49 protein-coding genes and 1 riboswitch (2 of these 50 cut by a window edge) are annotated in these 57671 nt (G+C 70.0%); of the genes, 27 read left to right on the top strand and 22 right to left on the bottom strand.

Annotated elements, in window-relative coordinates; genetic code table 11:
• A protein-coding gene (locus BMZ18_RS02945) for an MFS transporter (protein WP_082895058.1) crosses the window boundary here: on the bottom strand, nt 1–585 show its 5' end (the start). The gene continues 597 nt to the left of window position 1, outside the view; 585 of the gene's 1182 nt are visible here — the first part of the coding sequence; its start codon is at nt 583–585; its stop codon lies beyond the left edge, outside the window.
• A gap of 307 nt (nt 586–892) precedes the next feature.
• A riboswitch (SAM riboswitch) is annotated at nt 893–1024 on the top strand.
• Between the two features lie 240 nt (nt 1025–1264).
• Here BMZ18_RS02945 and BMZ18_RS02940 point away from each other — a divergent pair.
• From BMZ18_RS02940 to BMZ18_RS02920, 5 genes are all read left to right on the top strand, one after another.
• On the top strand, nt 1265–2614 hold the full coding sequence (locus tag BMZ18_RS02940; protein ID WP_074921760.1) for a bifunctional o-acetylhomoserine/o-acetylserine sulfhydrylase: 1350 nt from the start codon (nt 1265–1267) through the stop codon (nt 2612–2614).
• On the top strand, nt 2611–3771 hold the full coding sequence (gene metX, locus BMZ18_RS02935; RefSeq protein ID WP_082895055.1) for a homoserine O-acetyltransferase MetX: 1161 nt from the start codon (nt 2611–2613) through the stop codon (nt 3769–3771). Before BMZ18_RS02940 ends, metX begins: the two co-directional genes overlap by 4 nt.
• 158 nt (nt 3772–3929) lie before the next feature.
• Entirely contained in the window at nt 3930–14492 is a 10563-nt protein-coding gene (locus BMZ18_RS02930) for a non-ribosomal peptide synthetase (RefSeq protein WP_074921759.1), read from the top strand.
• Nucleotides 14489–15511, top strand: coding sequence for an ATP-binding cassette domain-containing protein (locus BMZ18_RS02925; protein ID WP_068102096.1), 1023 nt, complete (start codon nt 14489–14491; stop codon nt 15509–15511). The genes BMZ18_RS02930 and BMZ18_RS02925 overlap by 4 nt, the downstream gene beginning before the upstream one ends.
• Nucleotides 15508–16413, top strand: a complete 906-nt coding sequence (locus BMZ18_RS02920) for an ABC transporter permease (protein WP_244516394.1) — start codon at nt 15508–15510, stop codon at nt 16411–16413. Before BMZ18_RS02925 ends, BMZ18_RS02920 begins: the two co-directional genes overlap by 4 nt.
• Nucleotides 16414–16435: 22 nt before the next feature.
• Here BMZ18_RS02920 and BMZ18_RS02915 read toward each other — a convergent pair whose 3' ends face one another.
• Nucleotides 16436–16708: a DUF3017 domain-containing protein gene (locus BMZ18_RS02915; RefSeq protein ID WP_068102098.1), complete on the bottom strand. Its 273-nt coding sequence runs from the start codon at nt 16706–16708 to the stop codon at nt 16436–16438.
• Nucleotides 16705–17574 (bottom strand): bifunctional methylenetetrahydrofolate dehydrogenase/methenyltetrahydrofolate cyclohydrolase, encoded by an 870-nt coding sequence (locus BMZ18_RS02910; protein WP_211267488.1) that lies wholly within the window; start codon nt 17572–17574, stop codon nt 16705–16707. The genes BMZ18_RS02915 and BMZ18_RS02910 overlap by 4 nt, the downstream gene beginning before the upstream one ends.
• Before the next feature lie 54 nt (nt 17575–17628).
• Between BMZ18_RS02910 and BMZ18_RS02905 the strand changes: the two genes are divergently transcribed.
• A complete protein-coding gene (locus BMZ18_RS02905; protein ID WP_068363721.1) occupies nt 17629–18093 on the top strand; it encodes a tRNA (cytidine(34)-2'-O)-methyltransferase in 465 nt (154 codons plus the stop codon).
• A 10-nt stretch (nt 18094–18103) separates the two neighbouring features.
• Here the strand turns inward: BMZ18_RS02905 and BMZ18_RS02900 are convergent, their stop codons facing one another.
• Nucleotides 18104–18982 (bottom strand): DUF4349 domain-containing protein, encoded by an 879-nt coding sequence (locus tag BMZ18_RS02900; protein ID WP_082895054.1) that lies wholly within the window; start codon nt 18980–18982, stop codon nt 18104–18106.
• 51 nt (nt 18983–19033) lie between these two features.
• Nucleotides 19034–22384, bottom strand: a complete 3351-nt coding sequence (locus BMZ18_RS02895; protein WP_068363718.1) for an error-prone DNA polymerase — start codon at nt 22382–22384, stop codon at nt 19034–19036.
• 140 nt (nt 22385–22524) lie between these two features.
• On the opposite strand from BMZ18_RS02895, the gene BMZ18_RS02890 reads away from it, so the two are divergent.
• From BMZ18_RS02890 to sigJ, 5 genes are all read left to right on the top strand, one after another.
• Entirely contained in the window at nt 22525–23466 is a 942-nt protein-coding gene (locus BMZ18_RS02890; protein WP_068363715.1) for a 1-phosphofructokinase family hexose kinase, read from the top strand.
• Between the two features lie 31 nt (nt 23467–23497).
• Nucleotides 23498–24307, top strand: coding sequence for a 5'/3'-nucleotidase SurE (gene surE, locus BMZ18_RS02885; protein ID WP_068363749.1), 810 nt, complete (start codon nt 23498–23500; stop codon nt 24305–24307).
• A gap of 97 nt (nt 24308–24404) precedes the next feature.
• Nucleotides 24405–26519, top strand: coding sequence for an MMPL family transporter (locus BMZ18_RS02880; RefSeq protein WP_068363712.1), 2115 nt, complete (start codon nt 24405–24407; stop codon nt 26517–26519).
• A gap of 75 nt (nt 26520–26594) precedes the next feature.
• Nucleotides 26595–27338, top strand: a complete 744-nt coding sequence (locus BMZ18_RS02875) for an SDR family oxidoreductase (protein ID WP_068363709.1) — start codon at nt 26595–26597, stop codon at nt 27336–27338.
• Entirely contained in the window at nt 27335–28249 is a 915-nt protein-coding gene (gene sigJ, locus BMZ18_RS02870; RefSeq protein ID WP_068363707.1) for an RNA polymerase sigma factor SigJ, read from the top strand. The genes BMZ18_RS02875 and sigJ overlap by 4 nt, the downstream gene beginning before the upstream one ends.
• Here the strand turns inward: sigJ and BMZ18_RS02865 are convergent, their stop codons facing one another.
• The 6 genes from BMZ18_RS02865 to imuA' form a co-directional block, all read right to left on the bottom strand.
• Complete coding sequence (locus BMZ18_RS02865; RefSeq protein WP_068363704.1) at nt 28250–28543, bottom strand: putative quinol monooxygenase; 294 nt, start codon at nt 28541–28543, stop codon at nt 28250–28252. It abuts the gene before it with no gap.
• A gap of 28 nt (nt 28544–28571) precedes the next feature.
• Nucleotides 28572–29138, bottom strand: coding sequence for a hypothetical protein (locus BMZ18_RS02860; protein WP_068363701.1), 567 nt, complete (start codon nt 29136–29138; stop codon nt 28572–28574).
• A 61-nt stretch (nt 29139–29199) separates the two neighbouring features.
• Nucleotides 29200–29976 carry an alpha/beta fold hydrolase gene (locus tag BMZ18_RS02855; protein WP_068363698.1) on the bottom strand — a complete coding sequence of 259 codons (777 nt, stop codon included), beginning with the start codon at nt 29974–29976 and terminating at the stop codon, nt 29200–29202.
• A 33-nt stretch (nt 29977–30009) separates the two neighbouring features.
• Entirely contained in the window at nt 30010–31290 is a 1281-nt protein-coding gene (gene dinB / locus BMZ18_RS02850) for a DNA polymerase IV (RefSeq protein ID WP_082895052.1), read from the bottom strand.
• Nucleotides 31287–32870, bottom strand: coding sequence for a DNA polymerase Y family protein (locus BMZ18_RS02845; protein WP_068105937.1), 1584 nt, complete (start codon nt 32868–32870; stop codon nt 31287–31289). Before BMZ18_RS02845 ends, dinB begins: the two co-directional genes overlap by 4 nt.
• Nucleotides 32867–33703, bottom strand: a complete 837-nt coding sequence (gene imuA', locus BMZ18_RS02840) for a DnaE2-dependent mutagenesis accessory factor ImuA' (RefSeq protein WP_139203803.1) — start codon at nt 33701–33703, stop codon at nt 32867–32869. The genes BMZ18_RS02845 and imuA' overlap by 4 nt, the downstream gene beginning before the upstream one ends.
• Before the next feature lie 296 nt (nt 33704–33999).
• On the opposite strand from imuA', the gene BMZ18_RS20145 reads away from it, so the two are divergent.
• Together BMZ18_RS20145 and BMZ18_RS02835 are read left to right on the top strand one after the other, a co-directional pair.
• Nucleotides 34000–34134 carry a hypothetical protein gene (locus tag BMZ18_RS20145; RefSeq protein ID WP_280141906.1) on the top strand — a complete coding sequence of 45 codons (135 nt, stop codon included), beginning with the start codon at nt 34000–34002 and terminating at the stop codon, nt 34132–34134.
• 73 nt (nt 34135–34207) lie between these two features.
• Nucleotides 34208–34795: a hypothetical protein gene (locus BMZ18_RS02835; protein WP_068363696.1), complete on the top strand. Its 588-nt coding sequence runs from the start codon at nt 34208–34210 to the stop codon at nt 34793–34795.
• 194 nt (nt 34796–34989) lie between these two features.
• Here the strand turns inward: BMZ18_RS02835 and BMZ18_RS02830 are convergent, their stop codons facing one another.
• Complete coding sequence (locus BMZ18_RS02830; protein ID WP_068363693.1) at nt 34990–35334, bottom strand: hypothetical protein; 345 nt, start codon at nt 35332–35334, stop codon at nt 34990–34992.
• Between the two features lie 389 nt (nt 35335–35723).
• On the opposite strand from BMZ18_RS02830, the gene BMZ18_RS02825 reads away from it, so the two are divergent.
• Complete coding sequence (locus BMZ18_RS02825; RefSeq protein ID WP_068363690.1) at nt 35724–35948, top strand: hypothetical protein; 225 nt, start codon at nt 35724–35726, stop codon at nt 35946–35948.
• A gap of 495 nt (nt 35949–36443) precedes the next feature.
• Here BMZ18_RS02825 and BMZ18_RS20000 read toward each other — a convergent pair whose 3' ends face one another.
• Nucleotides 36444–36872, bottom strand: a complete 429-nt coding sequence (locus tag BMZ18_RS20000) for a hypothetical protein (protein ID WP_244516393.1) — start codon at nt 36870–36872, stop codon at nt 36444–36446.
• Between BMZ18_RS20000 and BMZ18_RS20285 the strand changes: the two genes are divergently transcribed.
• Nucleotides 36853–37092 carry a DUF732 domain-containing protein gene (locus BMZ18_RS20285; RefSeq protein ID WP_371828479.1) on the top strand — a complete coding sequence of 80 codons (240 nt, stop codon included), beginning with the start codon at nt 36853–36855 and terminating at the stop codon, nt 37090–37092. The two genes, BMZ18_RS20000 and BMZ18_RS20285, sit on opposite strands and share 20 nt — an antisense overlap.
• A gap of 98 nt (nt 37093–37190) precedes the next feature.
• Here BMZ18_RS20285 and BMZ18_RS02815 read toward each other — a convergent pair whose 3' ends face one another.
• The 3 genes from BMZ18_RS02815 to BMZ18_RS19290 all read right to left on the bottom strand — a co-directional run bounded on the left by BMZ18_RS02815 (nt 37191) and on the right by BMZ18_RS19290 (nt 40988).
• Nucleotides 37191–37535 (bottom strand): hypothetical protein, encoded by a 345-nt coding sequence (locus tag BMZ18_RS02815; protein ID WP_068363684.1) that lies wholly within the window; start codon nt 37533–37535, stop codon nt 37191–37193.
• Between the two features lie 134 nt (nt 37536–37669).
• Entirely contained in the window at nt 37670–39562 is a 1893-nt protein-coding gene (locus tag BMZ18_RS02810; protein ID WP_068363681.1) for a type IV secretory system conjugative DNA transfer family protein, read from the bottom strand.
• Between the two features lie 658 nt (nt 39563–40220).
• Complete coding sequence (locus BMZ18_RS19290) at nt 40221–40988, bottom strand: hypothetical protein (protein WP_139203799.1); 768 nt, start codon at nt 40986–40988, stop codon at nt 40221–40223.
• Nucleotides 40989–41545: 557 nt separating this feature from the next.
• Between BMZ18_RS19290 and BMZ18_RS02800 the strand changes: the two genes are divergently transcribed.
• The 5 genes from BMZ18_RS02800 to BMZ18_RS19280 all read left to right on the top strand — a co-directional run bounded on the left by BMZ18_RS02800 (nt 41546) and on the right by BMZ18_RS19280 (nt 46165).
• A complete protein-coding gene (locus BMZ18_RS02800; protein ID WP_068363675.1) occupies nt 41546–42034 on the top strand; it encodes a hypothetical protein in 489 nt (162 codons plus the stop codon).
• A 64-nt stretch (nt 42035–42098) separates the two neighbouring features.
• Entirely contained in the window at nt 42099–42554 is a 456-nt protein-coding gene (locus tag BMZ18_RS19285) for a hypothetical protein (RefSeq protein WP_068363672.1), read from the top strand.
• An 889-nt stretch (nt 42555–43443) separates the two neighbouring features.
• Nucleotides 43444–44493, top strand: a complete 1050-nt coding sequence (locus BMZ18_RS02795; RefSeq protein ID WP_074921756.1) for a DUF4062 domain-containing protein — start codon at nt 43444–43446, stop codon at nt 44491–44493.
• Nucleotides 44494–44786: 293 nt separating this feature from the next.
• Nucleotides 44787–45794 carry a hypothetical protein gene (locus tag BMZ18_RS02790; RefSeq protein WP_139203797.1) on the top strand — a complete coding sequence of 336 codons (1008 nt, stop codon included), beginning with the start codon at nt 44787–44789 and terminating at the stop codon, nt 45792–45794.
• Nucleotides 45795–45922: 128 nt separating this feature from the next.
• Nucleotides 45923–46165: a hypothetical protein gene (locus tag BMZ18_RS19280; RefSeq protein ID WP_139203795.1), complete on the top strand. Its 243-nt coding sequence runs from the start codon at nt 45923–45925 to the stop codon at nt 46163–46165.
• Between the two features lie 383 nt (nt 46166–46548).
• Here the strand turns inward: BMZ18_RS19280 and BMZ18_RS02785 are convergent, their stop codons facing one another.
• Nucleotides 46549–46812, bottom strand: coding sequence for a helix-turn-helix transcriptional regulator (locus tag BMZ18_RS02785; RefSeq protein WP_068363665.1), 264 nt, complete (start codon nt 46810–46812; stop codon nt 46549–46551).
• A gap of 40 nt (nt 46813–46852) precedes the next feature.
• Nucleotides 46853–48046, bottom strand: a complete 1194-nt coding sequence (locus tag BMZ18_RS02780) for an alpha/beta hydrolase family protein (protein ID WP_068363661.1) — start codon at nt 48044–48046, stop codon at nt 46853–46855.
• 136 nt (nt 48047–48182) lie between these two features.
• Here BMZ18_RS02780 and BMZ18_RS02775 point away from each other — a divergent pair, with 136 nt between their 5' ends.
• Nucleotides 48183–48812 carry a TetR/AcrR family transcriptional regulator gene (locus BMZ18_RS02775; protein WP_169817727.1) on the top strand — a complete coding sequence of 210 codons (630 nt, stop codon included), beginning with the start codon at nt 48183–48185 and terminating at the stop codon, nt 48810–48812.
• Between the two features lie 123 nt (nt 48813–48935).
• Here the strand turns inward: BMZ18_RS02775 and BMZ18_RS02770 are convergent, their stop codons facing one another.
• On the bottom strand, nt 48936–49487 hold the full coding sequence (locus BMZ18_RS02770; protein ID WP_068363657.1) for a CGNR zinc finger domain-containing protein: 552 nt from the start codon (nt 49485–49487) through the stop codon (nt 48936–48938).
• 164 nt (nt 49488–49651) lie between these two features.
• Here BMZ18_RS02770 and BMZ18_RS02765 point away from each other — a divergent pair, with 164 nt between their 5' ends.
• Together BMZ18_RS02765 and BMZ18_RS02760 are read left to right on the top strand one after the other, a co-directional pair.
• Nucleotides 49652–50572: an AEC family transporter gene (locus BMZ18_RS02765; RefSeq protein WP_068363654.1), complete on the top strand. Its 921-nt coding sequence runs from the start codon at nt 49652–49654 to the stop codon at nt 50570–50572.
• Nucleotides 50573–50624: 52 nt separating this feature from the next.
• Nucleotides 50625–51482: an SDR family oxidoreductase gene (locus tag BMZ18_RS02760; protein WP_068363740.1), complete on the top strand. Its 858-nt coding sequence runs from the start codon at nt 50625–50627 to the stop codon at nt 51480–51482.
• A gap of 26 nt (nt 51483–51508) precedes the next feature.
• Here BMZ18_RS02760 and BMZ18_RS02755 read toward each other — a convergent pair whose 3' ends face one another.
• The 3 genes from BMZ18_RS02755 to acnA all read right to left on the bottom strand — a co-directional run bounded on the left by BMZ18_RS02755 (nt 51509) and on the right by acnA (nt 55223).
• A complete protein-coding gene (locus BMZ18_RS02755; protein ID WP_082895048.1) occupies nt 51509–52081 on the bottom strand; it encodes a class I SAM-dependent methyltransferase in 573 nt (190 codons plus the stop codon).
• 64 nt (nt 52082–52145) lie between these two features.
• Complete coding sequence (locus tag BMZ18_RS02750) at nt 52146–52448, bottom strand: winged helix-turn-helix transcriptional regulator (RefSeq protein WP_068363649.1); 303 nt, start codon at nt 52446–52448, stop codon at nt 52146–52148.
• A 189-nt stretch (nt 52449–52637) separates the two neighbouring features.
• Nucleotides 52638–55223: an aconitate hydratase AcnA gene (gene acnA, locus BMZ18_RS02745; RefSeq protein ID WP_068363647.1), complete on the bottom strand. Its 2586-nt coding sequence runs from the start codon at nt 55221–55223 to the stop codon at nt 52638–52640.
• 98 nt (nt 55224–55321) lie between these two features.
• On the opposite strand from acnA, the gene BMZ18_RS02740 reads away from it, so the two are divergent.
• The 4 genes from BMZ18_RS02740 to BMZ18_RS02725 form a co-directional block, all read left to right on the top strand.
• Nucleotides 55322–56008 (top strand): GntR family transcriptional regulator, encoded by a 687-nt coding sequence (locus BMZ18_RS02740; RefSeq protein WP_068363645.1) that lies wholly within the window; start codon nt 55322–55324, stop codon nt 56006–56008.
• A 135-nt stretch (nt 56009–56143) separates the two neighbouring features.
• Complete coding sequence (locus BMZ18_RS02735) at nt 56144–57169, top strand: tripartite tricarboxylate transporter substrate binding protein (protein WP_068363643.1); 1026 nt, start codon at nt 56144–56146, stop codon at nt 57167–57169.
• A gap of 36 nt (nt 57170–57205) precedes the next feature.
• Nucleotides 57206–57592, top strand: a complete 387-nt coding sequence (locus BMZ18_RS02730; RefSeq protein ID WP_068363640.1) for a universal stress protein — start codon at nt 57206–57208, stop codon at nt 57590–57592.
• Nucleotides 57582–57671: the beginning of a tripartite tricarboxylate transporter TctB family protein gene (locus tag BMZ18_RS02725; RefSeq protein WP_068363637.1), read on the top strand. It continues 465 nt past the right edge of the window; only the first 90 of its 555 coding nucleotides appear in the window; it begins with the start codon at nt 57582–57584; the stop codon falls past the right edge of the window. The genes BMZ18_RS02730 and BMZ18_RS02725 overlap by 11 nt, the downstream gene beginning before the upstream one ends.

Below are 57671 nucleotides of genomic sequence, written 5' to 3'. Positions count from 1 at the left end.
CGGGCGGCGAAACGCGCCGAGTTCGGTGCGGGTGTCGGTGGTCGGGAGCGCGTCGAGCCGCGGCAGCCACACGGCGAGCGCGGCCACGGTGAGCGCGCCGATGACGGCGACGACGGCGAACGCACTGCGCCACCCGACGGCCTGGCCCATCCACGTCGCCGCGGGCACTCCCACGACGTTGGCCACCGACAGCCCCATCATCACCAGAGCGACGGACCGCGCGCGCTTGCCCGGCTCCGCCAGGTGCGCGGCCACCAGGGCGGCCACACCGAAATAGGCGCCGTGGGGCAGTCCCGCGACGAACCGGGACGCCATCAGTTCGTGGAAGCTCGGCGCGAACACCGTGCCCAGATTGCCCGCGGTGAAGCCCACCATCAGCGCGAGCAGCAGCAGCCGGCGCGGCACCCGCGCGGCCAGCGCGGCGATGACCGGCGCTCCGACGACCACGCCGAGCGCGTAGGCGGAGATCACGTGGCCCGCCGTCGGTTCCGACACCGCCATGCTTCCGGCCATCTCGGGAAGCAGGCCCATCGACACGAACTCCGTCGTCCCGATGCCGAACCCGCCGAGCGCCAACGCCAGCATCGCACCGGTGCGTCGACGCCGCCGGGAGCGCGCGACCTCCACGTCGGTGACCGGGAGCGCGTCGGCCGCCAGCACGGCGACGGAGGGGGGTGTCATGGCAGCGGTCCTTCGCGACGGAGGTGGTGGTGAGTGATCATCGGTACTGGATCGATTCAGAGCGTCCTGACGCAACGGGCGACGCCCGAAGGGATCAGTCTGCTCGCCGGCGCCGGTCGTTCGCCAGTCGAAAGACCGTGAGATGGCACACCCGGCGGACCCGGGGTGCGTGCGTCCACAGCGCAGGCGTACACGCTAGGATTTCCGGCAAGGTCATGAGCGCCAGCTGTCAGCCCCGGCTAGCTGGCCGGCAACCCTCCAACCGCGGTGGGGTGCCCCGGGTGATGACCGGGTTACTCGACTCCGCGCACCACGCGCGGGACGTCGATGGCAAGCGCGGGTCCGTGTTCTCGGGCCCACCGACAAGGGCCGGCACCGCCGGTCCGCGACCGGCCACCGAACACGGTGGCCTCTCGGAGGTACTCCCATGTGTCGTAGCCCGCGATAGGCCCCGACCCTTCGTTCCCACGAATTCGGTTCGCCTCCGCGGTCTGCTCACGGGTGCCCGATTCGCCCCGCGGCCGCGGTGTCCGCCGAGGCGAGTCGCCACCCCGTACGTCCTTCACGAGGAGCACGAGAACACATGACCGACCAGACTCCCGATGCCACCGGTTCCGACGTCGTCGACGCCACCGGCGCCCCCGTCGAGGATCCGGCGCTGAACTGGAGCTTCGAGACCAAGCAGGTCCACGTCGGCCAGGTCCCCGACGTCACCACTCACGCCCGGGCCCTGCCGATCTACCAGACCACGTCGTACACCTTCGACAGCACCGACCACGCCGCGTCGCTGTTCGGACTGGCCGAGCCCGGCAACATCTACACCCGCATCATGAACCCGACGCAGGACGTCGTCGAACAGCGCATCGCGTCCCTCGAGGGCGGTGTCGCGGCGCTGCTCGTGTCCTCGGGTCAGGCCGCGGAATCCCTCGCGATCCTCAACATCGCCGAGTCCGGTGACCACGTGGTGTCGAGCCCCCGCCTCTACGGCGGCACCTACAACCTCTTCCACTACACCCTGCCGAAGCTGGGCATCACCGTCTCCTTCGTCGAGGATCCGGACGATCCCGCCTCGTGGGAACGCGAGGTCCGCCCGGAGACCAAGGCGTTCTACGGGGAGACCATCTCGAACCCGAAGAACGACATCTTCGACATCCCCGGCGTCTCCGAGGTCGCGCACCGGCACGGCATTCCGCTGATCGTCGACAACACCGTCGCGACCCCGTACCTCATCCAGCCGCTGAAGCACGGCGCGGACATCGTCGTCCATTCGGCGACGAAGTACCTCGGCGGTCACGGGACCGCCATCGCCGGCGTGATCGTAGACGGCGGCACCTTCGACTGGACGCAGGGCCGGTTCGCGAACTTCACGACGCCGGACCCCAGCTACCACGGGGTGGTCTTCGCCGACCTGGGCGCACCGGCGTACGCCCTCAAGGCGCGCGTGCAGTTGCTCCGCGACCTCGGTGCGGCCGTCTCGCCCTTCAACGCCTTCCTCATCGGACAGGGCATCGAGACGCTGAGCCTCCGGCTGGAACGGCACGTGCAGAACGCGACCGCCGTCGCGACGTTCCTGGAGGGCCGCTCGGAGGTGACGTCCGTCGCCTACGCCGGCCTGGAGTCGTCCCCCTGGTACCAGCGGGGTCGCGAACTGGCCCCGCGCGGCGCCGGCGCCATCGTGGCGTTCGAACTGGCCGGCGGGATCGACGCGGGCAAGCGCTTCGTCGACGCGCTGGAACTGCACAGTCATGTCGCTAACATCGGTGACGTGCGTTCCCTCGTGATCCATCCGGCGTCGACGACGCACTCGCAGCTGACTCCGGAGGAGCAGCTGGCGTCCGGCGTCACGCCCGGCCTGGTTCGCCTGGCCGTGGGCATCGAGGGACTGGACGACATCCTCGCCGATCTGGAGAAGGGTTTCCGGGCCGCCTCTTGACACTCGATGTTCGATCACCCGCTCGTCCGGCGGCGACCCTGCCGCCGCCGGACGGGCAGGTGGGTCTCGTGCCCGTCGGCGACGTCGTCCTCGAAAGCGGGGCCGTGATCCCCGATGTCGTTCTCGCCGTCCAGCGTTGGGGCGAGACGAACGCCGACCGGTCCAACGTCGTCCTGGTCGAGCACGCACTGACCGGCGACTCCCACGTCACCGGGCCGGCCGGAGACGGCCACCTGTCCCCCGGCTGGTGGACCGGAATGGTCGGTCCGGGCGCGCCGTTGGACACCGACCGGTGGTGCGTCGTCGCCACCAACGTTCTGGGCGGGTGCTCGGGCAGTACCGGTCCGTCGTCCCCCCATCCCGACGGCGGGTTCTGGGGTTCCCGCTTCCCTGCGATCTCCATCCGCGACCAGGTCGAGGCGGAGAGGCTCTTCGCGGACGCCGTCGGCGTCGACCGTTTCGCCGCCGTGGTCGGCGGCTCGATGGGCGGAATGCGGACGCTCGAATGGGTGGTGGGGCACCCGGACCGTGTCGCCTCCGCACTCGTGCTCGCCGTCGGCGCCCGCGCCTCGGCGGACCAGATCGGCACCCAGACCACCCAGATCGCCGCGATCACCGGAGACCGCGACTGGCACGGTGGCGACTACCTCGCCGCGGGTACCGCGCCCGAGCACGGGCTCGCGATCGCGCGGCGCATCGCCCACCTGACCTACCGGACGGAACACGAACTCGACACGCGGTTCGGCAACGCCTCCCAGAGCAACGAGGACGCGTACGACGGGGGCCGCTACGCGGTGCAGAGCTACCTCGAGCATCAGGCCGCCAAGCTGGTTCGCCGATTCGACGCCGGCAGCTACACGGTGCTGAGCGAGGCCATGAACCGTCACGACGTCGGCCGCGGGCGCGGCGGAGTGGAGGCCGCGCTGCGGTCCGTGCGCCTTCCGGTCGTGGTGGCCGGCGTCGACTCCGACCGGCTCTACCCGCTCCGTCAGCAGCAGGAGATCGCCGACCTGATTCCGTCCTGTGACGGGCTGCGCATCATCGAGTCGCGCGACGGCCACGACGGGTTCCTCACCGAGCCGGACGCCGTCTCCGCATTGTTGATCGCCACGATGACCCTGGCGGACGAGGCCCTGTCCGCACCGTCGCCCTCCTGAACATACGAGTCTCGTTCCGGGCCATTCGTTCTGGGATACCTCACAGACCGAACTCCGGGACGGTCTCATAGCCCTCGAAGCAGTCTTCCGGTTTGTTAGCGTGAGGTTCGCAGCGCGCCCGCCGCGCTGTGTCGATCGCGAGTGCCGGGGGGAAGTCGATGACGGAGGGTGGGCCGGGAGTCGACCGCGCGCCGAGCGAGTGGCCCGACGAGCCCGGTGCGGAGTTCGAGGAGACCTTCGACCTCACGACGGCCCAGCGCGACATGTGGTTGCTGCAGGAACTCAACCCCGACGTCACTTTCGCCGTCGCGCACTACATGGAGATCCGCGGCGCCGTCGACATCGAACTGCTCGAGCGGGCCATGCGCATCGCCACCGTCGACACGGGGTCGATGCTCACCACACTCGTCACCGACGACGACGCACCCGGCGACGACGGCACGAGTCCGTCCGCGCCCACGGTGCGTCAGCGCCTCGATCGCGCGGTTATGGACATGGACCTCGACCACATCGACGTCCGCGACGAGCCCGACCCCGCCGAGGCGGCGGCGGACCTGATGACCGAGTTCACCCGGCCCGTGGACATGTACACCGAATCGCTGGGCTACACGGCGATCATCACTCTCGGCCCGGACCATCACTACTGGTACGCCCGTGGTCATCACGTCGCCATCGACGGGTACGGCGCCACCGTGGCCGCCGCGCGCACGGCCGAGGTCTACAACGCCCTGCTCGAGGGCCGCACTCCGCCGCCGTCCCGCGCCCGCCATCCCCGCGCGTTCGTCGAGGCCGAGCGGGCCTACCGGTCCTCGCCGCGGTACACCAAGGACCGGGCGTACTGGGCCGGTGTCGGACCCACCCTGGGCGACCCGGTGTCCCTCGCGGGGCGCACCGCGCCGCCGTCGGCGTACAACCACCGGTGCGACACACTTCTGGGCACGGCGGCCGATCGCGCGGTCCGCGACGCCGTGGGTCGTTTCTCCACCACGCTCGGCGTGGTCGTGACGGCGGCGTTCGCCGCGTTCCTGTCGCGCGCGACGGACTCCGCGGACGTCGTGGTCACCCTGCCGATGGCGGCGCGGGTGACGTCGTGGATGCGCGAGTCGGCATGCATGACCGCCAACGCGGTGCCCGTCGGGGTGACGTGCGGCGGCGGTCGCACCGTGGGCGAGGTGATCACCGAGACGGGACACCGGGTCAGCGGCGCCCTGCGACACCAGTTGCTCCCCGCCTCGGAGATCGCCGAACTGCTCGGCCTCACCGGAGTGACTCTCGGACCCACCATCAACCTCATGCTGTTCGGCGAGCGCATCGTCCTCGGGGACGTGCCGGCCGATCTCGATCTGCTCACGTCCGGGCCGACGGCCGACATCGCGGTCACCGTCCACGAGAACCGCGCCACCGGACGGCTCCGCGTCGACCTCGAGGCGAACCCGGCGCTGTACACGGCGGACGACCTGGTGCTGCACAGCGAGCGGTTCGCGCGATTCCTGGTGGACTTCTGCACGAGCGACGCCGGGACCGAGGTGCGCTCCCTGCCCATGCTCGGCGACGGAGAGCCCGTCGCCCTCGCGTGGACGGCGCCGCGGGCGGTACCGCCCGCGTTCGCCACGTTCGCCGATCTGCTCTCCCGCGCCGACACGGTGGACGCGCGTGGTCTCGCCATCGTCGACGGCCGGGTCTCGCTGACCCGCCACGAGCTGCGCCGACGATCGGATGCGCTGGCCCGCACACTGCTCGATCTGGGCGTCGGTCCCGACGTCCCGGTGGTGTCGGTCCTGCCGCGGTCGCACCTGTCCGTGACCGCGGTGCACGCCGTCGCCCGGTCCGGCGGGGTCCACGTTCCGGTCGATCCCGCGCTGCCCGCCGAGCGCATCGCCACCATCGTCGCCGACTGCGGCGCCGCGGTGGGCATCACCTCGCCCGACCTCGTGGACGAGCTGCCTTCCGGAGTGCAATGGGTGACCGTTCCCGCGGGCCCGACCCCGGCCGGGCCCGCACCGGACCTGTCGGACGCCACGCGGCCGGGCCCGGACCATCTGGCCTACGTCGTCTACACCTCCGGAAGTACCGGCACCCCCAAGGGTGTCGGCGTGACGCATCGCGGGCTCGCCGCCATGGCGACCGCGGCGATCGCCGCGCACGGTCTGCGACCCGGTCGACGGGTCATGCACTTCGTCTCCCCCGGCTTCGACGCGTCCGTGCTCGAGCTGGTCCTCGCCTTCGGCTCCGGCGGCACCCTCGTGGTGGTGCCCCCGGGTGTCCACGGCGGCACGGAACTGGCCGACGTCCTGCGGTCCGGCCACGTCGACGCCGGTTTCGTCACGCCGTCGGCCCTGGCCACCGTGCCGATGACCGATCAGCGAGTGCTGACGGCCGTCGGGGTCGGCGGCGACGCCGTACCGGGCAGCCTGGTGGACGAGTGGAGTCCCGGTCGCCGCATGGTCAACGTCTACGGGCCGACGGAGACCACGGTCGCCGTCACGTTCGGTGAGTTGCAGGCCGGCCGGGAGGTCGAGCTGGGCGCGCCGTTCCCCGGAGTCCGGGCGGTGGTCCTCGACGCCGCGCTCCGTCCCGTCGCGCCCGGATGCGTGGGCGAGCTCTACATCGGCGGCGGCGGGGTGGCCCGCGGCTACCTGGGGCGGTCGGCGCTGACGTCCGAGCGGTTCGTGGCCGACCCGTATCTGCCCGGTGCCCGTCTCTACCGCACCGGTGATCTGGTGCGGCGCACCGCACGCGACACCCTGGTCCACCTCGGCCGTCGGGACCACCAGGTCAAGGTGCGCGGTTTCCGCATCGAACTCGGTGAGATCGAAGAGGCGCTGCGCACCGCGCCGCACGTCGGGGATTCCGCGGCGATCGTTCACGGCGTCGGAACGCGCCGCACGCTCGAGGCCTACGTCAGCCCGGCGGGTGACGAGCGCCCCGATCCCGACGACGTCCTCGACGCCGTGGCCCGGATCCTGCCGCCCTACATGCTGCCCAACCGGGTGACGGTGCTGGACCACATGCCGCTGGGCGTGAACGGCAAGATCGACCGCAAGCGACTTCCGGCGCCCCGCGCCCGCGACACGGCGGCGACGAGGCCGCCCGAGACGGAGCGGGAGATCCTGGTCGCGGAGGTCGTGGGCGAGATCCTGGACCTCGACGACGTGGCCGCCACCGACCACTTCTTCGAACTGGGCGGGAACTCGCTGCTGGCGACGCGGCTCGCGGCGCAACTGACGGAGCGGGCCGGCCGCACCGTCGGCGTCCGCGACGTCTTCACCCTCGCCACGGTCGAACGCCTCGCGCGTCGGCTCGACGACGAGCCCGTCGCGGACGACCGGCGACCGGGCCCGCGCCGCGGCGACCGGGAGGACCCGACACCGGCGTCGGCCGCGCAGCGTGGTCTGTGGTGGATCGAGCAGTTCCACCCGTCGTCGACGTACCACGTTCCGCTGGCCCTGCAGATCACCGGACCGTTCGATGCCGACGCGGCGCGGGCGGCGCTGCGGGACGTGGTGTCGCGGCACGAATCGCTGCGCACCGTGTTCCGCGCTCCCGCCGACGGCGAGACCGGGCCGATGCAGGTCGTGCGAGACGCCGCCGAGGTCACCGACCTGCTCGACGTCGACGGTGTCGAGGTCGAGCGCGCCGCGGACGTGACCGCGGCCCTGGGTCCCGCCACGGCCACGCCCTTCGACCTCGCGACGGACCTGCCGTTGCGCGCACGGATCGTGCGCGTCCGGTCGGAGCCCGACCGACACGTCCTCGCCGTGGTGCTACACCACATCTGCGTCGACGGATGGTCGCTCGGCGTGCTCGCCGCCGACCTGGCGACGGCGTACCTCGCGCGCGTCGTGGGCACCGCTCCCGCGTGGCCGGCCCCGGCCGTGCAGTACGCCGACGCCTCGGCGTGGCAGCGACGGGAACTCGGGTCGATCGACGATCCCACCTCCCGCATCTCGATGCTGCTCACGTGGTGGACCCGCACGGTGGCCGATCTGCCGACGCCGTCCGGGCTCGGCGCCGACCGGCCCCGTCCCCTCGTGCCGACCGGCCGCGGCAGCGTGGTGACGGCCCCGATCGGGGACCGGCGTCTCGCGGCCCTCGACGCCCTCACCTCCCGCACCGGCACCTCGCGATTCATGGTCGTGCACGCCGCGCTGGTTCTCGTTCTGCGCGGGCTCGGCGCCGGAGACGACGTCGCCGTGGGCACCGCCGTGGCCGGACGCGGACACGCGGATCTCGACGGCGTCCTGGGCATGTTCGTCAACTCGGTGGTGCTGCGCACCGCCACCTCCGGCGACCGCACCCTGGGTGAGCATCTCGCCGCCGTTCGCGCCACCGACCTCGACGCTCTCACCCGAGCGGACCTGCCGTTCGAGACGCTCGTCGACGCCGTCGACCCCCCGCGGTCGGCGGGCCGACACCCGCTCTTCGACGTCATGATCACCACGCGCACCACCCCCGACCTGCGCACGGCCGTCGGCGACGTCGTTCTCGAGCCGTTTCCTCTGGACGCCGGCCGCGCCAAGTACGACCTCGAGCTGGTGATCGACGAGTCCCCCGGCGCGCCCCTGCGTCTGGACCTCACCTACGCCGTCGACCTCTACGACCGCGGCACGGCGACAGCGCTGCTCGAGCGGGTCGTCGCCGTCGTCGACGCGATGGCCGCCGACCTGACGGTTCCGGTCGGCCGCGTGCCGCTCCTGCTGCCGCACGAGATCGCGGCGACGGTGCCGATGCGGTCCCCGGAGCGCGAACCACGACCCGTCGGGGTCGAGTGGACGCTGGATGCGCTGGTACGTCGGCACGCGGCGCTGACCCCGGACGCGATCGCCGTGATCGACGGTGCGCGCCGCACCACCTACGCCGAACTGGACGCGATGGTGCAGCGCGGCGCGGCTCGTCTGCTGGACAACGGTGTCTCCGCGGACAGCCGGGTCATCGGCCTGGTCCGGCGATCCACCGAGTCGGTCGCCGCCGTGCTCGCGGTCGCCCGCGCCGGCGGCGGCATCGTCCCCGTCGACCCCGACTACCCCGCGGACCGCCGAGCCTTCATGGTGCGCGACAGCAAGACTCTGCACGCGGTCTGCTCGGATCCGGCCGACGTTCCGAGCGACGGGTTCCTCTGGACCACCACCGAGGGGCTCTTGTCCGCCGAGGCCGTCCCGGCCGCGCGGGGTGCCGTGTCGGTGCCCCTGGACTGCACTGCCTACGTCACCTACACCTCCGGCACCACCGGCCGGCCCAAGGGCGTCCAGGTCACCCGACGCGCCTTCGCCAACATCACGCGGGAACTGGTGCGCGCCTACCGAGCCGACGCCACCGCCCGCGTCCTCGCGTTCGCCTCCCCCAGCTTCGACGCGTCGATGCTGGAACTGGGCCTCGCCTTCGGGGCCGGCGCCGCCCTGGTGATCGTCCCCGCCGGGGTCGTCGGCGGCGACGAGTTGACCTCGATCCTCGACGAGCACGCCGTCACGCACGCCTTCCTCACCCCGTCCGTGCTGTCGACGCTGTCCGCCGGCGACGGTCCGGTGCGCCGGCCCACCGTGCTGGGCATCGGCGGCGAGGGCTTCGGTGCCGACCTGCTCGCGGAGTGGGGACCCGGACGCCGGATCGTCGACATCTACGGCCCCACCGAGAGCACCATCTGCTCGCACGCGCCGCATCTCGCGGGCACGGAGGTCTCCATCGGCCTGCCCGTCTCCGGCGTGCGAGCGACCGTGCTGGGGCGCGACCTTGCACCCGTGCCGCCGGGAACCGAGGGCGAGCTGCACCTGTCCGGGGTGCAATTGGCCCGCGGCTACCTCGACCGTCCCGCTCTCACCGCCGCGCGGTTCGTCGCCGACCCCTACGGCCCGCCCGGCTCGCGGATGTACCGCACCGGCGACCTCGCCGTGTGGCGACCGACCCGGGACGGCCGACCCGACGTCCGCATCACCGGTCGCAGCGACTTCCAGGTCAAGATCCGCGGCCAGCGCATCGAACCGGGTGAGATCGACGCCGTCCTCACCGACGCGCCCGGCGTGGCCGGTGCCGTCACCGTCACCGCGCCGGGACCCGCCGGCGAGACCGTGCTCGTGTCCTTCGTCCACCCGGCGCCCGGTGGATCCGCCGCCGACATCGACGTCGCGCAGGTGATCGCCGTCGCCCGTCGCGGCCTGCCGCGACACATGGTGCCCACCGCGGTGGTTCCCGTGGATGCGCTGCCGCTGACTCCCGTGGGCAAGGTGGATCGGGCCGCCCTCCCGATGCCGGAGACCCTCGACACGCCCGCCCCCCACCGCGCACCCGGGACCGCGGACGAGAAGGTCGTCGCCGAGGTGCTCGCCACCGTGCTCGGCCGAGACCGGATCGGGGTGGACGACGACTTCTTCGCCCTCGGCGGGACGTCGCTCTCCGCGACCGTGTTCACCGCCGCACTCACCGAACGCACGGGTGTCCGGGTTCCGGTGCGCGCCGTGTTCGAGCACCCCACCGTGGCGAGTCTCGCCGCGCGGGGCGACCTCGTCGGGATCGGCAGCGCGATCGCGCCCCGACCGGTGCTGGATCCGCCCGACCGACCGGCGTCGGTGCCGCTGTCGTCGTCGCAGCTGGCGATGTGGTTCGCGAACCGCACCCCGGCCGCGTCCGCCTACGTGATCGTCTCCGGGTTGGCCGTGACCGGTCCGCTCGACGACCGCGCCGTCATCGCGTCGCTGAACGACGTCGTCGCCCGTCACGAGTCGCTGCGCACGGTCTACCCCACGGTGAACGGTGTACCGACCCACCGGGTGCTGGGGTCGGTCGAGGTCCCCGTCCGGGTGATCGACGCGTCCGACGTGGAGGTCGGGTCCGGTCCGCCCACCGACCGTCCCGAGGTGCATTCCGCGCTCACCGACCTCGGCGAGCGTCCCCTCGATCTCGCGGAGGGCCCCGTCGTCCGCGCGTGCATCGTCCACCTGGCGGCCGACCGTCACGTGGTGGGCGTCGCGGTGCACCACATCGCCGCGGACGGCGAATCGGTCGCGCCCCTCACGGGCGATCTGATGCAGGCCTACGCGGCCGGCATGTCCGGCGCTGCGCCGCAGTGGTCGCGGCCCCCCGTCCAGTACATCGACCACCTCCTCGCCCGACGCGCCGCCCTCGACCCCACTCGAGCCGCCGCCTCGCTCGACTGGTGGCGGACGCGCCTGGCGGGCATCGCCCCGGAGCACCCGGTCCGGCCGGACCTCCCCCGACCCGACCGGACGTCGGGGCGCGCGGAGTCGGTGAGCGTCGAGGTGTCGGCGTCGACCCGTCGTGCGGTACAGGCGCTCGCCGCGCAGCACCGCGCCACGGAGTTCATGATGATCCACGCCGCGCTCGCCGCGGTCGTCGCGGCGGAGAGCCGCGCCGGCACCGACACCGACACCGTCGACGTGGTGATCGGCACCCCGCACGCCGGTCGGCACGCCGCCGGTCTGGAGACGATGGTCGGCATGGCCGTCGAGACGGTCGTCCTGCGCACCGACGTCGACCGGACGTCGTCGTTCGCCGAGACGGTGGACGCAGTCCGCGACGCCGACCTCGGCGCGCTCGATCACGCCGAGACGTCGTTCGACGACGTGGTCGCCGCGCTCGATCCCCCACGTCATCCCGCGCGTCACCCCGTCGTGCAGATCATGCTGTCGGTACGGCCCGAGCCTCCCGTTCACGTCGAACTCGGGGAGCAGACCGTCGCGGCCCTCCCGATCGCGCCACGATTCTCCGCCTTCGACCTGGTCGTCACGGTGACCGCACGCCGCGACGGCGGCGCCGACATCGAGGTGACGTTCTCGCGCGAGCTCTTCCTGCCGGCCACGGCGGGTCGCCTGGCCGCCGCGGTGCGCGACGTCCTGGCCCGGGGCACGACCGCACCGGAGACCGCGGTGGGCGAGCTCGCGGCCGCGCCCGTCGAGCGCGGCTCCACCCTGGCGGATCTCCTGGTCGCCGCCGCCTCGGACCGGCCGCACCGGCCGGCGGTCTCCGCGTCGGACGGCCGCCGGACCTACGCCGAGCTGCTCGCGTCCGCCGATGCGCTCGCGGCCCGATTGCGGGCGGCCGGCGCCGGCCCCGGCGAGGTGGTGGCCGTCGCGATGGGCCGGTCCGCCGCGTCCGTCACCGCGTTCTGGGGTGTGGCGCTCTCCGGCGCAGCCGTGCTCCCCGTCGACCCCACCTACCCGCGCGAGCGCCTGCAGTACGTCCTCGGCGACGCCTCGCCCGTCCTCGGTCTGACCCGAGCGGTCGACGCGGTGTCGTTGCCCGACTCCGTGACGTGGTGGTCGCTGGACTCCGCCGGCGTACCCGTGGAGGAAGACGGGTCGGTCGCCGATACGGTGCCGGCACGGCCCGCTCGCGCGGACGACGTCGCGTACCTGATCTACACGTCGGGCACCACCGGTCGCCCCAAGCCGGTCGCGGTGCCGCATCGAGGCCTGGATCGCTTCGCGGCCACCCTTCGGTCCACGTTCGACACCGACCACCGCTCCCGCGTTCTGCACGTCGCGTCCCCCGGCTTCGACGCCGCGGTGCTCGAACTGCTGCTCGCGGTGGGCAGCGGCGCCGCGACGGTGGTCGCTCCGCCCTACGCGTTCGCCGGGTCGGCGCTGGCCGCCGTGATCGAGCGGGAACGGGTGGACACGGTCTTCCTGACGCCCGCCGCCCTGTCCCTGCTCGAGCCCGCCTCGGTGCCCACCGTGCGCACCGTGGGCACCGGCGGCGAGGCCCTGCCCGCCGCCGTGGCCGAGACGTGGGCCGTGAGGCACCGCCTGGTGAACGCCTACGGACCGAGCGAGACCACGGTCGCCGCGACGATGGGTGTCCAGCAGGCCGGTACCGCCCCGCACATCGGAACACCGGTGGCGGGCACGCGGACTCGGGTTCTCGGGCCCACCCTGGCCGAGGTGACGGACGGGGAGACCGGTGAGCTGTACGTGGCGGGCGCCGGCCTCGCCCGCGGCTACCCCGGTCGCCCGGCCGCCACCGCCGCGCGGTTCGTCGCCGACCCGGCGGGGCCGCCCGGCAGCCGGATGTACCGCACCGGTGATCTGGTGCGGACCCGGCTCGCCACCGGCCGCGCGCCGCGCGTTCTCGAGATCCTGGGCCGCTCGGACGCCCAGACCAAGATTCGCGGCGTGCGCATCGAACCCGCGGAGGTCGAGGCCGTGCTCACCGGCCATCCCGCCGTCCTCGGTGCCGCGGTGCTGGTGGAGGCCGGTGCCGACGGGTCGCTCCTCGTCGCCCACGTCTGCGCCCCCGGGGCCGACGAGTCTGCGATCCGGGACCACGCGGCCGCCGCGCTGCCCCGCACGCACCTGCCCGGCCGCATCGTCCTGCACGACCGGTTGCCGCTGACCACCCACGGCAAGGTCGACCGCGCCGCCCTGCGCGCGGTGGGTGCGGCGGTGCCGGAGACGTCGGTATCGGACGAGGTCCCGGTGGCCGTCCCCGCGCCGACGCCTGCGCCGGTGTCGGCGCCGGTGTCGGTGTCCGACGACGACGGGCTTGCACTGGAATCGATGCTCCGGGCCGCGTTCGCGGAGGTGCTCGGGGTGGACGACGTCCCCGCGGACGCCGACTTCTTCGCGCTGGGCGGCAATTCGTTGGCCGCGGTCCGGGTGCTCGACCTGGTGCGCGACCGGATCGGCGACCGGGTGAACCCCGAGGCCGTGGACGTCACATGGTTCTTCGATGCCGCGACACCGGCATCGCTGTCCGCTCGACTACAGGAGGCGATCGTGCTCGACGACGGAATCGACACCCGGGAGCGGGAGGCCGTCGCACCGCCGCCGGCTTCGGCGGCCGTCCAGCCGCCGTCGGCACCCGCGGCCGTCCAGCCGCCGTCGGCACCCGCGGCCGTCCAGCCGCCGACGGTGCCGGGTGCCGCCGCCGGTTCCCACCACCGTGCTCCGCGGCGTGCCTCGCGCTCCGCGCCGGCGGGCGCGTCGTGGGACGTGGTGCTGCCCTTGCGGTCCGGGGCCGACGACGTGGCACCGCTCGTCTGCGTGCATCCCGCGGTGGGCCTGTCCTGGAGCTACGCGGGGCTGCTGCCGCATCTCGATCCCTCGGTGCCGGTCATGGGACTGCAGGCGCGCGGCATCGCCACGCCCGCACCGGAACCCGCCTCGCTCGGTGAAATGGCCCGCGACTACGTCAACGTCGTGCGCAGTGAGTTCCCCTCGGGGCCCTATCGATTGCTGGGATGGTCCCTCGGTGGACTCCTCGCTCACGCGATGGCCGTGGAGTTCGAGAAGCTGGACGAGGACGTCGACCTGATCGTGCTCGATGCCTATCCGATCCCGGCCGACATGCCGCGTACCGAGATGACCGTCGCCGCGCTGGTCCGCGACTTCGTGCCGCTCGACGCGGAGGTACCGGACGACCTCGACGTCGAGGGCGCGATCGCGTTGATCCGCGGCGTGGGCGGCCCCACCGCGCACCTGGACGCCGATCGGATGCGTCGTCTGCACGCCCGGTACCGGCTGTTCGTCGACCTCGGACACGCGCACACCCCGGGACGATTCGGCGGTGACCTGCAGGTGTTCTCGGCGGCCGTCTCGTCCTCGGGGGCCGACACCGGGCTCGGTCCGTGGGCGTGGCGCCCGCACGTCGCGGGCTCCATCACCGACACCCCCGTCGACGCGGCCCACAACGCGATGGGATCGGCCGAGGCGTTGGCCGTGGTCGCGCGTCGGCTCGGCGGGTTCCGATCCGCCACCGTCGGCACTCGATGACGGCCGTCGAATCGCGCTGGTCCTCCGACGCGGCGGTCGAGGTGAGGGGTCTGGTCAAGGACTACACCTCGCGGCGCGGCTCCCACCGTGCGCTCGACGGGATCGACCTCACCGCCGCCGCCGGGGAGGTCACCGCGGTGCTCGGTCCCAACGGTGCCGGGAAGACCACCACCGTCCGTATCGTCGGCACGCTGTCCCGGCCCACCGCGGGCACCGTCACCGTCGCGGGAGTGGACGCCGTCCGCGATCCCCGTCGGGTGCGAGGACTGATCGGGCTCTCCGGCCAGTACGCCGCGGTGGACAACAAGCTCACCGGGTACGAGAACCTCCGCATGCTCGCCCGCCTCTACGGGGCGAGCGCTCGCGACGCTCGCGCCCGCGCCCGCCAGCTCCTCGAGAGGTTCCGCCTGGACGACGTCGGGGCACGGCCGGTGTCCACCTATTCGGGCGGCATGCGACGCCGCCTCGACCTCGCCGGAGCCGTGGTCGCGCGCCCGCCGCTGATCATCCTCGACGAGCCGACCACCGGGCTCGATCCGCGGAGCCGTAACGACATGTGGGACATCGTCGCCGAACTGAAGGCCGAGGGCACCGCCATCCTGCTCACCACGCAGTACCTCGAGGAGGCGGACCGGTTGGCGGACGCGATCGTCGTCGTCGATCGCGGCGTCGTCGTCGCCCGCGGCACCCCGACCGAACTGAAGGAGCGGGTACGCCCGCCGACCGTCGACGTCCGCCTGAGCCGGCCGGAGGATCTCCGATTGGCCGCGGACCTGCTGCCCAACATGAATTTCCGCGTCCATCGCAGCACGGTCACGGACGGGTGGTTCACGGTGGACGGTCGGCACGGCAGCGCGGCGCTGGTCGAGGTGCTCGCCCGCCTGCACCGCACCGGAGTGGACGTGCGCGACGCGCGGATGAACGTCCCGGACCTCGACGACGTGTTCTTCGAGTCCACCGGCCGGGCCGCCGAACCGATCGGCGCCGTCGAGGCGGTCGGGTCCGGGAGGCCGACGTGACCGTTCACCGAGCCGAGCCCCGCACACCCGTCCCCACCGGCGCCGAACCCCGGCATGCCCGCCGGGCGGCGTCGGAACCCACCATTCCCTCGATGCGTCCGCAGAACGTCCGCAGTTTTCTCGTGGACTGCCTGACCATGACCCAGCGGAACCTGCTCACCATCCTGCGGGTGCCGCAGTTGCTGCTCGGGGCGACGGTGCAACCGCTGATGTTCGTGCTGTTGTTCTCCTACGTCTTCGGCGGCGCCCTCGGCGGACCGACCTATCGCGAGTTCCTCATGGGCGGCATCTTCACCCAGACGGTGGTGTTCAGCGCAGCCTTCACCGCGATCGGCCTCGCGACGGACAGCAAGGAGGGCATCGTCGACCGCTTCCACTCGCTGCCGATGTCGCGCGTGTCGATCGTGTTGGGTCGCACGCTGTCCGACACGCTCGTCTCGGTGGTCTCGATCGCCGTCATGATCTCGGCCGGATACGCCGTCGGCTGGCGGATACGGTCCTCGGTGGTCGACGCCCTCGGCGCGGTCCTGCTCCTCATGTTCTTCGGCTTCGCGATGTCGTGGCTGGGCGCGGTGGTGGGTCTGGTGGCCGGGACGGCCGAGAGCGCCCAGAGTGCGCTGATGATCGTGCTGTTCCCCATCACGTTCATCTCGTCGGCGTTCATTCCGTCGTCCACGCTGCCGGGACCGCTGCGGGTGTTCGCGCAGTGGAATCCGATCACCTCGGTGGCCAGATCGACGCGAGAGGCCTTCGGGAACCCGGTGTCTCCCTCGCCGGCGGTGCGCGAGCCGATCAACTGGGCGTCGACGCACCCCACGATCTACTCGATCCTGGTGTCGGTGCTGGTGCTGGTGGTTCTCGTGCCGGTGGCGCTGCGGGTGTCGCGATCCTCCGACGGGTGAGCGCCGCCTGACGAGAACGCGCTCAGTCGGTCCCGAGCGGGTCGATGGAGACGGCCAGCCACACCACCGCGCCGCCGACCAGGGCCAGCGAGAAGGTGTCGAACGCGCGCGACCGCACCGCGAGGATGCCCACCCGGTCCTCGGTGAGGAGAAGCCGCAGGCCCGCCGCGACCAGCACGGCGATGCCGAAGACGAAGGCGCCGCGACGCCAGCGGTCCGCGAGCACCAGCACCACCGCCGCGACGATGACGCCGACCACCACGAGGACGGGGATCTGGCGGCGCAACGCGGTCATGATCCGTCGGCGCCCGTACCGGCGGTGCGCTCGGCGCGTTCGACGACGTTGGACAGCAGGAACGCCCGCGTGAGGGGGCCGACCCCGCCGGGGTTGGGCGAAAGGAACCCGGCGACGTCCTCCACGCCCGCGGCGACGTCGCCGCGCAGGCCGTCCTCCGTGCGGGAGACGCCGACGTCGACGACAGCCGCACCTGGCTTGACCATGTCCGGCGTGACGAGCCCGACCACGCCGGCGCCGGCGACGACGATGTCGGCGCGGCGCACCTCGGCAGCCAGGTCGCGAGTTCCGGTGTGGCAGAGCGTCACGGTGGCGTTCTCGGATCGACGCGTGAGGATGAGCCCCAGCGGTCGGCCGACGGTGACGCCGCGGCCCACCACCACCACGTGGGCGCCGGCGAGCGGCACGTCGTAGCGACGAAGCAGGTGCACGATGCCGCGCGGGGTGCAGGGCAGCGTCGACTCCTCGCCGAGCACGAGGCGACCGAGGTTGACCGGGTGCAGTCCGTCGGCGTCCTTGTCGGGATCGACCCGCTCGAGCGCGCGGTTCTCGTCGAGGTGCTTCGGCAGCGGCAGCTGCACGATGTAGCCGGTGCAGGCGGGGTCCGCGTTGAGGTCGTCGATGACGGCGTCCAGCTCGTCCTGCGTGATGTCCGCGGGCAGGTCCCGGCGGATCGACGCGATGCCGACCTTGGCGCAGTCGTTGTGCTTGCCGCGGACGTACGCGGCCGATCCGGGATCGTCGCCCACCAGAACGGTGCCGAGTCCCGGGACGATGCCGCGGTCGCGCAGAGCCGACACGCGGGCGGTGAGGTCGACGAAGATCTCGTCGCGGGTGAGTTTGCCGTCCAGTCGCGTCGCGGTCACGGCGTTCAGTTTCCCACGCGTCGTCGGGCGGACGCGACGTGGCAGGCTGATCCGGTGTTTCGTCTGATGTTCCACGAGCCCCGCATCCCGCAGAACACCGGCAACGCCATCCGCCTGGTGGCCGGCACGGGATGCGAGCTGCATCTGGTCGAACCCCTCGGCTTCGACCTGTCCGAACCGAAGCTCAGGCGTGCGGGGTTGGACTACCACGATCTCGCGTCGGTCACGGTGCATCCCGACCTGGCGTCCGCGTGGGAGTCGTTGGCGCCGGACCGCGTCTTCGCGCTCACGGCGCACGCGACGACGTCCTACGCATCGGTCCAGTACCGGGCGGGCGACGTCTTCCTGCTGGGCCCCGAACCCACGGGGCTCGCCCCCGAGGTGCTCGCCGATCCGCACGTGACGGACCGGCTCCGCATCCCCATGCTGGCGGGACGCCGATCGATGAACATCACCAATGCCGCGTCGGTGGTGGTCTACGAGGCGTGGCGCCAGCTCGGGTTCGAGGGCAGCGTCTGAGCGAGCCGGCTCAGGAGCGGCGGGCGCGGCGGCGGCGACGCAGCCGGAGCACTCCGATCACGAGCCCGACGACTACCGCGACGAGCACCACCCACGGCACCGCGGCGACGAGGAACAACCCCACCGCGGTGAGAGACCGTAGAAGAGCGTCCCAGCCGTCGGCGAAGGCGCCGCCGATGCCACCGCGGCTCGCGGTGTCGGTCTCGGTGATCTGCACCGACACGGCGGCGAGGTCGATCCGCTCCCGCAGGGACTGCTGCTGACCGCGCAGACTGTCCAACTCGCCCTGTCGGTCCGCGAGGGCCGTCTCGGCGGCGAGCAGGTCGGCGGTCGACGACGCGGTCGCGAGGAGGTCGCGCAGTCGGGTCACGGTGGCGTCGAGAGCGGCGATGCGGGCGTCGACGTCGATCACCTGGTCGGTGACGTCCGTCCGGTCCACGCCGACGGCGGTGACGCGGCCGATCGTGCCGAACTCGTCGAGAGCGGCGTCCACCTCGGCGGCCGGGACTCGGAGCGTCAGGGATGCGGAGGCGGGTCCGTCGTCCACCGACGGCGAGTCGGTGCGTGAGTCGACCCGGCCGCCGCGCTGCTCGGCGAGGTCCTGTGCGCGGTCCGCCGCGGCGATCGGATCGTCGGCGACGAGGGAGACGGTGGCGTTCACGACGTCCTCGCGGGTCGAGGGGACCTGCGAGCGCGCGGGGGCGGCCTCCGACAACGCGATGCCGGAGTCGGCGCCCGGGGCGGTGACGGCACTCGCGTCGCGCGATTCTCCGCCCGGCCCGAGTTCCGCGGCCCGCGTGGCACATCCGGCCGCCGTCAGCACACCCGCGATGCACAGGACGGCCAGGAAACTGCGCAGGGTCGCCGGTCTCGGGAGCGCGGTTCTCATGGGCGCATCGTAGGCACGAGATCGGGCTCCGGGGACGGTCCGCGCCCCGGCTCAGCGGAAGTCACGACTGCGCAGCAACACCCGGAGGTCGAGGGGCTCGAGCTTGTCCGCCACCAGGGTGACCACACCCTCGGCGTTCTGCACGATGCCGCGGACGTAGAGCGCCTGCGAGAGCTGCGCGGCCTGTTTGTACTTGTGCCACACCCCCACCGAGCAGACCACGTTGATCATGCCGGTCTCGTCCTCGAGGTTGACGAACGTGACTCCGGCGGCCGTCGCCGGACGTTGCCGGTGCGTGACGGCTCCGGCCACCAGGACCCGGTCCCCGTCCGTCACCGACAGGAGGCGGTTCGCCGGGACCACCTGCAGCTCGTCCAGCCGCTCCCGGAGGAACTGCGTGGGGTAGCTGTCCGGGGAGACGCCGGTGGCCCAGATGTCGGCAGCGGCGAGTTCCCAGGCGCTCATGCCGGGCAGCGACGGCGCTCGGATCGACGCCCCCACGGCGGGCAGGCGATCGGGACGCTCCGCGGCGGCGGCACCCGCGGCCCACAGCGCCTCCCGGCGGGCGATGCCGAAACACGCCAACGCCCCGGCCGTGGCGAGCGATTCCGCCTGGGCCACTGTCAGTTCCACCCGGCCGGTGAGGTCGAGCAGCGTGCGGAACTGCCCCTCGGCCCGAGCCGCGACGATCTTCTCGGCCAGGTCGGTGCCGATGCCTCGCACCTCGGCCAGACCGAGCCGGACGTCGAGGCCCGCGTTCTCGACGGTGGCGTGCGCGAGCGAGGCTCGCACGTCCGGGCCGTGCACCACCACACCGTGCCGGCGTGCGTCGGCCACCAGGGACTGCGGTGAGTAGAAGCCCATCGGCTGCGCCCGCAGCAGTCCCGCGCAGAACGCCGCCGGGTGATGGAGCTTGAACCACGACGAATAGAACACCAGCGACGCGAAGCTCTGCGAATGACTCTCGGGGAACCCGAAGTTGGCGAAGGCGTAGAGCTTGTCGAAGATGCGGTCCGCCTTGGGTCCGGTGATGCCGTGCAGGTCGCGCATGCCGGTGTAGAACCGCTCCCGCATCCGGTCCATCTTCTCCGGGCTGCGCTTGGACCCCATGGCGCGGCGCAGCTGATCGGCCTCGGTGGCGGAGAACCCCGCCACGTCGACGGCCATCTGCATCAACTGTTCCTGGAACAGCGGAACCCCGAGCGTGCGTTCGAGGGCGCGTTCGAGCGACGGGTGGTCGAACGTCACGGGCTCGAGCCCGTTCCGGCGCCGGACGTACGGGTGCACCGAGTGGCCCTGGATGGGACCGGGACGGATCAGCGCGACCTCCACCACCAGGTCGTAGAACTCCCGCGGCTTCAGCCGGGGCAGGGTGGCCATCTGCGCCCGCGATTCCACCTGGAACACCCCCACCGAGTCCGCCCGCTGGAGCATCTCGTACACCGCCGCCTCACCGAGGTCGAGCTCGGCGAGGTCCACGTGAATCCCCTTGTGCTCCTTCACCAGGTCGATCATGTAGTGCAGCGCGGAGAGCATGCCGAGACCGAGCATGTCGAACTTCACCAGGCCGACGGCGGCGCAGTCGTCCTTGTCCCACTGCAGGACCGTCCGACCCGCCATGCGCGCCCACTCGACCGGGCACACGTCGGCGATGGGGCGGTCGCAGATCACCATGCCGCCGGAATGGATGCCGAGATGACGAGGGAAGTTCTCGATTTGCGCCGCCAGCTCGAGGACGGGAACGGGGATGGTCGTCTCCCGCGACTCGGCGTCGAGGTCGGTCGCTCCCACGCCGGACCATCGGGTGATCTGCTTGCTCCACGCATCCTGCTGTCCCTGCGAGGCACCCAGCGCTCGCGCCATGTCCCGCACCGAGGACTTGCCTCGGTAGGTGATGACGTTGGCCACCTGCGCCGCGTAATCCCGGCCGTACTTGGCGTAGACGTGCTGGATGGCCTCCTCGCGGCGATCGGACTCGATGTCGACGTCGATGTCCGGTGGCCCGTCGCGTTCCACGGAGAGGAAGCGCTCGAACAGTAGGCCGTTGCGCACCGGGTCGACGTGCGTGATCCCGATGGCGTAGCAGACGGCGGAGTTGGCGGCCGATCCTCGTCCCTGGCACAGGATGTCGGCCCGCTTGCAGAACGCCACGATGTCGTGGACCACGAGGAAGTAGCCCGGGAAGTTCAGCTGCTCGATCACCGTGAGCTCGTGCTCGATCTGGGCGTAGGCGGCCGGGTCCTCCTCCGGCGTGCCGTAGCGCCGCGCCGCGCCGCGGTAGGTCAGCTCGCGCAGCCACGAGATCTCGGTGTGGCCGTCCGGCACGTCGAACGGCGGCAGCTGCGGCGCGATGAGGTGCAGATCGAACGCGCACTCCTCCCCCAGTGCCGCCGCGCCGGACACGGCCGTCGGATACGGGGCGAACATCCGGTCCATCTCCGCTCCCGACCGCAGGTGCGCGCCCCCGAGTGGCGGCAGCCATCCCGATGCCTCGTCCAGGCTGCGCCGGGCACGCACCGCCGCCATCGCCATGGCCAATCGGCGGCGGTCCGGGCGGGCGAAGTGCGCGGCCGTGGTGGCGACGACGCCCAGCCCGTACCGGGCCGCGAGGCCGGCCAGCGCGTCGTTGCGCTCGTCGTCCTCCGGAACGCCCTGCGTGGTGAGCTCGACACTCACCCGGTCCGAGCCGAACCGGTCGATCAGATCCCGCAGCGCGGCGTCGGCCCCGGCGAGGCCGTCGCGGGCCAGGCCCGCACGGACACTGCCCTTGCGGCATCCCGTGAGGATCTGCCAGTGACCACCGGCGGCCTCGGTGAGCGCGTCGAGGCTGTACTGCGGGCGTCCCTTCTCTCCGCCCGCGAGATGCGCGGCGGCGATCTGCCGGGACAGCCGCCGGTACCCCTCCTGCCCGCGGGCGAGCACCAGCAGGTGGACGCCGTCGGGATCGACGGTGCCCGCTCTCGACTCCGCCGGGCCCGGGACCCCGGACAGCGCGCCGGGCCCCGAGACGGAGTCACCGGCGAGGGACAGCTCGGACCCGAACACCGTCTTCATGCCGAGTTCCTTCGCCGCCTCGGCGAAGCGCACCACTCCGTACATGCCGTCGTGATCGGTCAGAGCGATGGCGTTCAAGCCGAGACGAACGGCCTCCTCGACCATCTCCTCCGGTTGCGAGGCGCCGTCGAGGAAGCTGAAGGACGAGTGCGCGTGCAGTTCCGCGTACGGCACCGCCGCGGCCGGGCGGCGCACCTCGCCCTCGTACGGCGAGCGCTTGCGGGACCACGCGGGGCTGTCCCCGCCGTCGCCCACGAGAGGATCGACCACCCTCGAACGTGGTTGGGGACGGCCGGAGAGCAGCCGTTCCATCTCCGTCCAGGTGGGCGGGCCGTCGTTCCATCCCACGTCTGCCCTCCCGTCTCCCCGCGTATCGCGTCCGGCACCGATTCGAACACGTGTTCGTATCGAGGACACCATTGCAGCACGGCCCACCGACACGTCGCAAACCCTGTTTCGCAACAGGACGAAACGGGCACAGAGACACGATGGCCACCACCCCGAAGACCCCGACGGCAATGGTGTTCGCACCGTCGCCCCTGTTGACGATCACCCTCGACACCGCGCCGGGGGGCAACACCGAACTGCACGTCCACGCCGGCGGTCAGGGCCATTGGATCGCTCGCATGGCCGCCAACCTCGGTCTCGACGTCACCCTCACCGGCGCCTTCGGCGGCGAGAGCGGCGGCGTGCTGCGTGACCTGATCGCGCGGGAGAACATCACGGTCCGCGCCGTCGACCTCGGCACCGAATCCGGCTCCTACGTGCACGATCGCCGCGACGGGGAGCGTACGGAGGTCGCGACCATCGACCCGCCGCCGCTCGCTCGGCACGCGCTCGACGACCTCTTCGGCCTCGCCCTCGAATGCGGCGCCGGTGCCGACATCGCCGTCCTCGGCGGCCCACACACCGACCGGGTCGTCCCGCCCGACTTCTACCGACGCCTCTGCAGCGACCTCCGCTCGCTCGGCACACCGGTGGTCGCCGACCTCTCCGGGGACACCGCCACCGCCGCCCTCGCCGGCGGTCTCACCGTGCTGAAGATGAGCCACGAGGATCTGATCGAGGACGGCCGGGCCGACTCCGAGGACCCCGACGATCTCGTCGCGGCCATGCGGTCCCTGCACGAGGAGGGCGCGGAGACCGTCGTCCTCTCGCGTGCCGCCGAACCGGCCCTCGCCCTCGTCGACGGCACGGTGTTCGAGGTGATCACCCCGCCGCTGGAGCAGACGGACCACCACGGCGCCGGCGATTCCATGAGCGCGGGCATCGCCACCGGCCTGGCGCACGGCGCCTCGATGGAGGAGGCACTGCGGCTCGGCGGCGCCGCCGGAACCGCGAACGTGACGCGGCGCGGACTGGGTACAGGACAGCGTGGACTGGTCGACACGGTCGCGCGATCGGTCGAGGTGCGACCGTTCCGACCGTGAGGAGAACCGACGAGCCGACCGGGAGGTCACCGTGCGTGCCCTGATCACCAACGACGACGGCGTGTCGAGCCGCGGGATCGCCGTCCTGACGCGGGTGGCTCTCGCCGCCGGACTCGACGTCGTCGTCGCCGCACCGCACGAGGAACGCAGCGGCGCGTCCGCCGCCCTGTCCGGCCTCGAGGACGGCGGCCGGCTCCGCAGCACGCGCACCGCCGTCGACGATCTGGACGTCGACGCGTTCGCGGTGCACGCCTCCCCCGCCCTCATCGCCTTCGTCGCCTCGCGCGGCGCGTTCGGTCCGCGGCCCGATGTCGTGCTTTCCGGTATCAATCACGGTCCCAACACCGGGTCGGCGGTCCTGCACTCCGGCACCGTGGGCGCGGCGCTGACCGCCGTCACCCACGGCATCCCCGGTCTCGCGGTCTCGCTGGCCGGGTCGCCGGGCCGTGCGCAGGCCGACCCCCGGGACGACCCTCGGGTCGGCACGGACGCGTCCGGCCGATCCTGGGACACCGCAGCCGACGTCGCCGCCCGCGCTCTGCGCTGGTTCCTCGACCATCTCGACCCGAGCCACGTCGTCAACGTCAACGTGCCCGCGGTATCGCCGGCGGAACTGCTCGGCATGCGCTCCGCCCGGCTCGCGACCTTCGGCGCGGTGCAGGCCGAGATCGGCGATCGCGACGACGAGTTCGTCACCGTGCGGTTCGACGAGATCCACACCGAGAACGACGACGACAGCGACGCGAGTCTCGTCGCGCACGGGTGGGCCACGGTCACCGCACTGCGCCCGCCCACCGCGGTGACCGTCGACACTTCCGAGCTGGTCGACACTCCCGACTGACCGTCCGGTCCGAACACGTCACAGAGTTCCCTCGAGTCCGTTCACTACAGTCACGTCGGGGGTCAGTCGACGTACCACCTCGAGAGGGAGAACTGCTGTGACACGTTGGGCATCGTTCGTCGTGTCCCGGCCGTGGTGGGTCCTGATCGCCGCCGTCCTGATCGTGCTGACCGGCGCCACCTGGGGCCTCGGGGTGTTCGGCAAACTCAGCCAGGGTGGTTACGAGGATCCGGGCAGCGAAGCGGTCGCGGTGGCGCGCCAGATCCAGGGCCTGGGAACGGCAGCCCCGGACATCATCGCGATCTACACCGCCCCCGATGGCCGCACGCTCGACGACATCGGTCCCGAGGTCACCGGGGTTCTCGACGCGTTCGAGGCGGAGGTGCAGCCGGAGAACGTCACGTCCTACTGGACCGCGCCCGCGGCGCAGAAGGAATTCCTCGAATCGACCGACGGCACCAAGGGCCTCGCCACCGTCTCGCTGGGTGGCAGCACGGGGGTGACGCTCGCATCGTTCGCCGACCTGCTGCCGAAGCTCGAGGCGCAGGGCATCGAGACGCAGTTCGCCGGGGCGTCCGTCGCCGGCATCTCCTTCAACACCCAACTGCAGCAGGACCTGGTCCGTGCCGAGATCATCGCCATCCCGGTCACCCTGATCCTGCTGGTCTTCATCTTCGGCGGCGTGGTGGCCGCCGCGGTGCCGGTCGCCGTGGGCGCCCTCGCGGTGGCCGGCGCGCTGACCGTGCTGCGGGTGTTCACCGAGTTCACCGACATCTCGTCGTTCGCCATCAACGTCGCGTCGCTGCTGGGACTCGGCCTCGCCATCGACTACGGGCTGTTCGTCGTCAGCCGGTTCCGGGAGGAGCTACGCAAGGGCAGCGACGGTCACGAGGCCGCGAGGCGCACGGTCCTCACCGCCGGACGCACCATCGCGTTCTCGGGCCTGCTGCTCATTTGTGCGTTCGCCGGAATGCTGGTGTTCCCGCAAGCGATCATCCGGTCGCTCGGCTACGGCGCCATGGCCGCCGTCGGCTGCGCCGCAATCCTGTCCCTCACCGCGGTGCCCGCCGTCCTCGCCATCCTCGGACCACGCATCAACGCCATCACGTGGTCCCGTACCGCGTCCGATCGTGGCGAGGAACGCGCGCACCGGTTGTGGGGCGGCATCGTCACCCGCGTCATGCGCCGACCGGTGATCGTCGCCGCCGTCATCACCGGCGGCCTGCTGATCGTGGCGAGTCCGCTTCTGAAGACGACGCTCGGCGAGGTCTCCTACACCGCGCTCCCGCCGAACGATCCGGCGCGCGTCGCCTACGAGACGCTCACCGAGGACTTCCGCAGCACCGGCGACAGCGCCACCCTGGTGTTGACCGGCGACACCGCGCGCCCCGACGGGCCCGCGATCAACTCGGTGATCACCGCCACCCGCGGCCTCGAGGGCATCGAGAACGTCCAGTTCGGCACGGCGAGCGGCAACTTCGTGGTCATCGACGCGACCTTCTCGTCCGGCGTCGATTCCACCGAACAGCAGGAGGTGGTCAAGGAGATCCGGGCCATCCCGCAGCCGGCCGGCACCACGCTCACGGTGGGCGGCGCGGCCGCGCTGGTGCTCGACGGCAACACCGCGATCCTGAACTGGCTGCCGGTGATGCTCGCCATCATGGTGGGCTCGACGCTGGTACTGCTCTTCCTCGCGTTCGGCTCGGTGGTGCTGCCGGTGAAGGCGGTGGCCATGGCGGCCCTGAGCATGGCCGCGACGTTCGGCGCGCTGACGTTCATCTTCCAGGAAGGCAACGGCGCGTCCCTGCTCGGCGTGACCCCGGCCCCACTCGAGGCGACGTTCGTGGTGCTCATCCTCGCCGTCGTCTTCGGACTGTCCACCGACTACGAGGTGTTCCTCATGTCGCGCATGGTCGAGGCCCGTACGTCCGGCGCCACCACGGAGGAGGCCGTGCTGGTCGGAGCGCAGCGCACCGGACGCATCGTCACGGCCGCGGCCCTGATCCTCATCCTCGTCACCGGCGCCTTCGCGATCTCCGGTCTGTCGATCATGCGGTTCGTCGGGGTGGGCATGATCATCGCGCTGATCATCGACGCGACGATCATCCGCATGTTGCTCGTGCCGTCCCTGGTCAAGCTCATGGGCGAGGCCAACTGGTGGGCCCCGGCGTGGATGAAGCGGGTGCACGCGAAGGTCGGGATCGGGCACTAGATTTCTTCTCGATGTCACGAACCGACGCCGCATCTCGTCTCTGATATGTCGGCACATCGGAGAGGAACGACCATCGTGAGAATCGCAGTGGCAGGTGGAACGGGAACGACGGGACGACGGGTCGTGGACCACGTCCGGGACGCGGGACACGAGGCCGTGGTGCTGTCCCGGTCCGCCGGGATCGATCTGAGAGCCCCCTCGGGAGCGCTCGACGACGCCCTCACCGGCGTCGCGGCGGTGATCGACGCGAGCAACGTCACCACCCTGTCCCGGCCGGCGTCGGAACGGTTCTTCGGTGCCGTCACGCGCACGCTGCTGGACGCGGAATCCCGACTCGGGGTGGGGCATCACGTGGCGTTGTCCATCGTCGGATCGGACCGCGTCGACACCGGGTACTACGCCGGAAAACGGCTGCAGGAGAAGCTGATCCGCGAGTCCGACGTGCCGTGGACCGTCGTCCGCGCGACGCAGTTCCACGAGTTCACCGACCAGACCCTGGCCATGACGCGGGGCCCGATCGCCGTGGTCCCGGTGATGCGGAGTCAGCCGATCGCCGTCGACGAGGTCGCGGCGTTCCTCGTCGAGGTGGCCGCGGCCGGGCCGCGGCGGGCCGTCGTCGAGATCGCCGGTCCCGCACCGGAATCGCAGGTGGATCTGGCCCGGCGGGTGCTGCGCGCCCGAGGATCGCACCGCTTGGTCCTGCCCGTGCGCCTGCCCGGGTCCGCCGGTCGCGGCATGGCCTCGGGCGCCCTGCTGCCGACCGGCGACGTCCGCCGCGGCGAGCAGGATTTCGCATCCTGGCTCGCCGAGACCGCGTGACCGGATCCGCGTCCACCGACCTGGCCGAGGCGTTCCTGCGCGCCCGGCCGCGGTTGGTGCGCGTCGCCTACGCCGTCCCGGGCACCCTGGCCGACGCGGAGGACGTCGTGTCGGACTGTTGGTTCCGACTCGACGCGGCACATCGCGACCGGCCGATCGAGGACGTCGACGCGTGGACGACGGTGGTCGTCGCCCGCGCCGCTCTGGACGCACTGCGGTCCGCCCGGGTGCGTCGGGAGTCCTACGTCGGACCGTGGTTGCCGGAGCCGCACGTGGGCGACCCGATCCGCGCGTACGCCGTCGACGAGCCGGCGGACCGCGTCACGCTGGACGACACGGTGTCCTACGCCCTGCTGGTCGCCCTGGAGGCCTTGACCCCGGCCGAGCGCACGGCCTGGGTTCTGCACGATCTGTTCGCCGTCCCGTTCGACGAGGTCGCCATGACGCTCGGGCGGACGCCGGCGGCGGTTCGGCAGCTCGCGTCGCGGGCGCGCCGGCACGTCGCGGCGCGCGCACCGCGGATCGACGTCGATCCCCGCGACCATCGCCGCGCCGTCGACGCGTTCGTGCACGCCGCCGGCACCGGTGATCTGGCGTCGCTGATCGCGGTGCTCGACCCCGACGTCCAGCTGGTCAGCGACGGCGGCGGCCTGGTCTCCGCGGCGCGTCGTCCGGTGGTCGGGGCGGACCACGTCGCCCGGTTCCTGCTCGGGATCGCCGCGAAGATCGGCCGGGGTCTCCGCGTCGACCCGCGTCGCATCAACGGCTCGACCGGACTGGTCGTCGTCGACGACGAGACGGTGCTCGGCGTCATGACGATCGTCGCGGACACGACCGGCCGGGTGGTGCGCATCGACCTGATCCGGACCCCCGAGAAACTGCGATCCGTGCGGGCGAACCCGGCGGAGTGATCAGATGTCGAGGTGCTCGAGCACGGTGAGCGTCGGCGCGGCGACCAGCACGGTTCCGAGTTCGCTCCGCCCCTCGGGCGACGCACGGAAGGCACGGTAGGCGGCGTCGTGCTCGCGGCTCTCCCACGTCTCGACGACCACGACGTGCGCGGGATCGTCGACGTCCGCGGTCACCTTGACGTCCAGGCAGCCGTCGAATCCGCGGGTGGCGACGAGCGTCTCGGCGAGGACGCGGTGCGCCTCGGGAAGGCGATCGGGATCGAGGCGGACTTCGAGCAGAGCGGTGACGGCCATCGACGACTCCTCGGTGAGTGCTGGGGTATCAGGGCGTGCGCGACCATCCTGGCACTCGGTCCCGAACGGCCCCGAACCACAGGGGCAGGAAGCCGCGCGAGAGGTAGAGCAGTGGGCCGATGGTGCCCGTCCACTTCACCGCTGCCAACACGCTCGACGTCGTGGCGGTGGCGTCGGTGATCCGCCGGGTGTCCTCGTGCATCCAGAGATTCACCACGTTCTCCGCGATGTCGGCCGTGGCGGCGACCGCGGGTGCGGCGAGGAGCACCGAGCGGGTGGTCGGGGAGACGGGCAGCAGTTCGGACAGGCGCACGGCGGCGAGCCGCAGCGCCTTCGCGTACAGCACCGGGTGATGAAAGTTGGCGATGTAGCCCTTCTTCAGGTCGCGCGCCGCTCGCGGGCTCAGGTTCTCGATCACCGAGCGGTAGCGCGCACCCGACGGGCACACCTGCAGTTGCACGTACGCGGAGCCACCCGCCCCGGTGACGGTGATGAGGCTGTACTCGGAGACCCAGTACATGGCCGCCCGTCCGGCCAGTCGGGCATCGGTAGCGGTAGGGGTGAACGGCTCGGTCGACCGAGCAGGCAGCGACATGGCGCCGACCGTATCGGCGCGCCCGCCGAGGAACGCCCGGTCGATGCGGAATCTGGACGGGTCACAGCCCGGCGAGGAACGGCTCCACCGCAGTCCTGAACTCCTCGAACCGATCTCGGTGCACACTGTGCCCGCTGTCGACCACGACCACCCGGCTGCGCGCGAGTCCGGCGACCGCGGCCGCGAGCCGATCCCGGTCGACCATGCCGGTGGGCCCGCCCACCACGAGGAGGACGTCCGCGGTCACGGAGGCCAACGCCGACCACCACGCCGGATCGGGCGTTCGGAACTGCGTGAGCGCGGGCGTCGTCATCGACCGATCGAACGCCAGCACCGCGCGCGGGTGGCGCACGATCGACGACAGCGCGTGCAACAGCTCCCGCGGCGACGGCGCGGCGCCCATGACCGGCGGCGGGTCGCCGGGACGCAGCGGCAGCGGAGCTTCCTCGACCACCAGCTTGCGCACCGCGTCGCCCCGGCGCTGCGCGACGAGCGTGGCCGCGTGTCCACCGAGCGAGTGCCCGACCAGGTCCACGCGTGTCAGGCGCAGCCGGTCCAGCAGGTCCTCGAGATCGTCCGCGAAGGCGGCGAAGGAGTAGTCCGCGGCGCGGCCACTACGGCCGTGACCGCGGAGGTCGGGAACGATCACGCGCCGACCCCGGCGGATCAGACTCTGCGCGAACCGGTTCCACGTGGCGCCGTCCCCGCCCATGCCGTGGACGAGGACCACCGGCGAGTCCCGAGCGTCCTCGCCGCCGGAATCGCGGTAGTACACGTGCGGACGGGTCGGACCGCTGCCGGTCGGGACGTTCTCGCGCGGGGCGTCGTCGGTACTCACCGAGCGCCACTGTACCCGGGGCCGGCGGTCGTCTCAGTCCCCGAGCAGGGGCACCGACGGCAGCTCGCTGCGTCCGAGGAGCACGCCGCGGGTGACGGCGGCGGAGCCGAACCGCCGGTGCACGCCGTCGAGCGCGGCGTCGAGTGCCGCCCGGTCGACGTGCTCGTGGCTGTGCTCCTGCTCGTCGGGAGGCGTGTCGTAGGGCAGTTCCAACTGCAGGGCCGAGCCGTCCTCGAGGTTGGAGACGGCCACGCCGACCAGGGTGAGCCCCTGCATGGTGATGGTGGACATCGCCGCCTCGAGCAAGGACCGCGCGGCCGTGAGCACGATGTGCGTGTCGGCGGTGGCGCGACCGAGGGTGGTCGACCGGGTGGCGCGGCTGAAGTCGTCGAAACGCAGCCGGAGGGTCACCGTCCGTCCCGCGCGGTGCCCCTTACGCATCCGGTAGGTCACCCGGTCCACCAACGCGGTGAGCGCGGCGTCGATCTCCGCGGGGTCCTTGTGCCGCCGCCCCAGCGCGTGCTGCGCGCCCACCGACCGTCGACTCCGGCCGGTGGTGACCCGGCGACTGTCGACCCCGTTGGACAACGCGTGGAGGTGGCGACCGGCGGCGGACCCGAGTACCGCGGCCAGCGCGCCCTCCCGCTCGGCGGCGAGCTCACCGATGGTGCGAATCCCCTGCGCGTGCAACTTGCGGGCGGTGACCTTGCCGACGCCCCACATGCGTTCCACGGGCAGCGGATGCAGGAACTCCAGTTCGCGGCCCGGATCGACCACCAGCAACCCGTCCGGCTTGGCGACGGCACTGGCGATCTTGGCCAGGAACTTCGTCCGCGCCACACCGACGGTGATCGGCAACCCGACGTCCTCGGCAACGGTGCGTCGTAGATCGGCCGCGATGTCGACCGGCGAGCCGGACAGTCGCGCCAGCCCCGTCACGTCGAGGAACGCCTCGTCGATGGAGATGCCCTCCACCAGCGGGGTGACGTTCTCGAACACCTCGAAGACGTCCTTGCTGGCCTGCGAATAGGCGTGCATCCGCGGGGGCACGACGGCGGCCTGCGGGCAGAGGGCGCGGGCCTGCCGACCCCCCATCGCGGTCTTGACTCCGTACGCCTTGGCCTCGTAGCTCGCCGCGAGCACCACGCCGCCGCCGACGATCACCGGCCGACCCCGCAGCGACGGATCGTCCCGCTGCTCCACCGAGGCGTAGAACGAGTCCAGATCCGCGTGCAGGACCGTCGCCTCGTGCAGCCGGTCGCGTGCCCGGGCGGCGCCGGTGACGCTGCGCCGATCGGACGAGTGTTCGTTCATTCGTAGATGCCCTCCACGAACCATCGTCCTCCGTCGTGCAGGACCAGCACCGCGCGCGCGTCCTCGAGCATCATCTGTGCCCGCGCCACCTGCCGCGCCGTGGACGCCGCACCCGGGTCCCACCACCGCTCGTCAACGCACCACGGGCCGGCCCACCCGTGCAGCGACCACGAACTCGACCCCCACGTCAGCACCGCCGGGTCCCGATCGAACATCCCCCGCTCGGTCACCCCGACCGGCTCCCCCGCCGCGCCCACCAGGGTGATCTCCGGACGCGTGGTGGTGAGGGCGGTGGGTGACGGCGACGGCAGCCGACCCGGCCAGGGTGCGGCCGGATCGGCGTCGGGAACCGGCTCGTCGCCCCACGGCACCACCGTCACCCGCTCGGCCGGACCACGGCCGCCGCTGAGCACGCCCACCTGCACCGCCTCCCCACCGAGCAGGCCCTGCACCCGCACCAACGCGCGTCGTGCGCGCTCGTCCTCGTCACCGACCCCACCCCACAGTCCGAGTTGCAGCGCGCCGGCGCTGACCACCTCGACCGGTTCGAGCCGCAGCACCACCACTCCGGCGGTGGGCTTGCTGCCGCTGCGCCCGGTGAGCCACCCGTCGAGTTGCCACCGCACCCGATCCGCGGTGCCCTCCGGGGTGAGCGGCTCGGCGCACCGCCAGGTGCGGGAGAGATGCTCGCCGTTCGCGGTACGGGCCTGCACCAGCAGCCGAGTGCAGGCGACCGCGGCCGCCGACAGCGCGACGTGCAACTTCTCCGCCAGCGCGCGGCCGGCGAACGCGGCGGCGTCCACCCGGTCCAACGGCGGGTCGCAGTGGTACTCGACGTCGAGATCCGGCGGCACCACCCGCGCCGACGGCGGACGTTCCGGTTCCCCCCGCGCGCTGCGATGCGCCGCCACGGCATCGGTCCCGAACCGCGACGCCACGTCGACCGGCGAGAGCGCCGCGAAGTCCCCGATCGAGCGCAACCCGAGCCGCACCAGCAGGTCCACCAGATCCACCCGGTCCGGCGCCGCGAGCGACGGCTCCGCCGACAACTCCGCCACCGGCAGCGGCGCGAGAAATCCGGCGCCGTCGCCGGCGGGCACGATCATGCCGTGCCGCGCGGCGATCACCGCCGTGGAGACCTCGTCGGCGATGCCCACCTGGCACTCCACTCCGACGGCGGCGACCGCGTCGACGAGGCGTTCGGCCGCGCTCTCCTCCGACCCGAAGTACCGCGCCGCTCCCCGCGCCGAGAGCAGCAGCAGACCCGGACGCAGCACCTCGATTCCCGGAATCAGCTCGTCCACCGCGGCGGCCACCGGCTCGAACGATCGCGCGTCACGGTCCGGATCCGCCCGTGCCACATGCAGTTCCGGGCATCGTGCCTGCGATTCGCGGCGCGTCCCGCCGCGCCGGACCCCGGCCGTCCGGGCCGTGGCGGAGCAGGCGACCACCCGATTGGCCGAGACGACGGCCACCGGCGCGGACGCGGGGACGTTCGCCGCGGCCGCCGCCGCGACCGCCGGCCAGTCGGGACACCACACGGCGAGCACCCGGGCGCGTCGTTTCTGCGGGCCGGTCACGACGACAGCGCCGTCATCGTCGGACCGCTCTCCCGAGCGGTCGACCACTCGACGCCCTCCCCCGCCGACGCGACGACGAGACGACCCGTGCGCGGCCGAATCGCCCGACCCTGCACCTCGACGCCCAACCGCACCGCCCGCACCCGCCCACGACCGCGGCGATCCCCGGACCCCGGGCCGTCGTACCCGTCGACGCGCGCGGACAGGGTGAGTTCCGCCCCGTCCCACCGACCGTCGGTGACGACGAGCGTGGCGCCCTTGGCGCGAGCCCGCGCCACCACCGCGCGCGCCCGTGACGGCGGCACGGCGGACCCGCCCAGGCCGAGCACCACCAGATCGATGCCGTCCAGCAACACGGCCGCCACCTCCACCGGATCCGACCCGGGATTCGGCACCAACGCCAGCCGGTGGAGCTGAGCACCCATCTCCGCTGCCGCGAGCAGACCGAGCCGCGGCATTCCGATCACCGCCGCGTGCCGCCCGGACGCCGTGACCGACGCCAGGATGCCGGTGAGCAGCGAGCCCGCCCCGGACACCGCGACCACCGAGCCGCGGGCCAGCCCGCCCTCCGGCAGCAGCGCCGACAACGCGCTCGGGACCGGAAGGACGGGCCGGGTGGGGCGCTGCGCCGCGGTGGGCACGGGCTCGAGAACCGGGGCGGTGGCCGTGGACGTGACAGGGGCCGTGGACGTGACAGGGGCCGTGGACGTGACAGGGGCGGCGGGGGATGCAGCAGCGGGGCCGGCCGCACCGCTGATGCGGCGCCGCAGCACGGCGATCCGCTCGCTGCGCGACAGACCGTCGAGACCGTCCAGATCGACGGAAACAGGCATACTCACTCCCCGGATCGAGACTCGGGGGAAGACCGAGAATTCGAACATGTTTTCGAACTATCTCCAGTAAAGCCGTCCGCCGTTCGAACGTCAAGGTGGCCCGTCGACGGGTTGTAGGAGCGGTGTGCGGTGGCCACGATCTCCGCCGCCGTCCTCGGTTGGGCGTCGACGGAAAACGACTTCGAGGAACTCGACATCGCCGAACAACCGCACGGGGTGGCGTGGGAGGACGCCGGACCCGGCCGGGCCCGCACCGAGTGGGGTCACTACCGGCACGACGGCGCGACGTCGGTGGTATGGGAGATGGCCGCACCACCGCGTCGGTGTTCGCCGACACCGTCCTCAAACCGCTGCTCGCCCCGCACGACGACCTGCCCCGCAAACGCCTCACCCTGGTCTACCGGCCGTATTCGGCCGGGCATGCGGCGTAAAAGGTCGAGAAGCAGCACCGAGACGCCCTGCACGCCATCAACTCCCGCGGCGCCAAGATCAGCTGCCCGCGGAGTGTTCGAGTCGATCCTCGCCCGCGACGGCGAAAAACGCGCCGCCACCGAGCACCTACGCGACGAGTTGGCCCGCGCGTCGGACCAGCACCGGTTCCGCGACTACTACGACACCGCCGTGGTCAAGCTCGGCGACGCCCACGCCCGGCACCTACTGTCCGCGACGCTGCCGAACGCCATCCACACCGCCACGACCGGGCAGCGGGAGTGGGACGCCGCCGTCGCCGGTGTCCGCGACGTCCTCGCGCGCGGCGCCAACCGCAACGTGGTGATCGACCTGCTCGGTGACCCCGACCTGCACACCGCCCGCAACGTCCCCGTCGCGATCCTCGCCCGCCTCAAAACCGTCGAGCTGCCCAAGAAGGGGTCGACACTGCCGGTGCTGCCGCCCGAGCACCCCGGCGCCGACACCGAACTACGCGCGTTCGCCGAGAACACCGTCGCCGCGATCATCGACCCCCACGGCGCCGACACCCAGTGGACCACCGACCTCGACTACACCCACCCGCAGGACCAGGCGTATCGGAACGCGGTGCGCGCCTCGTCGACGCCGACGCGCTCGACGCGGTGCGCCGGACGGTGCTGGTGACCGTCGCCGCCGATTTCACCGACCGTGACTGGACGGACCTCTCCCGCCGGGTCGCCGACCTCGCCGCCGGCCTCGACCGCGCCGACGTCGGCGGCGGTGACCCCGTTCTCGAGTACGCCGCCCGCAGTGCGGCGACCGCGTTGCTAGACCGCGGCCGCGTCGCCGACCCCGAGCTCGCGGAGTACACCGACGAGCTACGCGACTACCTCGACCTCCCTGCGGTTCGAGACCGCGACGCGGCCTCCCGTGTTACCGACGTGGCGCCTGTCCGACGCGACGTCGCCGCCGACCGCCGGATCGACCCCCGGGTCGTCGTCGACGTGACGGCCGACCCCGTGCGCATGCTCACCCGCGACGAACTCGACGCCGCCGCATCCGCAGCAGCACGGCACCGCGCCACCCTCGACCAGCAAGCCCGACTCGCCCGCACCGGGAAAGCCGCCGCCATCACCGGCCGGTCCGTCGCCGCGATCCGCGACGAACACCAGCGTCTCGCCGCCCCGGCCGCCGCCGTCGCTGAACTCCCCGCGCCCGAGCACGCAAAGAGCAACTCAACGCCAAGTTCACCGACACCGTCCGCGCCCTGGACGCCGCGACCGGCGACCTCGCCTCCGCAGGCCGGTTCGCCGACGCGGCGAAAGCGGACGCCCGTGGACGGATCGCCGCGCACACCGCCGAGCGGGACCGACTCATCGCCGCCCGTTTCGAGGCCGAGGAACAGCTTCGGCGCGCCGCCGCCGCACCGCCGCGCGCTCAGCGGGATGCCATCGTCGCCGCGGCGCAGCGCTCGGCACAGACGATCGATGACCGCATCGAGGCGGCCGCTTGCCGAGACGCCGCGACCGTACGGCGGGCGGACCGCGCGTTCGAGCTCGTCTGTACCGAACGCGGCGTCGTCGCCAATCGCACCCGCGGGATCAGTGCCGAAGTGCAGCGCCGCTCCAACCTCGACGAGCCCACCGCCCAGGCCGAGCAGCGGGTCCGGGAGGCTGCGGCGCCGGAACGGGGCGCAGAGGTGCGGGACGGGGACGGGGACCGGGACCGCGACGTCGCCCACATCGCGGCGCAGGCCGAGCAGCTCCAACGTCAGCAGCAACGGCAGGCGGTGCAGCACGCGCAGCGAGAGCGAGGTGGCAACGAACTCGAATTATGAGCGGCGCTGCGCGCACACGGGCGTTCGAACAGCTATCCGGATTGCTGTAACGCCCCTTTGTGCGGATGCGAAACCAGGGTATTGGGGTGCCATTGGGCGACCACTGTCGGCCAGTCGAGTAAGGACCCCCGCATGGCAGGCGTTAGCGGCGACAGTGAGCAGTGGTACTCGACGGTCGACGGTGGCTTGATCGTCTCCGCCGACGTGATCACCCTCATCTTCGAGGCATTCGATTCCCCGCTGAAGGGCACCCTCTCGGTGCGCTTCTCGGCATTGCGATCGGTGGTGCTGTATCCGAATGGGGCCGACAGTGGATCGATCGAATTCGAGCTAGCCGTGACAGACATCGGGTCGGGGAAAGTCTCGGAACGAACGTTGACTGTGCGAGTCTCGGCCGAGGACGGACTCGCTGAAGCTCGGATCTATGTACCCGAGCTGCACCAAAGAGCCGCTGGTCTGAACGCGGTGCCGAGCCCCGATCTGGATTCGGCCCTTCTAGAGAGTGGAACGGCGCCCGACCCCCACCTCGATGAGGTCGAAGTCCAGGCGCAACGCCGTACCGGGCATCACCAGTTCGGCGGGGGCAGCCCCACGATCGGCGACGCACGCGCCAACGACGACCCAGACGCGTCCGCCATCGACACCGACGCGTCCCCGCCGGAGGTGGATTCTGGTTGCGGCCGGAACGGCCGCAACCGGTCTCATCGCTCTCATGGTCCCGTTCATCCGGACAACGGGAGACAAAGAGGTGACGGCCGAACCAGTCACAACAACCACGTTTTCGACCTCGCCAGCCTCCTCGTTGACCTCGTCAGCTCCAACGTCCCCGCCCACGGCACCTGTTCGAACAGTTTCGCCCTCGTCGACGCGCAGTACGACAGCCGCCGCACCGTCGACCGACGCACTGTTCGTCTCGACGCTCACCAGCCTTGGCGTCGACTACTCGTCTCCAGCGCAGGCGGTATCAACTGCAAAGACGACGTGCCGAACAATCGCCAACTCGCCCGACCCAGCCAACGCCATCCTGGCCGCATCCGAGATCGCACAACGAACCGGCGGATACACACGGACCGAGGCCAACGACTTCGTCGGTCTCGCCGTCCTCGTCTATTGCTTCGAGTACAACGACTACGTCCGTTTTTGACCCGCGTTCACCCCCGATTTCGGTCAGAACGCCGTCAGCGCATCTCACGAACCCGGCTCTTCTATGTCAGACCGGGCTTGTGGGCTGGTGTCGATGATCTAGTCGGGTGCCGGATCGCGGCCAAGAACGTCGTCGTAGACGACGCCGACGAGACCCTCGACGTCCTCGACGACCGTCGCCGTGACGTACGCGCAGCCGTCGACAGTGGTGTGGGAGCACTCGTCCCACCGGGCGAGGTCACCGAGGCGGGCGAGCGTCGGGTGGCACCACATCACGTGCCACGCCGCCAGGTCCGATCCCGGCTCGGGCTGGTCGTACGCAGCGTCGTAGGCGACCATCAGTGCCGTCAACTCCTCGACGGCGATACTGTGGAGGAACCAGCACGGCGGGATCGCCAGATCCGGCGGGAACGGGTACCGGCGGCGGAACCACTCCACACCCACACCGACACCCGGGCCTACAGCGCGTTTGCTGCGTCTGCGTCGAGGTCAGCCCACCGATAGGACACCGCTGGGTTGTCCTCGACGCCCGGCCCGTCGTCAGGGGTCGTCGTACTCGCTCACAGGTGCATCGCCTCCTAGTGTGCTCCGGCCGCGTGCAGGTCGGTGGTCGGCGCTTCGATCGCCGCGGCGGTGTCGGGAGTGAGGACGCGGCCGGCTGCGACGCTGCGCAGCGCCCACCGCTCGGATTCGGCGACCGTCTCGGCGATCTCGGGATCTTCGTAGTACCCGAGCATCGAGATCATCACCGCTTTGCAGTTGCGTCGGATCACCACCGCGGTCTTGTCGGGAAGCTCCCGGATTGCGCTCTCGGTCATGATCGGCCGCACCACCAGCGACCCCTGCCGCTGCGCACCGACGGGCTGACCACGGCGAGCGTCGGGGGCGCCCAGCACCAGCTCTTCCCGCTGCCCGATCAGCGTCGAGATCTCCCGCAGCGCGGCGGTGTCGAGCAGCCCGGGCAACACCACCCGGCTGTTCGCCGACCCGACGAACAGCGCGGCACCCTCTCGACCCCAGCGCTTCTCGGTCTGCGACCGGTTGTGGGTGAAGCACCACAACGAGATCCCGCGGCCACCGGAATCGCTCATCTTCTCCGGCAGCTCCGGGATCGGGGCGACGTTGTTGACCTCGTCGAGAATCATCTTCAGCGGCGGGTCCAGCCGCCGGGCGGGCAAGGTCTGCGAGTAGTCGGAGGCAACCTTGAACACTTCCGCGGCCAGCAGCGCCACGAACGGGGCGACGGACTCGTTGTCGCCCTCGGAGAGCAGATACAGCGTGCCGGTGTTGGTAGCCACGAACTCCGCGACGTCGAACGACTCCTCGGCCGGGCAGTCCACCGCCGCAAGCAAGGCGGGGGAGGCCAGTGGCTCCATGATCGACGAGAGCACCTGGACGATGGTGTCGGTGGTCTTGTCGGCGCGGGAATCGAGAATGCCACTCAGCGCTTCCGCCCAATCGGGCCGGTGCTCACCGAGGATCCGCAGCGCTTCCTCCGGGGCCTTCGACGAGCACCACCGCGCCACCGCCGTCAACCCGAGATCGGCGATCGCGGCGGCGTGCAGGTAGCACCGCAGCATCGTCTTGGCGCGACCCTCGAAGAAATCCGCCCCGGTCGTTCCCTCCATCGGGCGGGCCGACACCAACGCCGCCGCCCGCCGAATCGCCACATCGGGGTCCTGGCATCCGGCGACGGCGGAGAACTTGATGCGGTTCGGCCAGCGGGAGATGTTCTCCGGGTCGAACACCGACACCGTTCCCCGCTTCGACCGTGGCAGCCACGTCAGGTAGACGATCTCGGCTTTGGTGCTCGACAGCACCAACGCCCCCGGCGCCGGCAGGGCGTTCGGGACCGCCACCAGGGACGTCTTGCCCATCTGGGCGGCGCCCTCGAACAGCACCGAGTCCTCGTGCGAGCACCACACCCCGACACCGGAAGTGCGCTCGTCGCCCAGGTGCGCCCCGAACACCGTGGTCGGTACCGACCGATCGTCTCCGCCGCGCCCCTTGCGGGGGCTCACGGTGTCGCCGCCGGTCGCGGCGCGGGCGTAGCGGGCGCGATTGTCCGCACCGCGGCGCCGCACGCGGTCCTCGGTCATGCCCGCCGCGATCAGGTCACGCCGATTCGCCAACCCCTCGGGTGAGCGGCAATCACGCGCCGCGCCGCGGCGGCGGGCGACCGCAGCACCGGCCAACGCCGTACCGATAACCAGGAGCGCACCGAGGATCGCCGCGATCGCGGTGGCCTCGGTCGGCCAGATCAGATCACCGCCGATCAGGCCCGACACCGTCTCGAAGGGGTTGTAGCCGACGGCTTGGTCGGTCCCGGCCAACATCGAGCCCCACACCGCGGACACCGTCACCACACCCACCACCACGGCGATGAGCAGCACCACCAACAGAACGGCGATCAGCTCGCGGTCGCGGCTGTAGAGGTCACGGACGACGACACCGTCCCTGCGGCGGGTCACAGCACGACCGCGGTCGGACGGACGGGAGCCAAGTGATGGTGCGTGGCGGTGGAGACGAGAGTGAACACGAGGGTCCCTCGGGAGCGTCGATCCAGCGCACAGGCCACCTGGCCTCGGGCGGACGTACCGCGCCGACACCGGCGCACGCGCTGGTGGGGGACGCTCGACCGTGACCCTCATCTACGGTCGAACGAGCACATCGTAACGTCCGTAGTCGCGATCCGGCCCGGCTCGTGCCTCAGCCGCACGATAAAGACGCGGTCTGGCGCCCACGTAGCGGCGTTTGCGATCCCGGATGGCCGAACCGGGGGCGAGTTCAGCGTCTCGCCACGCCGCTGCCGGGTCAGCCAAATCCGGCAGAGGCCACTGCGCATCTAAAGGCGCGGTTGGTTTCCATCGAGGTGTACGGCGCCTTCCCGGCTTAACTTCCGTTCCTCATCCCTCATCCAACTCGGGGTCCCCCGAGCTGCGGCTTCCGCCTTCGCCAATCTGTTCGATGCACCCGCGGAGGAAGTCAAGCATGCCGAAGAACGCCAGCGTTCCGACATCGCGGCCGAGAGCCGCTGCGATCACCAAACTGAGGGCGGCCAGCACGATAAGCGATGTGAGCGGGTGGATGTACCACCGGTAGAGGTGCGACTCTGGTCGCCCCTGATGATCAGAAGACATCGTCCACATCTCCGTTCACGTCAACAGGGGCGGACGGTTCCCAGTACTGTTCGTCGAACGAATCCCGCAGCGTCGGTGACAATGAGCTGGACGCTGACGGTGCATACGGCGCGTAGTCATCACCATCGGTGTAGTAGTGCAAGTTGGCAACTACAGTCCCCGGCATCGGCTCAAGGACGCCCGCCGCCACCAGAGGCACCACGACGCCTTTCCGGAAACGAAACAGCATTGAGCGAGCGGATCCAGCACTGATTCCCATCTCGCGTGCCGCTGACGAAGTGGTTTCACCACGCAGCAGTGCTGCGAGCAACGTAGGGACTTGGGGGCTCGCCTCGGCTACCAGTCGCTCCGCAGCTGTGCGGGCGTACGGGACGTCCGACATCTCGATTGTCAGGACATTCGTTGTGTCGGTGTCGGCCCGAGCGACCAGTCGTCGAGCCGCCCGGTGTGGTCGAGTCCACTGGTTCACCACAGGGACTTTCCGAAGCAGGCATGCGTTCACGAAGTAGGTCAGGAGGGAGGACTGACTACGATCCCATCTGCGGCCATCCACCACGTTCGTGACGAAGTCGGGGAGGGCTGCGACAGCCATGCTTACGCTCAGATCGTCACGTGAGTCGTGGTCAATGCGCATCAGCTCGAGGTCGCGGTAGTCGATCCGCATGGCCGCGTTGACCGGACCGCTCGTGATGATGCGACCGGACTCCAAGATGTTGTGCAGCGTTCCGATGGCCGGGCTCCACAACGCTTCGATCAAAGCTGATGTTGCGACAGTGAACTTCCCGGATCGAGTGCGAGACCCGGTCATTTGAGCCTTACTAAGTAGTGCTTCTAACCGTTCGTTCAGCTCGATCGTCGATCTTGCAGACATGAAACCCTCCAGGGTGTACGTGCGCGTCGGAAACCTGTCCCGCGATTCGCGAGGCCGGCCGCAACTGCGAAGCAGTTGTATGAGGACGTAGTTCGGGTCGGCTGACAGCGCGGCCAAATGTGACACAAATCACACTCAAGTGGTCACTGGGCAGTTCAGAATCGGCGATACCGGAGATGTCAGGGTCCTTCGCCGGGCCGTAGGACCATGCATGAACGCGCTACAGCTTGGAAGCTTCGAGCGATCAAAGTCGAGGCCCAAGATGGGCCGGTAAGTTCCTGCCAGTGGGACCACATGACACTGCCGCCGCCGGGCCGGGCGAAGCCTCGGCATCGCGCGCCGACTCTGCGGCAGATGCGGGGCACACAGACAGACCGGCTCCAAACACGTCGGACTGTCCCGCAGGCGAGGGAGACACCCATGGGAGTGAGTTCCCGCGCCTAGTGCTCGGTCTTATCGGGGCGCTCCTGTTCATCGTTGGCGGCATCATCGGGCGGTCCGCCGCCGTGCCGTACTCGACGGAATTCTGGCGGATCGCGGCGCAGCCGGCCGCAGTCATCATCGGCGGGTTGGCGGCAGTAAGCGCCGCCGCGGTCGCTTTTCGCGCGCAACGGGCGGCGAGCCAAACCGTCTTGAGGGGGGTTCGCCTGCAGGTTGCGGCAGGTGAGAAGCAGTTTAGACAGACCTACACCGCCGACGTCGAACAACGTGAGGCGGACACAAACAGCACAGCTGTGAATCGTTGCTGGGAGAAGTTCACTTGGATCGTTGCGTTACACCAGGGCAAGGACATGGCAGCGCCGGGTGAAGTGCCGGTAGATATAGCGGTGATGATGCTCGAAAGCCTGTACGACGACGCCAAAGCGCTGGGTGACCCAACGCTGCTTGTAGGCATCGGTGAGTACAGCCGGCTCGTGGTCGATGCCCACTAGCGTGCGACGGCCGAGCGAACTGCACTCTTCAAGCGCATAATGAATACAGAGGGAGGTCGACGTCATGACCTTGAGGGATCGCATCATTGCACTGCCGCCCGAGCGGTACGCGCGCAGTGCCAAGTCCTCGGCTCGGCTTGCCGCGAAGGTAGCGACGGACGCGCACCAACCCGTGCCGGAAAATGCCGCGCGCATCCTGGACATGAGCCTCGAGCAACTAGCCGAGGAGCACCGTCGAAGGCAGGCGGATGAGGAACCCGAGGCGCCGAGTCCGAGTTCGACTGATCCTAATTCACCCCTCGGCCTGAAGCCGGAAGCCATCGCGAACGAGCTTGGCTTGTCGGGGGTGGCGATACAAAACAGTCGCGATGTGATTGCTTCTCTCTGGGAGTTTGCGCTGGTTCAACACTCGCCAAACGACCAGCCCACCCGTGTGGTGCCCGCTGGCCTACTGTTCCGCAACGCGGAGCCCTCCGGCGATCCGGGCGACGTCGAGCCGAGCCGGTCGAGCGCTACTTGATCCTGCCGCGGGTCGGCCTCAACCCGCCCGCAGGTGAAGGAAAGGGTGTTCCCACTGGGCGCGACGCCAGGAACCACCTACCGAGCTGGCGCCGCCAGCTCGGAGGTGCTCGCTACCTACACGGACGCGTTCGACATCCTCGTCAAGAATATCTCTTCACGCCGTGCGTAGAATCGCAACCATGTCCTTCGTGAACAGGCTCCTAGGCATTGGCAGCAGGTCAAGTGGCCCGGACAATACTGGGTCCGGCGAGGTAGCTGACGACAACTTCGACTACTCCGCAATCGATAACTGCCCTTACTGCCAGCGGGGACTGCAGGGTTGGGGGTGCGTCGCCTGCAACGTAGAGTTCGTTTTGGAGGACAACACCCGCCTCGTCGAACGTGAACCGTCGCCGCGAGAGTCATCATCGCAGCGTCAATGCGTGAGGTGCGACAGGTCGATGACAGGCGGCGAGTTCATTGCAGCGTGGGAAGACGGCAGCAACGCTGACGCGTACACCGCCTGCCCTAGATGCGGGTACCAAAACCTCTTCTGAGACTCAGGAGTCGCGTGAACTCATTCTGACCAGTTCTTCCCTATCAAAGGGTGCGGCTTCACGCTCTCAGAGCGCATCGCGGGCTCCTTCTCTACAGAGAATTCTGGAGAGGGCAGCGACGACTTACCACAGGTGATGCGCTTAGTCGGGACGTCGCTAAACTGCACAATTCTTGAGCAGCGTTGCAGCCGGCCTGACGACAGCAGAGGCCTGGCCGGCGGAATAGACTTCGCCAGGACAGCCTGTCGGGTATTTATCGCCGGGGACTAGGATTCGTGCGCCAGAAGTGGCTTTCGAAACAACGCTTGTCGATGCCCTCCTCAGCGGCTCGCGCCCGACTATGATCGAGCTATGGACCGGCGCTACCAGGTATTCGTCAGCTCGACTTTCACTGACCTCATCGACGAACGCCGAGAAGTCATGCAAGCGCTGCTCGAGATGGATTGCCTGCCCGCTGGAATGGAGCTGTTCCCTGCTGGCAATACCGACCAATGGACTCTGATCAGAAAAGTGATCGAACAGAGCGACTATTACCTTGTGATTCTTGGCGGCCGATACGGATCTGTGACCGAAGCTGGTCTCAGCTATACCGAAAAAGAGTACGATCACGCAGTCAAAGTTGGGATACCCGTGATGGGGTTTGTCCCGGCCGAACCCGATGCTATACCAGTAGGCAAGACCGACCGCAGCGATGCAGCTATTGAGAAATTAGCGGCGTTCCGGATTAAGGTCCAACAAAAAATGACCAAGGACTGGAAAAACGCTGAAGATCTTGGCTCCAAGGTCACCCGGGGTCTTATCCACCTCATCAAGAACAACCCGCGGCCTGGATGGGTCCGCGGGGATCATGCCATGACCCCGGAAACGCGAGCAGAGATCGCTGAACTCACTGCCAAGATAGCTGGCTACGAGAAGAAGGAAGCCGAAACTTTCTCTACGGCTGCGCCTACCAAGATGGATCAGTCTTTCGCGCACGGACAGGAAACTGTCACGCTTGATCTGAAACACAAAGGAATAGGAAATTACGGTCAGGATTCAGAAGACGGCGACCTGACTTATACATGGGACGAGATCGTTGAGGTGCTTGGCCCTTTCATGCTTGACGAGGCGCCCGAGCCGGCGCTTCGTAAAAAACTAGATAATCACATGCACATCGACATTCAAAACGACCGCGAAGGTAATTGGTCGGTCGAGCCTTACGCTAATGGAAGTGCTTCAATTTCCGACAAATCGTGGGGCGCCATCATAGTCCAGCTCCGCGCCCTCCGCCTAATCACCACGGGCAGCAAAAAGCGTACGGTTAGCGACAACGCTGTTTACTGGAAACTAACTCAGGCTGGCGACGATTACCTCGTTTCCCTACGCGCTGTGCCCACCGCCGCCAACCCCAATGCGCACTAGCCAAATTGCGTCCCCATTGATATGGGGCAACAACCTCATATCGGTATCTATGCCGTGCATAGGCACCTCGGGCACTCGTCACAGCGATACGCCTTGTACTTTTCCGAAGTGACGGCTGATTCGAGTTTAGCGTCGAAGTGACATGATCTCTACTATCAGCAGTGATTATCATATTCGGATACGCTCCACGCCGATGCCACGAACGCATTCCGGCGCGATCACCTTTTCTCGATGTGACGGCTAGGGCGAGTCATACGCATTAATCCGACAACGCAGGCGGCTAGCCTGGGTCGATGCTGGAGAAAGCGCAGGTAGAACCCGGGGTCAAGGCCCTCCGTCGCGCTGGTGGCGATCGCATGTCGGAAGCGTTGGACGCCTGGTCGAACGGTCAATATCAGAGGGCTGCGGCAGCGGCACCGATGGCGTGCGAGTTCCTGGCGAAAGCAACACTGTGGCAACAAAACCCCACGTTGATCGTCTCTCTCGAATCGAGACAGGACAAGGCGCTCATCGCCCTCGCGACCGCCCCACACCTGGCGATTCCCGGCCTCCGTACGGTCACTCTCCGCTCCGCACTGGATCGGGTGGCTCTCATGCACGGACCGCTCCCGATCACCAGCGAGCGCCAGCAGCAACTGATCGACTGCCGCAACAGCTCCACGCACGTGGGCATGATTCCGAGATCCGACGGCGAGTCCGAAGAGAGGTTCGCGCGGCGCGTCCTCTCCGATTCACTGCTCCTGTCGAACTTTTTCCTCGACCACCTCGACCACGACACCAGTCAGTTCTACGGTCAACACAAGTCGATGGTCGCCGGACTCCTGGACAAGCAACGAACGGAAACGCAGCAACAGGTCGATCGACTTCTCGCGAACGCGAAAACGCGAATCGACAGTTTGCGCGAGCACTTCGACGACGACGAGCTCTGGCGATCGAGCGCGCAGGAGCTGGAAGCCGTGGACCCGCCACGGCTGGCGATTCTTCTCGATTCCGACCAACTACCCATTGAGTACGACTGCCCCTCCTGCGGGTATCGCGGCCGGTTGATCGGTGCGATCGAGGTCGACGTCACCATGGACTTCGATGTGTCGGACGGCGAATCGATGCCGGCGCCGTTCTTCACCACCTTCTTTCACGCGCGATCGTTCCTGTGCAACGTCTGCAAGCTGGAGCTGCGGGGCGCAGAACTTGAGGTGGCGGGGATACCGACTGCATCACGCCAGATCGAGGACCACGAACTAGGCGACAATTTCGACCCCGCCGAATGGGAGGCCGGGCGCTATGGCGATGACGACTACTGACGTCCTGGCGCCAACTACGCGGCGATCCAGCGCGCGCTCCTCCGCGTCGACCGTCGTGACCACCGCCGCCGATCACAGGCTGCTGCTGATTACCCTGTAGTCGCTGACTCTCACCCACCCTCAGTGCCGTGCAGGGGACTGTGGCGGTTGCATGGGGTGGCCTGCCCGGACTGGTGCTGCACGTCTGCGCGATGGCGATCGGTACGGTGGCGGTGTCCCCGTCGACAGCGGTGTCACCGTCGGGCCGCACGACGGCGGTGAGGGTGTCGCAGCTGCGCGCCCACGCCGCCCATTCGGAGATGGGTTTCGGGGCCGGTGACGGCGTCTGTGCGGCGGCGGTGGCCATCGGGCTGGTGAGATGCCCGGCCTAGGGAGTACACCGATCGAGCTAGGTCACTGCCCGACGACGGCCGGGTTCATGAGCGTATTGCTCATTACAGGATTGTTTACTCAAACCAGGATTGGCCAAGCCGCTAGCGCCGATTCGTGCAGCTCAGGGACCCGAGCATGTCATAATCTTTATTATCGGCAACGATTATCGGTGTCGATATTGATCGTGCACATGCCGCCCGTTGTAGAACCGAGGCCGCGAGCGACGATGTGTTTGAACGGCACCGTCGACCATGGCTGCACCGTCCCGATTGCAGGGGCCTTCGGTGTGCAGGTGCACCGGGGTGATGCCGGATCCGGCAGGTACTCACCGCACATGCGGTACGAGCGCGGTGAATCGAGTACGGCCGAGGCCGGGTGAGCGTCACAGTACGGGGCGGTGCATCCGAGGAGGCGGATCGAACTCGGTGCGGGAAAAGACGTCTTCCACGCGTAACGAGAAGGCTTCGCAGATCCGGAGCGCGATGTCGAGTCGGGGGTAGTGATCGCCGCGTTCGAGTGCGCCGACGGTTTGCGGGTTGACCTCGACCAATTCGGCGAGCTGCGCCCGCGTCATGCGCCGCTCGCCGCGCAGTGCGGCGATGCGGTTGTGTATCGGCGCACTGCGCGCCTCGCGGCGGCGGTTCATCGGACGCGGAGTCGAGCCCGGTCCGTGCTCTGCCGGCCGGTCACCGACCGAAGAGCCGGTCGAGGAACGCCAGTGCGTCGGGCGGGGACGCGGTCAGGGTCGCGCTGTGGTCGCCGGGGTAGGTCTTGAAGGTGACGGGTTGGCCGTTCTCTGTCAGGCGCGCCGCATAGAGAGCCGTCGTCGGGTACGGCACGTCGGTGTCGAGCGCGCCGTGGCCCATGAAAAAGGGCTTGTCGAAACCGGACTCGGGCATGGCCATGTAGTGCGCCACGGTGGACTGGAAGTTCGGCAGGCTCGTCAGCGGGGCGGTGAAGAAGTCTCCGAGCGAAACCCCGCGGAGCTGCTCCTCGAAGTCGAGAATGCATTCGGATTCGGCGAGGGCGGCGTACTCGGCGCCGGTGGGCGTGAGGATGGTGTCGATGCCGAGCTCGGGGTGGGCGTACCGCAGTGCGGCGACGATGTAGGAGACGTACGCGGTCAGCCCTGGTGTGAGGGGCACGGGCGGGGTGCCCGGTCCCCCGATCTCGAGCAACCGTTCGATGTAGGCCGGTGTTCCGGTTCCGACGGCGCCGCGATAATCGAGTTCCGGTCCGCCGAATTCGGTGGCATAGCGCGCGGTGTATATGGCGGCGCCGCCTCCCTGGGACTGGCCCACGGCGGCCCACGACGACGACAGCTGTTGGCCGGCCGGCAGCGTGGAGGTGTAGTTCCGGCCCGCCGCGACCATGTCCACGACGTTGTGGGCGGTGGTCCGTCCGTCGAGATAGGCGTGGAGTCCGGGGGTGCCGAGCCCGGCGTAGTCACTGGCGACGATGGCGTAGCCGTTGTCGATCCAGTTCGCCAGGTACGGCAGATCGCGTTGCGGCGCAGCCGGACCCGACACGGACGGTGCGCACGCGTCGGCGAGGCCGGACGTGCCGTGCGCCCACGAGATCACCGGCCACCCTCCCGCCGGTGCCGTGCCGGGCGGGAGGAACACCGTTCCGGTGCTGGTCGCCGGGGATCCGAAGGCATCGGTGGTGGTGTATTCGAGCGCCACCGCCTGCGCCGCACCCGGTACCCACAGCTCGGAGGATAGCGGTCGAACCGAGAGCAGCTCACCTGCTGCGGCGTCGGTGGGCACCGACGCAGGAAGGGGTGCTGCCGCTGCGGGCGACGCGCCGAGGGCAACGGCCACCAGCGTCGCCGACGCGGCGGCGGTCAGGCGGATGGTGGCGCGAGTACGTGAACGCATGGTCGAGGCCCCTCGTCGGTGGATAAGCGCGGCGACACCCAGGGCCGCTTGTACGACTGTTCAAGACAGTAACGGCTCGTTGCATGGTCGTGCAACGAGATGGGACGCTGACTGCTCCATGTCCGGAGGAGGGCACGTGTCGGACGTAGTCCGCGATCGAACCGATCGTCATACCGATCTTCTCGACGCCGCAGTCGATCACGTGCTGGTGAGCGGGTTCGAAAAGATGTCCCTGCGCACGCTCGCCGGTGCTCTGGGCGTTGCCCACAACACCCTGACGCATCACTTCGGTGACCGGGCGTCCCTGCAGCACGCGATCCTCGTTCGTCTGGCCGAACGGGTGCAGCGCGACACCCGAGCGGTGCTGCCGGAGGGCGCAGAACCTTCGGACACGGTGGACGCCGTGCTGCGAATGCGCACGGTGTTCGAGTGGATGGCCGATGCGTCGCGTCGGCCGGTGTGGGCCGCGTTCTACGAATCCATCGCGCTGGCGGTGCGCGACCCGACCACGAACCGGGCCTTCCTGTCGCACGTCGAGAACGACTGGGTCGAGCCCCTCGCCGCGGAATTCGAGCGCATCGGCACCGACGCGGGCACCGCACGCGCGCGAGCGGTGCTGATCGTCGCGACGACCCGCGGCCTGGTGATGGACGTGGTGGTGAGCGGGCCGTCCGGCATCACTCGGGCGCGCGATGCCCTCGAGGAGTTTCTCCCGCTGGTCGCCGGATGGATCGAGCGGCGGGCGCCGGTGTCGCCGTCGCGGTAGACCGCCGGACCGACTGCGCTCGGATGCGGTGCAGCGCTGCGTCGTCGGCGGACGGCCGTCGATCTTCGGTCCCCGAGTCGCCCTCCCCGCGCACGGCCGTCGTGGGCGCGGAGCGTCGACCGCTCAGCTGCGCGGCCGACGCGCGGCGGCCGAGCGGGCAGCGGTGCGATGTCGTCGGACGGCGTCGCCGTTGGCGCACCGGGTGCTGCAGTAGCGCCGGCGGCCGTTACGGCTGGTGTCGACGTAGGCGCGTTCACACCCCTCCCGCTGGCACAGGCCGAGTCGGGTCCCGCCGGATTCCACGGTGAACAGCGCCAGCCCCCCGGCGGTCACCGCTCGGACCCGTCCCACGAGGTCGGATTCCTCGGAGGCGAAGTGCAGATGCGGCCTGAGGTCGTCGTGCATGGTCAGGTAGACGTTCGCGGCGCCGTCGGCCAGGACGACGTTGACCGCCTCGCACCGCGTCTGCGCGGAGTCGGCCGCGAACACCGATCTGAGGCGCCCGGTCCACTGACGCAATGCTTCGACCGCGGAGGGGTCGGCGGTCGGGCGCCTGATGTCGTGGGCGGCCAGCGCCCGATGCAGACCGTCGGGTGACCACCGATTGTCCGCGGCGGTGCTCACCAGGTCCGCTGCGAGCAGCGCACCGGTCATGTTGTCATGGTTGAAATGCATTCGAGCATTGCAACACGCCGCGCCGACCCGGCGTTGTCACCGTGCACGCATCGACGGCGTCCACGGTGGTCGGCGCCGGTCGTCGGCGTCGATCGGTGAGCTCGGACGGGAGTACGCGGTGTCATGGTTGAACTGCACACGAGCGTTGAACCACGCTGCTGTGCATGCATCTGGTCACCTCCGCCGTCCTTCCGATTGTCGCGATCCTGTTGGCCGGAGCCGTGATTCGACGCCGGGTGCTCGACAGCGACGACTTCTGGCGTGGCCTCGAGTGGCTGAGCTTCCACGTCTTCACCCCCGCGCTGTTCGTGCACGCGATCGCCAACTCTCCGGTGATCGGCACCGACCCGCTACCGTTGATCGTCGGGTTGACCGCTCCCGTTCTCGCGGTGTCCGCGGTGCTGCTCGTCGTCCGCGCACCGCTGCGGGTGGACGGCCCACGGCTGACCTCGATGGTGCAGGGGTGCGTTCGGCTCAACACCTACATCGGGCTGGTCTTCGCCGAGGAACTCGGCGGGACCGCCGGTGTGGCGATGTTCGCGGTGGCGTCGGCGGTGATGGTGCCGCTGGTGAACGTCGTGTCGGTGGGCGCGCTGACCAGGTTCGGGCGCATGCCCGGAGACGGCCCCCGGCCCTCCCTGGTGCGGTCGCTGTGGTCCAACCCGTTGATCATCGCCTGCGCGATCGGACTGACGTTGAGCCTGACCGGCACGGCACTGCCGGAGGTGCTGGCGCGGCCGATCGACCTGCTGTCGCAACCGGCTCTGGTCACGGGCACCCTGGCGGCCGGCGCCGCGTTGTCGTTCGGTTTGCGCTGGCGCGACGTCGCCGACCTCGTCGCGACGTCCGCGGTGAAGCTGGTGGCGCTCCCGGTGATGGCGTACGCGGTGGCATCTGCGTTGGGGGCGACCAGCGCGGTGCTGACCGCGGTCGTGCTCATCACCGCGCTGCCCACCGCACCGTCGGCGTACGTCCTCGCTCGGCGGATGGGCGGCGATCATCGGCTGATGTCCGCGATCACCGGTGCGCAGACCGTGCTCGCCATGATCACCCTGCCCATTGTGGTGCAACTCACTGTGCCGTGATCGCGTTGCTGCACTTGATGTAACAGACCCCTGCGGTGCCTTAATGGCGGCCATGACATTCATCGTGCACGGCGCCACCGGCGCCCAAGGATCCCCCGTACTGTCCGCCCTCCGCGCAGCGGGCCACGACGCCGTCGCCGCCGTCCGCAGCACCACCGCGGCCGACGGACCGGCAGTGGCCGTGGACTACTCCTCCGTGGACTCGCTCGTCGCCGCATACGAGGGCGCCGACGGAGTGTTCGTCCACCTGCCGCTGGGCACGCCCGAGCAGCAGATGCAGTTCGCTCGCACGATCGCCGAGGCGGTGTCGATTGCCCGCCCGGCGCGGGTGGTGTTCTCCACCAGCGGTTACGCCCTGACCGATCTCGAGACCCCGTCGTCGGCACCGGAGGTCCTCGCCGCGGCGTTGCGCGCCGGGACCGTCTCGCACGCCGTGATCGAACCGCGGGTGTTCCTCGAGAACCTGCTGCTCCCCGTCTCCATCGGACCGGTTCTGAGCGAAGGCGTGCTGCGGTACCCGATCCGCGACGACTATGCGATCTCGTGGAGCTCGCACCTCGACATCGCCGATGTCGCCGCGCGCCTGCTGACCGACACCGCCGTCGACAGAATCGTCTCGGTGGGAGCACTGCCGGCGCTGCTCGGCGCCGACCTGGCCGAGGAGTTCACCGCCTACCTCGGACGAGATGTGCGCTTCGACGCCGTCTCACCCGACGACTACGGAACCCTGATCGAACCGCTCTTCGGCGCCGACGCGGTGACCCCGGTCGTGGAGTCCTATCACTGGCGGGCAACGCAACCCGGTGAGAGCATCCCCGAGGATCGCTCCGCCCAGAAGCTCCTCGGGATCGACACCCGCAGCGTGCGGCAGTGGCTCGCGGAGATGAACGTCGAGCGTCCGCAGTCCTGACCCGACACGAGCCGCGGTGTCCGGGGTCAGAGATCGGATTCCGGCACCGCGGCGCGGGCACGCAGAATCATGCCCTCCTGGACGCGACGAACCTCGACACCGGGGAAGCCGCCGTCGAGGAACAACGCCCTCCACCCGGGCGGAGGTCCGCCCGAGGGGGGTGTGAAGGCGATGACGACCCGCCCGGTGCGCCGCACCACCCGCCGCAACTCCGCCACCCCGGCCGCGGGATCGGGCCAGAAGTGCAGATTGTCGATCGCCAGCGCTGCGTCGACCGAGCCGGACGACAGCGGGAGTGCTCCGGCGGACCCGGGGAGCAGCGAGACGCGGCCGGCCCGCACCGCCTCGGCGTTGCGGCGACCGGCCCACCGGTGCATCAGGTCGGACGGGTCGACACCGACCACCAGACCGTCGGGCACGGCTGCGGCGAGCAGCGTCATCGCCACCCCGGGGCCGAACCCGATCTCGAGAACGGTCTCGGCGCTGCCGGGGTCGAGGGCATCGACCGCCCGGCGCGCCATCGGCGCCCCGGTCGTGGTCATCAACGCAGCACCGCGCTCGCCGGCGGCACCGCGTGGCACGACGAACATGTCAGTCATGAAAGCCTCGGTCTCAACGTCGTCGGGCGGGCTCGACGTGAGACCGACGACGGCCGACGGCCGCTCATTCGGGTCGACTCGACGACTCGATCATCGAACTCCCCCAGGTGTTCATCGCATCGAGCACCGGACGGAGTGCATAGCCCGCCTCGGTCAGTTCGTAGACCACCCTCGGGGGAATCTCCGCGTACACCGTCCGCGTGAGGAGACCGTGCGATTCGAAGCGGCGCAGACGGTTGGTCAGGGTGTGGGCACTGATGCCGTCGAGCTGGTCGCACAGTTCACCGAAACGGCGAGGACCGGCGAGCAGTTCACGCACGATCAGCGTGGCCCACGGCCCGTCGAGCAGGCTCAGGAATTTGCTCATGCCGCATTCGGTCGGGCCGCAACTGTCGAACTTCACCGGTCTCACCCCGCCGACTGTAGTCGCATTACTGCAGTCCGTGTGGTCACTGCATCGACTGCACTGACGATGGTCGGAGCCCCGGTTGTCGGTCGTCGGTGCGCGGTCGACGAGGGCCCGGCGGCGCCTCGTGTCCCGATCGTTCGGGCGACGCTAGTTCTCGGCACCGAGAACGAACGGAATCACCCCGCCGCACGCGAGCAGGCTCTCGTCGCGGGTGGTCTCCACCGCGAGGTCGGCCTGCCGGGTGATCGCACCACCGTCGCGTCGCCGCACGGTGACGGTCGCGACGCGCCTCGAGAGGTCCTCGGGGGTCACCTCGACGCCGATTCGGTCCTCGGCCGTGCAGCCGTCGAGTGCGTCCGCGAGGTCACCCGAGACCACGATGGGCAGCACTCCCACACCGATGAGGTTGGTGCGGTGGATGCGCTCGAAGCTGCGAGCGAGGACGGCTCTGACTCCCAGCAGGCGAACGACCTTGGCGGCCCAATCGCGGGAGGACCCCATGCCGTATCGCTCCCCCGCGACGATCACGACGGAGTCCCCGGTCTCGGCGTAGCGCTGCGCCGCCACCATCAGCGGCACCACCTCACCCGTCGGCGCGTGCACCGTGTGGGCTGTCGAGGCGTCGGGAGCCAGACGGTTGCGCACGTTCCGGTTGTGGAAAGCGCCGCGCAGCATCAACTCCCAATTGCCTCGGCGAGAAGCGAACACGTTCAGGTCACCGCGGGGAACGCCGCGACCGACGAGGTAGTCCGCAGCGACACTGTCTCGCGGGATGGCGCCCGCCGGGGAGATGTGGTCCGTGGTGACGTCGTCACCCACCACGAGCAGCGGGTGCGCCGAGAAGCTCCCCCACGCGCTCCGTGCGAACTCGGGTTGCGCGAACGGCGAGGGCCGCAGAGCGGTGGAGGCGGCGTCCCAGGGGAACAACGGTCCGGTGGGGGCGTCGATCGCATCCCATTCCGGGTGCGCCGAAGCGGCAGCGAAGTCGTCGACGACGCTGCGGGGCTCGCGGGCGAGGAAGAGCGCCTGGTCGATGTCCTCGTCGCTCGGCCACAACTCCTGCAGCGCAACGCGCCTGCCGTCGGAGTCGGTGCCGAGCGGTTCGGTGGTGAGATCGATCGATGCGTCTCCGGCCAGGGCGTAGGCGATCACCAGGGGCGGCGACATGAGCAGTCCCAGTTCGAGATCGGGATGCACGCGGCCGGGGAAGTTGCGGTTGCCCGACAGCACGGCGATCGGGGTGCGCGTTCCCTCGGCGGCCGCCTCACGCATGGGTTGCGTCAGTTCACCCGAGTTGCCGATGCAGGTGGCGCAGCCGAAGCCGACGATGTCGAACCCCACCGCGGACAGGTCGTCGACCAGCTCGGCGCGCTGCAACAGGCTCGCCGCGGCCGGTGATCCCGGCGCCAGCGACGTCTTGACCTGCGGCGGCACCGTCAGTCCGCGCTCGCGGGCGCGGCGGGCCAGCAGACCCGCGGCGACGAGGAGTCGGGGGTCGGAGGTGTTGGTGCAACTGGTGATGGAGGCGATCGCGATCGGGTACGACCGCTCACCGCGGCCGCTGCCGGACGAACGGACCGTCGTGGCCACCGCGGACAAGGGCATCAGGTCCTGGGGGCGGCGCGGTCCGGCGACCGAGGTCTCGACGGCGCCGAGGTCGACGGTGATCTGGCGGGTGTACTCGGGTGTGGCGTCGGGGTCGAACCAAAGGCCCATCTGCCGCGCCGCGGCTTCGACGAATTCGCAGTGCGACGGGGTGCGGCCGGTGTCGGCCAGATAGCGCAGCACCTGATGATCGATCGGGAAGTACCCGGTGGTGGCGCCGTATTCCGGGGCCATGTTCGCCACCACCGAACGTGTCCCGACGCCGAGCGTGGACACCCCGGGGCCGAAGAACTCCACGAACTCGCCGGTGACGCCCACCTCGCGGAGCCGGTGGGTGACCGTGAGCGCCAGATCCGTTCCCGTGACACCCGGTCCGAGCGTTCCGATCAACCGAACCCCCACCACATCCGGAATCCGCAGTGTCGTGGGCAGTCCGAACATGACGGACTGCGCTTCGAGACCGCCGATCCCCCAGGCGAGCACCCCGAGACCGTTGACCATCGGGGTGTGGCTGTCGGTGCCGAGCATCATGTCCGGCACGGCCCATCGGGTGCCGTCGCGGGTCTCGGTCGTCACGACGGTGGCGAGCTGTTCGAGATTGATGGTGTGCATGATGCCGGTGCCCGGACGGTTCACGTGGACGGTGTCCATCGCGCGCTCGGCCCAGGCGAGGAAGCGGTAGCGCTCGGCGTTACGGCGCATGTCGTGACGCAGGTTGATCTCGGACGCACCGCGCTGCGCGAACGCCTCCACCGCTAGTGAGTGATCGACCGAGATCTCCACCGGCAACACCGGGGACAGTGACGTCGGATCGCCACCGCGCGAGGCGACGACGTCACGCATCGCGGCGATGTCGACCAGCGCGGGTGTGCTCGTGGTGTCGTGCATCATCAATCGGCCCGGCATGAACGGGATCTCGGCCGTGCTCGACCGGCCGTCCAACCACCTGCAGAGAGCGGCGATCGCCTCGTCGCGCACGTCGGGGGACGCCGTCCGAAGGACGTTCTCCGCCAGCAGGCGTAGCACGACCGGCCACCGGCGGTGAACCCGCGAGCCGACAGCGGCCTCGACGTCGATCGTGCGCAGAGCACCTGCTCCCGGGTCGCCCACTACATCGTTCGTCGTCATAGCGCCAGGTTAGGTTATAACCTATAGCCTGCGCCAGCGGGGTACGATGCGCTTGGCTGCGACCTGTGCGTGCGCCCCGAGACCGAGGAGTTCCGCAGATGGCTGCATCTCAGGCAACCTTCACCAAGAACGACTACGTCTACGAGCAACTGCGCACACGGATCCTGACCGGGGAGCTCGCGGCAGGATCGGTGATCGGGCAAGCGCGGCTGGCGACGGAACTCGGTGTCAGCACCACCCCCCTACGTGAAGCAGTACGACGCTTGGCGGCCGAGGGAATGATCGAGCTCGAACCCCACCGCGACGCACGGGTCACACCGGTGTCCGCCGACGAAGCACGCCACCTCTATCAGGTACGCGAGAGCCTCGACCCCCTCGCGACGGCGCTGGCCGCCCAGCATCGCACGACCGCCGACGTCGCGGCCATCGAGTTCGCGCTCAGCCGCCTGGAACCGATCACCGACGCCGGCGATCTCGACGCCCTTCTCCGCCACCGCGAGTTCCACCGGGCGGTGTACCGGGCCTCGGGGAATCCGGTGTTGATCGACATCCTCGAGCGACTCTGGGACAAAGCCGATCGCTACCGATTGATCGGGCTGCGCCACAGCGGCGACAGCACACGCGATCACGCGCGGGTCGCCACCGAGCACCAGGCGATCAGCGACGCCGTCGCCGCCGGCGACGCGGCAGCGGCGCAGCAAGCGATGACCGACCACATCCGTCGCAGCCTCGGACGCCGCGCCATCGTCGCTCTGGGCGACTACGATTCGCCCGCCGGGCACTGACCTCGACCGTCCACCGCACTCGGCGCGCCGCCGCCCTCTGGGCACACCTGTGCTGGACATCACAGGGTTACAGGTTATAGCCTGCAACACGTCGCCGATCGGTGACGACCCCAGAGAAACGTGAGGTGCGCTCAGGTGAGCTCCCCCGACCGACCCAGCACGGCGAGGGCGCCGTGGTCCCCCCTCCGTAAAGCGGCGGCCGCGCTCGCGGCCGTTGCCTGCGCCGCCGTCGTGGTCGTCGGTGTCGGTGATGCCGCGTCCAGCGGTGGGGGCGCCGACGCCCGCGCGCAGTTGACGCTCATCGCCCCCGCAGCGGCGGGCGGCGGCTGGGACGGCGCCGCCCGCGAGGCGCAGCAGGCGCTCCGCTCGGAAGGCATCGTCAACAACACCACCGTCGTGAACATCCCCGGCGCAGGCGGAACCATCGGGCTCAGTCAATTCAGTGGTATGACAGGCGAATCCGCCACCATGATGATCATGGGCATCACGATGCTCGGCGCCATCAACATCAACGGCTCCGACGTCGATCTGGGGGATGTCACCCCCATCGCCCGCCTCGCCGACGACTACGACGTCGTCGTCGTCCCGGCCGACTCCCCCATCTGGACACTCGACGACCTGATGACCGCATGGCGCACCGACCCCCAGCACTTCGCGTTCGGAGGCGGCTCACTGGGCAGCGTGGACCAGATGATCGTCAGCCGCATGGCCCGCGAGAACGGCATGGACCCCAACGCCGTGAACTACATCGCGTACTCCGGCGGCGGCGAACTCGCCACCTCTTTGCTGTCCGGCACCATCAAGGCCTCCGTCAGCGGCTACGAGGACTTCGTCGATCAGATCGAGGCCGGCAACCTGCGCGCCCTCGCCGTCTCGGCACCCGCCCCCGTCGACAGCATCGACCTGCCCACCCTCGTCGAACTCGGCTACGACGTCACGCTGACCAACTGGCGCGGCATCGTCGCACCCCCCGGCATCACCGACGCTCAGCGAGACGAACTCGAGGCCATCGTCACCGAACTCGTCGCCACCTCGCAGTGGCGAGATGCACTCGAGCGCAACCGCTGGACCGACACCTTCGCCGTCGGTGAGGAATTCGCCCGTGGACTCGAGGCCGAAACCGAGTTCGTCGACGGCATCTGGGCCGACCTCGGCTACTGACCACCCACCCCGATCCCCGCCTCCGAAAGGACACCCATGAGCGTTCTCGTGGCGTACTCCAATACCACCGAGGGCCGAGCAGCCCTGCAGCACGGCATCCGACTCGCCGAACTCGAGGACATACCCGTGGTCGCCTTCGACTTCGACACACCCACCACCCGCGACGACCGCGGTATCGACCCGCCCCACCGCGAGGGGGACGACGCCGGCACGGTGCGCTGGATCGGACGCCGCAAGGACGATCCCGACGCGGCCGATGAGCTCCTCGACACCTCGGAGGAAATCGGCGCCACGACCATCGTCGTCGGCATCCGTCGACGCTCCGCCGTCGGCAAATTGCTCCTCGGATCGAATGCCCAACGCATTCTCCTCGGCGCCGATGTGCCCGTGCTCGCGGTCAAGGCGGACACCCATGACCACTGACGTCACCACCCCCGGTCACGAGCGATTCGACGAGCACCCGAGAGCCGGCGGCTTCCGCCGCGGCCGAAGCGGACTCGTC

Source organism: Rhodococcoides kroppenstedtii, assembly GCF_900111805.1.
GTDB classification, from domain to species: Bacteria; Actinomycetota; Actinomycetes; order Mycobacteriales; family Mycobacteriaceae; genus Rhodococcoides; species Rhodococcoides kroppenstedtii.
This window is presented reverse-complemented; position numbering and strand designations above follow the sequence as displayed.

Excerpts from the sequence above, each read along its gene's own strand:
- BMZ18_RS02940 (WP_074921760.1), top strand. The coding sequence starts at position 1,265 with ATGACCGACCAGACTCCCGATGCCACCGGTTCCGACGTCGTCGACGCC.
- BMZ18_RS02930 (WP_074921759.1), top strand. The coding sequence starts at position 3,930 with ATGACGGAGGGTGGGCCGGGAGTCGACCGCGCGCCGAGCGAGTGGCCC.
- BMZ18_RS02925 (WP_068102096.1), top strand. The coding sequence starts at position 14,489 with ATGACGGCCGTCGAATCGCGCTGGTCCTCCGACGCGGCGGTCGAGGTG.
- BMZ18_RS02915 (WP_068102098.1), bottom strand. The coding sequence starts at position 16,708 with ATGACCGCGTTGCGCCGCCAGATCCCCGTCCTCGTGGTGGTCGGCGTC.
- BMZ18_RS02900 (WP_082895054.1), bottom strand. The coding sequence starts at position 18,982 with ATGAGAACCGCGCTCCCGAGACCGGCGACCCTGCGCAGTTTCCTGGCC.
- BMZ18_RS02890 (WP_068363715.1), top strand. The coding sequence starts at position 22,525 with ATGGCCACCACCCCGAAGACCCCGACGGCAATGGTGTTCGCACCGTCG.
- BMZ18_RS02865 (WP_068363704.1), bottom strand. The coding sequence starts at position 28,543 with ATGGCCGTCACCGCTCTGCTCGAAGTCCGCCTCGATCCCGATCGCCTT.
- BMZ18_RS02860 (WP_068363701.1), bottom strand. The coding sequence starts at position 29,138 with ATGTCGCTGCCTGCTCGGTCGACCGAGCCGTTCACCCCTACCGCTACC.
- dinB (WP_082895052.1), bottom strand. The coding sequence starts at position 31,290 with ATGAACGAACACTCGTCCGATCGGCGCAGCGTCACCGGCGCCGCCCGG.
- imuA' (WP_139203803.1), bottom strand. The coding sequence starts at position 33,703 with ATGCCTGTTTCCGTCGATCTGGACGGTCTCGACGGTCTGTCGCGCAGC.
- BMZ18_RS20145 (WP_280141906.1), top strand. The coding sequence starts at position 34,000 with ATGGGAGATGGCCGCACCACCGCGTCGGTGTTCGCCGACACCGTCCTC.
- BMZ18_RS19285 (WP_068363672.1), top strand. The coding sequence starts at position 42,099 with ATGACCTTGAGGGATCGCATCATTGCACTGCCGCCCGAGCGGTACGCG.
- BMZ18_RS02795 (WP_074921756.1), top strand. The coding sequence starts at position 43,444 with ATGGACCGGCGCTACCAGGTATTCGTCAGCTCGACTTTCACTGACCTC.
- BMZ18_RS02790 (WP_139203797.1), top strand. The coding sequence starts at position 44,787 with ATGCTGGAGAAAGCGCAGGTAGAACCCGGGGTCAAGGCCCTCCGTCGC.
- BMZ18_RS02785 (WP_068363665.1), bottom strand. The coding sequence starts at position 46,812 with ATGAACCGCCGCCGCGAGGCGCGCAGTGCGCCGATACACAACCGCATC.
- BMZ18_RS02780 (WP_068363661.1), bottom strand. The coding sequence starts at position 48,046 with ATGCGTTCACGTACTCGCGCCACCATCCGCCTGACCGCCGCCGCGTCG.
- BMZ18_RS02770 (WP_068363657.1), bottom strand. The coding sequence starts at position 49,487 with ATGCATTTCAACCATGACAACATGACCGGTGCGCTGCTCGCAGCGGAC.
- BMZ18_RS02765 (WP_068363654.1), top strand. The coding sequence starts at position 49,652 with ATGCATCTGGTCACCTCCGCCGTCCTTCCGATTGTCGCGATCCTGTTG.
- BMZ18_RS02760 (WP_068363740.1), top strand. The coding sequence starts at position 50,625 with ATGACATTCATCGTGCACGGCGCCACCGGCGCCCAAGGATCCCCCGTA.
- BMZ18_RS02755 (WP_082895048.1), bottom strand. The coding sequence starts at position 52,081 with ATGACTGACATGTTCGTCGTGCCACGCGGTGCCGCCGGCGAGCGCGGT.
- BMZ18_RS02750 (WP_068363649.1), bottom strand. The coding sequence starts at position 52,448 with ATGAGCAAATTCCTGAGCCTGCTCGACGGGCCGTGGGCCACGCTGATC.
- acnA (WP_068363647.1), bottom strand. The coding sequence starts at position 55,223 with ATGACGACGAACGATGTAGTGGGCGACCCGGGAGCAGGTGCTCTGCGC.
- BMZ18_RS02740 (WP_068363645.1), top strand. The coding sequence starts at position 55,322 with ATGGCTGCATCTCAGGCAACCTTCACCAAGAACGACTACGTCTACGAG.
- BMZ18_RS02730 (WP_068363640.1), top strand. The coding sequence starts at position 57,206 with ATGAGCGTTCTCGTGGCGTACTCCAATACCACCGAGGGCCGAGCAGCC.